41 protein-coding genes (1 of these 41 running past the window's edge) are annotated in these 57,671 nt (G+C 70.4%); 14 read left to right on the top strand and 27 right to left on the bottom strand.

Going from position 1 to position 57,671, the window contains the following annotated elements:
* Nucleotides 1–887: the 3' portion of a hydrogenase expression protein HypF gene (locus NON19_RS24040; RefSeq protein ID WP_255931135.1), read on the top strand. Its footprint begins 346 nt before the window's first position; 887 of the gene's 1,233 nt are visible here — the last part of the coding sequence; its start codon lies beyond the left edge, outside the window; its stop codon occupies nt 885–887.
* Between the two features lie 87 nt (nt 888–974).
* Nucleotides 975–2,594, top strand: coding sequence for a glycosyltransferase family 2 protein (locus NON19_RS24035; RefSeq protein ID WP_255931134.1), 1,620 nt, complete (start codon nt 975–977; stop codon nt 2,592–2,594).
* A 594-nt stretch (nt 2,595–3,188) separates the two neighbouring features.
* On the opposite strand, the gene galE is transcribed toward NON19_RS24035, so the two are convergent.
* Nucleotides 3,189–4,157 (bottom strand): UDP-glucose 4-epimerase GalE, encoded by a 969-nt coding sequence (galE, locus tag NON19_RS24030; RefSeq protein ID WP_255931133.1) that lies wholly within the window; start codon nt 4,155–4,157, stop codon nt 3,189–3,191.
* 177 nt (nt 4,158–4,334) lie between these two features.
* On the opposite strand from galE, the gene NON19_RS24025 reads away from it, so the two are divergent.
* The gene (locus tag NON19_RS24025) at nt 4,335–6,560 is read left to right on the top strand and encodes a bifunctional glycosyltransferase family 2 protein/CDP-glycerol:glycerophosphate glycerophosphotransferase (RefSeq protein WP_255931132.1); all 2,226 of its coding nucleotides are present in this window, start codon (nt 4,335–4,337) and stop codon (nt 6,558–6,560) included.
* 86 nt (nt 6,561–6,646) lie between these two features.
* Complete coding sequence (locus NON19_RS24020; protein ID WP_255931131.1) at nt 6,647–8,326, top strand: glycosyltransferase family 2 protein; 1,680 nt, start codon at nt 6,647–6,649, stop codon at nt 8,324–8,326.
* A 276-nt stretch (nt 8,327–8,602) separates the two neighbouring features.
* On the opposite strand, the gene NON19_RS24015 is transcribed toward NON19_RS24020, so the two are convergent.
* The 7 genes from NON19_RS24015 to pta form a co-directional block, all read right to left on the bottom strand.
* A complete protein-coding gene (locus tag NON19_RS24015; RefSeq protein ID WP_308213722.1) occupies nt 8,603–10,168 on the bottom strand; it encodes a putative glycosyltransferase family protein in 1,566 nt (521 codons plus the stop codon).
* Nucleotides 10,152–10,976 (bottom strand): polyprenol monophosphomannose synthase, encoded by an 825-nt coding sequence (locus NON19_RS24010; protein ID WP_255931130.1) that lies wholly within the window; start codon nt 10,974–10,976, stop codon nt 10,152–10,154. The genes NON19_RS24015 and NON19_RS24010 overlap by 17 nt, the downstream gene beginning before the upstream one ends.
* 29 nt (nt 10,977–11,005) lie before the next feature.
* Nucleotides 11,006–12,085, bottom strand: a complete 1,080-nt coding sequence (gene manB / locus NON19_RS24005; RefSeq protein WP_255931129.1) for a mannose-1-phosphate guanylyltransferase — start codon at nt 12,083–12,085, stop codon at nt 11,006–11,008.
* A gap of 203 nt (nt 12,086–12,288) precedes the next feature.
* Entirely contained in the window at nt 12,289–13,536 is a 1,248-nt protein-coding gene (locus NON19_RS24000; protein ID WP_255931128.1) for a putative hexosyltransferase, read from the bottom strand.
* Nucleotides 13,537–13,731: 195 nt separating this feature from the next.
* A complete protein-coding gene (pyk, locus tag NON19_RS23995) occupies nt 13,732–15,162 on the bottom strand; it encodes a pyruvate kinase (RefSeq protein WP_255931127.1) in 1,431 nt (476 codons plus the stop codon).
* 82 nt (nt 15,163–15,244) lie between these two features.
* Nucleotides 15,245–16,447 (bottom strand): acetate kinase, encoded by a 1,203-nt coding sequence (locus tag NON19_RS23990; protein ID WP_255931126.1) that lies wholly within the window; start codon nt 16,445–16,447, stop codon nt 15,245–15,247.
* A 35-nt stretch (nt 16,448–16,482) separates the two neighbouring features.
* Nucleotides 16,483–18,594, bottom strand: coding sequence for a phosphate acetyltransferase (pta, locus tag NON19_RS23985; RefSeq protein ID WP_255931125.1), 2,112 nt, complete (start codon nt 18,592–18,594; stop codon nt 16,483–16,485).
* Between the two features lie 228 nt (nt 18,595–18,822).
* Between pta and NON19_RS23980 the strand changes: the two genes are divergently transcribed.
* Nucleotides 18,823–19,848, top strand: coding sequence for an ATP-dependent 6-phosphofructokinase (locus NON19_RS23980; RefSeq protein WP_255931123.1), 1,026 nt, complete (start codon nt 18,823–18,825; stop codon nt 19,846–19,848).
* Here NON19_RS23980 and NON19_RS23975 read toward each other — a convergent pair.
* The 7 genes from NON19_RS23975 to NON19_RS23945 all read right to left on the bottom strand — a co-directional run bounded on the left by NON19_RS23975 (nt 19,845) and on the right by NON19_RS23945 (nt 25,997).
* Nucleotides 19,845–20,717 carry a carbohydrate ABC transporter permease gene (locus NON19_RS23975; protein ID WP_255931122.1) on the bottom strand — a complete coding sequence of 291 codons (873 nt, stop codon included), beginning with the start codon at nt 20,715–20,717 and terminating at the stop codon, nt 19,845–19,847. The two genes, NON19_RS23980 and NON19_RS23975, sit on opposite strands and share 4 nt — an antisense overlap.
* Nucleotides 20,718–20,754: 37 nt before the next feature.
* Complete coding sequence (locus NON19_RS23970) at nt 20,755–21,024, bottom strand: DUF1876 domain-containing protein (protein ID WP_255931121.1); 270 nt, start codon at nt 21,022–21,024, stop codon at nt 20,755–20,757.
* A gap of 66 nt (nt 21,025–21,090) precedes the next feature.
* Entirely contained in the window at nt 21,091–21,948 is an 858-nt protein-coding gene (locus NON19_RS23965) for a carbohydrate ABC transporter permease (RefSeq protein WP_255931120.1), read from the bottom strand.
* Nucleotides 21,945–23,303, bottom strand: coding sequence for an extracellular solute-binding protein (locus NON19_RS23960; RefSeq protein ID WP_255931119.1), 1,359 nt, complete (start codon nt 23,301–23,303; stop codon nt 21,945–21,947). The genes NON19_RS23965 and NON19_RS23960 overlap by 4 nt, the downstream gene beginning before the upstream one ends.
* Nucleotides 23,304–23,635: 332 nt before the next feature.
* Nucleotides 23,636–24,181, bottom strand: a complete 546-nt coding sequence (locus NON19_RS23955; RefSeq protein WP_255931118.1) for a hypothetical protein — start codon at nt 24,179–24,181, stop codon at nt 23,636–23,638.
* 190 nt (nt 24,182–24,371) lie between these two features.
* On the bottom strand, nt 24,372–24,563 hold the full coding sequence (locus NON19_RS23950; protein ID WP_255931117.1) for a DUF1918 domain-containing protein: 192 nt from the start codon (nt 24,561–24,563) through the stop codon (nt 24,372–24,374).
* A gap of 93 nt (nt 24,564–24,656) precedes the next feature.
* The gene (locus tag NON19_RS23945) at nt 24,657–25,997 is read right to left on the bottom strand and encodes an NsdA family TPR-like regulatory protein (protein WP_255931116.1); all 1,341 of its coding nucleotides are present in this window, start codon (nt 25,995–25,997) and stop codon (nt 24,657–24,659) included.
* A 154-nt stretch (nt 25,998–26,151) separates the two neighbouring features.
* Between NON19_RS23945 and NON19_RS23940 the strand changes: the two genes are divergently transcribed.
* Both NON19_RS23940 and NON19_RS23935 read left to right on the top strand, forming a co-directional pair.
* On the top strand, nt 26,152–26,619 hold the full coding sequence (locus NON19_RS23940; protein ID WP_255931115.1) for a glycine-rich domain-containing protein: 468 nt from the start codon (nt 26,152–26,154) through the stop codon (nt 26,617–26,619).
* An 83-nt stretch (nt 26,620–26,702) separates the two neighbouring features.
* Nucleotides 26,703–27,377, top strand: a complete 675-nt coding sequence (locus NON19_RS23935; protein ID WP_255931114.1) for an SAM-dependent methyltransferase — start codon at nt 26,703–26,705, stop codon at nt 27,375–27,377.
* Nucleotides 27,378–27,702: 325 nt separating this feature from the next.
* Here NON19_RS23935 and NON19_RS23930 read toward each other — a convergent pair whose 3' ends face one another.
* On the bottom strand, nt 27,703–28,383 hold the full coding sequence (locus NON19_RS23930; RefSeq protein WP_255931113.1) for a response regulator: 681 nt from the start codon (nt 28,381–28,383) through the stop codon (nt 27,703–27,705).
* Nucleotides 28,380–29,993, bottom strand: coding sequence for a sensor histidine kinase (locus tag NON19_RS23925; protein ID WP_255931112.1), 1,614 nt, complete (start codon nt 29,991–29,993; stop codon nt 28,380–28,382). Before NON19_RS23925 ends, NON19_RS23930 begins: the two co-directional genes overlap by 4 nt.
* A 121-nt stretch (nt 29,994–30,114) precedes the next feature.
* Here NON19_RS23925 and NON19_RS23920 point away from each other — a divergent pair, with 121 nt between their 5' ends.
* Nucleotides 30,115–31,464, top strand: coding sequence for a cation:dicarboxylate symporter family transporter (locus NON19_RS23920; protein ID WP_255931111.1), 1,350 nt, complete (start codon nt 30,115–30,117; stop codon nt 31,462–31,464).
* Nucleotides 31,465–31,523: 59 nt separating this feature from the next.
* Here NON19_RS23920 and NON19_RS23915 read toward each other — a convergent pair whose 3' ends face one another.
* A complete protein-coding gene (locus NON19_RS23915) occupies nt 31,524–32,096 on the bottom strand; it encodes a peptidase inhibitor family I36 protein (protein WP_255931110.1) in 573 nt (190 codons plus the stop codon).
* A 306-nt stretch (nt 32,097–32,402) separates the two neighbouring features.
* Here NON19_RS23915 and NON19_RS33470 point away from each other — a divergent pair, with 306 nt between their 5' ends.
* Complete coding sequence (locus NON19_RS33470) at nt 32,403–33,389, top strand: ArsR/SmtB family transcription factor (RefSeq protein ID WP_255931109.1); 987 nt, start codon at nt 32,403–32,405, stop codon at nt 33,387–33,389.
* A gap of 97 nt (nt 33,390–33,486) precedes the next feature.
* Here the strand turns inward: NON19_RS33470 and NON19_RS23905 are convergent, their stop codons facing one another.
* Entirely contained in the window at nt 33,487–34,092 is a 606-nt protein-coding gene (locus NON19_RS23905) for a TetR/AcrR family transcriptional regulator (RefSeq protein WP_255931108.1), read from the bottom strand.
* A gap of 155 nt (nt 34,093–34,247) precedes the next feature.
* Here NON19_RS23905 and NON19_RS23900 point away from each other — a divergent pair, with 155 nt between their 5' ends.
* Complete coding sequence (locus NON19_RS23900) at nt 34,248–35,843, top strand: MFS transporter (protein ID WP_255931107.1); 1,596 nt, start codon at nt 34,248–34,250, stop codon at nt 35,841–35,843.
* A 75-nt stretch (nt 35,844–35,918) separates the two neighbouring features.
* Here the strand turns inward: NON19_RS23900 and NON19_RS23895 are convergent, their stop codons facing one another.
* From NON19_RS23895 to NON19_RS23875, 5 genes are all read right to left on the bottom strand, one after another.
* Nucleotides 35,919–36,524: an XRE family transcriptional regulator gene (locus NON19_RS23895; protein ID WP_255931106.1), complete on the bottom strand. Its 606-nt coding sequence runs from the start codon at nt 36,522–36,524 to the stop codon at nt 35,919–35,921.
* Nucleotides 36,525–36,665: 141 nt separating this feature from the next.
* On the bottom strand, nt 36,666–39,041 hold the full coding sequence (gene glgB, locus NON19_RS23890; RefSeq protein WP_372514264.1) for a 1,4-alpha-glucan branching enzyme: 2,376 nt from the start codon (nt 39,039–39,041) through the stop codon (nt 36,666–36,668).
* 34 nt (nt 39,042–39,075) lie between these two features.
* Nucleotides 39,076–40,506 carry a maltokinase N-terminal cap-like domain-containing protein gene (locus NON19_RS23885; protein ID WP_255931104.1) on the bottom strand — a complete coding sequence of 477 codons (1,431 nt, stop codon included), beginning with the start codon at nt 40,504–40,506 and terminating at the stop codon, nt 39,076–39,078.
* A gap of 89 nt (nt 40,507–40,595) precedes the next feature.
* Nucleotides 40,596–42,311, bottom strand: a complete 1,716-nt coding sequence (gene treS, locus NON19_RS23880; protein WP_255931103.1) for a maltose alpha-D-glucosyltransferase — start codon at nt 42,309–42,311, stop codon at nt 40,596–40,598.
* Nucleotides 42,308–44,308 carry an alpha-1,4-glucan--maltose-1-phosphate maltosyltransferase gene (locus tag NON19_RS23875; protein WP_255931102.1) on the bottom strand — a complete coding sequence of 667 codons (2,001 nt, stop codon included), beginning with the start codon at nt 44,306–44,308 and terminating at the stop codon, nt 42,308–42,310. The genes treS and NON19_RS23875 overlap by 4 nt, the downstream gene beginning before the upstream one ends.
* Nucleotides 44,309–44,796: 488 nt before the next feature.
* Between NON19_RS23875 and glgP the strand changes: the two genes are divergently transcribed.
* A complete protein-coding gene (gene glgP, locus NON19_RS23870; RefSeq protein WP_255931101.1) occupies nt 44,797–47,445 on the top strand; it encodes an alpha-glucan family phosphorylase in 2,649 nt (882 codons plus the stop codon).
* A 72-nt stretch (nt 47,446–47,517) separates the two neighbouring features.
* Here the strand turns inward: glgP and NON19_RS23865 are convergent, their stop codons facing one another.
* The 3 genes from NON19_RS23865 to glgX form a co-directional block, all read right to left on the bottom strand.
* Entirely contained in the window at nt 47,518–49,389 is a 1,872-nt protein-coding gene (locus NON19_RS23865) for an ABC transporter ATP-binding protein (protein ID WP_255931100.1), read from the bottom strand.
* Nucleotides 49,389–51,131 carry an ABC transporter ATP-binding protein gene (locus tag NON19_RS23860; RefSeq protein WP_372514263.1) on the bottom strand — a complete coding sequence of 581 codons (1,743 nt, stop codon included), beginning with the start codon at nt 51,129–51,131 and terminating at the stop codon, nt 49,389–49,391. The genes NON19_RS23865 and NON19_RS23860 overlap by 1 nt, the downstream gene beginning before the upstream one ends.
* A 130-nt stretch (nt 51,132–51,261) precedes the next feature.
* Nucleotides 51,262–53,400 (bottom strand): glycogen debranching protein GlgX, encoded by a 2,139-nt coding sequence (glgX, locus tag NON19_RS23855; RefSeq protein ID WP_372514262.1) that lies wholly within the window; start codon nt 53,398–53,400, stop codon nt 51,262–51,264.
* A 543-nt stretch (nt 53,401–53,943) separates the two neighbouring features.
* On the opposite strand from glgX, the gene NON19_RS23850 reads away from it, so the two are divergent.
* From NON19_RS23850 to NON19_RS23840, 3 genes are all read left to right on the top strand, one after another.
* Entirely contained in the window at nt 53,944–55,185 is a 1,242-nt protein-coding gene (locus tag NON19_RS23850; RefSeq protein ID WP_255931094.1) for a L,D-transpeptidase, read from the top strand.
* 215 nt (nt 55,186–55,400) lie between these two features.
* The gene (locus tag NON19_RS23845) at nt 55,401–56,630 is read left to right on the top strand and encodes a L,D-transpeptidase (RefSeq protein ID WP_255931150.1); all 1,230 of its coding nucleotides are present in this window, start codon (nt 55,401–55,403) and stop codon (nt 56,628–56,630) included.
* 63 nt (nt 56,631–56,693) lie between these two features.
* Nucleotides 56,694–57,461 (top strand): enoyl-CoA hydratase/isomerase family protein, encoded by a 768-nt coding sequence (locus tag NON19_RS23840; RefSeq protein ID WP_255931092.1) that lies wholly within the window; start codon nt 56,694–56,696, stop codon nt 57,459–57,461.
* Nucleotides 57,462–57,671: the final 210 nt, after the last annotated feature.

Here is a 57,671-nt window from a genome sequence, read left to right as displayed (position 1 = left end):
CCAACAGCGGCCAGTCCACGACCGGTTCCACGCCCAGCACCACGGCACCGGCCAACCCGGCGCCGCGCCCGGCCAGTCCGTCCCCCTCGCCCACCCAGTCCCACAACCCCCTGGACCCGCTGGGCCTCGGCAACACGCTCAAGGGCCTGCTGGGCGGCGGCTCCTCGACGAACCCGGCGCCCAGCGCCACGCCCACCCCCAGCGCCACGCCCACCCCGAGCGCCAGCCCCACGGCCAACACCCCGGCCAGCGCGGCCGGTTCGACGGCCCAGGGCACGACGGACGCGGTCAAGAACGCCGTGCAGAACGCCGCCAAGCAGGCGAAGTCGGCGACCCCCACCGCGACCCCGTCGGACAGCCCGTCCGCCGCGCCGTCGCCGTCGTCATCCGGTGGACCACAGCCGTTCCCGTGCCCGACGTACAACGCCAAGGCGCTGGCGGACGCCGGACTTGAGCAGACGCCGTCGCTGCTGCCCAACCAGCCGTGGATCCTCAAGACGGACCTGCTGACCCTGAAGGGCCTGGACTACCACGGCATCGTCAAGGTCAAGACGGCGAACGGCACCGTCAAGGACGTACTGAAGTTCACCGCCAGCGCGGGGGTGGACATCAAGAACCTCCACCAGATCACGGAGGGGGAGCTGGGCACGCACTGGAACGTGCAGGCCCGCGACGGCAGTACGTCGACCATGCGGAACGGAACGGTGACGATGTACACCGAGAAGATCAGCGGCAACCTCTTCGGGCTGATTCCGGTCACCTTCAGTCCGCAGAGCCCGCCGCCGCTCAACGTCCCGCTGGCCATCTTCAGCGACTGCACGGTGGTGCAGGCCGGACAGTTCGGCGGCACGCTGACCATTCCCGGCATGCACGTGTACCGCAGCTGACACCCTACGGACCACTCCGGGAGCCGCACGGTGGGCGCCGGTCCCTTCACCGAGGGGACCGGCGCCCACCTGTGTAGGGTCTTGGCCATGACGACGAGCGAACAGCCTGCGGTGACGATCGTGGTGATCGGCTACAACGACGCCGCGCACATCGCCGACGCGGTGCGCTCCGCGCTCGCCCAGGGACCGGCCGTCGCCGAGGTGATCGCGGTGGACGACTGCTCCACCGACGGCACCGGCGAGGTACTGGAACGGCTGGCCGCCGAGGTCGCAGCGGCGCCTGGCGCCTCGTTTGAGGGTGGTGGGCGCCGGGCGGGACACCGGCTGCGCGTGCTGCGGCGGACCGAGAACAGCGGGGGCTGCGGCACCCCGCGCAACGACGGCATCCGCGCCGCCGACTCCGGATACCTGATGTTCCTCGACAGCGACGACGTACTGCCCCCCGGCGCGGTCGACGCACTGCTGACCGCCGCCCGCGCCCAGGGCGCGGACGTCACCGCGGGCCAGTGCGTCCGGCGCGAACTGCCCGAAGGGCGCGACACGTTGTGGCGGCCCGAGCTGTACGCGCTGCCCGCGCTCGTCGAACGGCCGGAGGCCGAACCGCGGTTGGTGGACGACACGTTGTGCGTCAACAAGCTCTACCGCACGGACTTCCTGCGCGAGCACGGCATCGTCTTCCCCGAAGGCCGGTTCGTCTACGAGGACTTCGTGTTCACTGCCCGCGTGCTGGCCGCCGCGCCGCGGGTCGCCCTGGTGCCGGACACCGTGTACGTGTGGCATGTTCGGCGCGCCGCCAAGCGGTTGTCGATCTCCCTCGACCGGGCCGGAATCGACAACTGGCGCTCCCGGATCGAGGCCCACCGCCAGGTGGGGGCGATCCACACCGAGGCGGGAGAGAAGACGCTGGCCAGCGCCGCCCGGGCGAGCTTCCTCGACCGCTCGGTGCGGATGTACGTACGTGAGCTCGGCGGGCGCGGCGCCGAGTACCGGCGGGAGTGGTGGCGGCTGGCCCGGGAGTACCTCGGCGGCTTCGAGGAACGTGACTTCGCCGCCGCACCGGCGCCCGCGCGGACCATCGCCCAGGTCGTGCTGGCCGCGCCGGAACCGCGCGACCTGCCCCGGCTCGCAGCCCTCGCCGCCCGCCCGGCCCGGCTGCTGCCGCCGTACGCCTCCGGCGCGGTGTGGAGCGAGGACCTGCCGGAGGTCGCCCTCGGCGGGCTGGTGACCTGCCCGATCGGTGAACTGCCGCTCGCCGCTGAGGCGTTGCTCACGGTCGGTCCCGTCCGGGGGACGCTGCGGGTTCGGGTATACGAGCTGTACGGGCGGGTGGCGGCGGCTCGGCCGGTCGCGGTCGACGTCGAATGGGTCGACCGCCACACCGGCCGCACGGTCACCTCTGACACCACTGGCCTCAGCGCGCAGGGGTCGGCCTGGTCGGCCGAGGTGCCGGTCGACTTCACGGCACTGGCCGAGGGGGACCTGGCGGTCCGCGACCTACGGCTGAGGGTGTCCTTCGCGGACGGCGGCCACACGGTCACCGCCCCTCAGGCGGTCAGGACCGGCCTGCGCCGCGCGGCCGTCTTCAGCAGGCGCTCCGGCGCCCTGCTGGTCCAGCCGTACGCCACGGTGGACGGTGCGTTGGCCCTCCGCGTTGCTCCGGGCCTACGGGGTGCACTTTCTGTCGTACGGCGCCGTCTCCGGCGCTAGCCCGCGCTACGGCGACGCCTCCGGCGGGGGCGCGGGTTCGGGGGTTGCGGTGGCGCCTCCGGCGGGGGTCGCGGGTTCGGCGGCTTGCGGTTCGTTCGGTTCCGCCGGACTCCGCCGTCGTGGTTGCTCGCCGTCGCGGCGGGTTTTTTGTTGGGGCTCCGCCCCAAGCCCGGGTGATCATTGTGGGCTTGGCCAAGGCCCGGGCGGGGTCGTTTGGGTTCCGCCGGTCTTCGCCGTGGTGGTTGCTCGCCGTCGCGGCGGGTCTTTTTGGGCTTCGCCCCAAGCCCCGGCGGGCCTTCGCGGGGGATTGGGGGCGAAGCCCCCTAGAACCGGCACCGGGGTTTGGGGCGGAGCCCCAAAAGAAGACCCGCCACGACGGCGAGCAACCACGAAGAAGCGGACCGGCGGTGCCGAACCGGCCGCAACCGACCCGGCCGGATCGCCCACCCCGCGCCGGAGGCGGTACCGCAACCGACCCGGCCGGATCGCCCACCCCGCGCCGGAGGCGGTACCGCACCGCAACCCGGCCGGACGGCCCACCCCGCGCCGGAGGCGGTACCGCAGCCGACCCGGTCGGACGGCCCACCCGCGCCGTCAGGCGCGTGCCGCTCGCCAACCGGCCCAGGCCGAGGCGATCATCTCGGTGACGTCGTACTGGGCCGACCAGCCCAGCTCAGCGAAGATACGGGCCGCGGAGGCCACCACTCGGGCCGGGTCGCCGGGGCGGCGGTCCAGGATCTTGGGCTGGACGTCCTCATGCCCGGTGACGGCACAGATGCGCCGGACCATCTCGCTGACCGACACCCCCTCGCCGCGCCCGATGTTCACGGTCAGATCACCGGTCGCCCCGGCGGCCAGCCGCCGCGCCGCCGCCAGATGAGCGGAGGCGATGTCCCGCACATGGATGAAGTCCCGGATGCAGGTGCCGTCCGGCGTCGGATAGTCGGCGCCGAAGACCATCGGCGGCTCGCCCGCGTCCAGCTTCTCGAAGACCATCGGCACCAGGTTGAACACGCCCACGTCCGCCAGCTCGGGGCTGGCCGCCCCGGCCACGTTGAAGTACCGCAGGCACGTGGTGCCCATCCCGTACGCCTTGCCCGCCGCGCGGACCAGCCACTCACCGGCCAGCTTGGTCTCCCCGTACGGGTTGATCGGCAGGCAGGGGGTCTCCTCCGTGACGAGGTCCACATCCGGCATGCCGTAGACGGCGGCGGAGGAGGAGAACACGAAGTGCCGCACCCCGGCGGCCGCGCAGGCGCCCAGCAGCACCTCAAGGCCGTGGATGTTCTCCCGGTAGTACATCAGCGGCTGCTCGACCGACTCCGCCACCTGCTTCTTGGCGGCGAGGTGGACGACGCCGGTCACGCCGTGCTCCGCCAGGGTGCGGTCCAGCACCTGGCGGTCCAGCGTGGAGCCGGTCACCAGCGGGATGTCCTCGGGCAGTCGCTCCGGGATGCCGGTCGACAGGTCGTCCAGCACCACGACCTTCTCCCCGGCCTCCGCCATGGCCCGCGCCACATGGGCGCCGATGTACCCCGCACCGCCTGTAATCAACCACGTCATGCCAGACACCCTAAGGGGCCGCTCCCGTAGGGTGTGGCCGGTCCGTGCTGCGCCCGGGCACACACATGTGCGGGGCATGGACTGCCTACCGTAGGATTTCAGAACTAAAAATTCACCCAGAACTCATCGCCGCTCGTCACCCCGTACCCGTCGCGCCCACCCAGGAACCGTCACTCCATGACAACGTTCAGCGTCATCGTCACCGCCCTCGACGCCCAGGGCTACCTCCGGGAGTGCCTTGACAGCGCACTCGGCCTGCCCGCCGAAGAGGCCGAGGTCATCGCCGTGGACAACGGCTCGACCGACGCCACGAGAGCCATCGTCGACGAGTACGCCGAGCGGGACGAGCGGGTACGCGCCGTCCACCTCCCCGAGCCGCTGGCCTCCGGTGCCGCCAGGGCCGCCGCCGCAGAGCAGGCCAAGGGCGAGTACCTGCTGTTCATCGACGGCCGCGACTGCCTCACCGAGGGCGCGCTGAGCGCGCTGGCCCAGCGGATCACCGAGACCGGTGAGCCGGACGCGGTGGTCTTCGACCACGTCCGCTCGCACTGGTCGAACGACTCGATCGCCAGCGGCGACGGCCGCCTGTTCATCGCCCCCGGGCGCGAGGTCTTCTCGGTGTACCAGCAGCCGGAGACGCTGCACCTGACCCCCACGGTCAGCAACCGCGTGCTGCGCGCCGACTTCTACGAGGCGCACCGCGAGCTGTTCGACAAGGACGAGTACGCCGAGGTGCTGCCCGCCATCGGCAGCCTGCTGGCCGCCGACCGGATCGCCATACTCGACAAGGTCTGCCTGCGCCGCCGCGAGCCGGAGACACCGGTGCGCGAGCGCGGCCAGTTCAACCTCTTCGACCAGTACGACGCGCTGTGGGAGCTGCTGGAGCGCCGCCCCGTGCTCGCCGAGCACCGGGCGATCGTCTTCAGCGGCATGATCCGCCGCTATCTGAAGGTGCTCACCCTGCCGGGTCTGGACGAGCGGGAGCAGGCCGCGTTCTTCCACCGCGCCTCCGAGCACTTCCTGCGCTACAAGCCGAAGGACTACCAGCGCCCGTCGAACCTCAACGGCGTGCGGCACGCCATGCTGGAGCGCGACTCGTACTCCGGCTACCGCGCCCTGCAGTCCGCCAACCGCAAGCGCCGCACCGTGCGCACGCTGGCGGTGAAGGCCAAGCGCAAGGCGGTGGACCTGGCCAAGGAGAGCGCCTACCGCGAGCAGTTGCGGCACCCGCTGGAGGAGGACCTGGCGGTCTTCTCCGCGTACTGGGACCGCGGTGTCGCCTGCAGCCCGGCGGCGATCTCGGCCAAACTCTCCGAACTCGCCCCGAACATCCGCCAGGTGTGGGTGGTGCGCCGCGCGGACGTGCCGCTGGTGCCCGCCGGGGTGGACTACGTGGTGCCGGGCAGCCGCCGCTACTGGAGCGTGATGGCGCGCGCCAAGTACCTGGTCAACAACGTCAACTTCCCCGACTCGGTGATCAAGCGGCCGGGCCAGATCCACGTACAGACCCACCACGGCACCCCGCTGAAGCGGATGGGCACCGACCAGATCCCGTTCCCGGCCACCTCGCGCGGTGTCGACTACGAGGCGCTGCTTGAGCGTTGCGCCCGCTGGGACTACAGCGTTTCGGCCAACACGCACTCCACCGAGACCTGGGAGCGCGCCTACCCGGTGCCGTTCACCTCGCTCGACTACGGCTATCCGCGCAACGACGTCTACTACACCGCCACCGCCGAGGACGTGCTGCGCATCCGTGAGCGCCTCGGCATCGCCCCGGGCCGCAAGGCGCTGCTGTACGCGCCGACGCACCGCGACTACGAGGCCACCTGGACGCCGCGCCTCGACCTGGAGCGCATGGCCCGCAACCTCGGCGAGGACTTCGTGCTGCTGGTGCGCGGCCACTACTTCTACGACCGGGGCCTGTCCCCGCTGGAGGAGTTGCACCGGCGCGGGCTGATCATCGACGTCTCGCGGTACGACTCGGTGGAGGAACTCGGCCTGGCCTCCGACGCGTTGATCACCGACTACTCCTCGGTGATGTTCGACTACGCCAACCTGGACCGGCCGATAGTGGTCTTCGCGGACGACTGGGAGACCTACTCGGTCACCCGTGGCGTCTACTTCGACCTGACCGAGCTGTCCCCGGGCGCGGTCGCCCGCACCCAGGAGGAGGTGGAGCGGCTGTTCCTGGACGGCGGCTGGCGGGACGAGCACGCCACCGCCAAGCGCGCCGCGTTCCGCCGGAAGTTCTGCGACTTCGACGACGGGCACGCCGCCGAGCGGGTGGTACGCCATGTCTTCCTGGGGCAGGCGAACGTACCGCCGGTGATACCACTGGAGGAGCGCACTCCGGCGCCCGCGCCGGAGGTGGCCGCCCGACTCGTCGCCGACGGCGCACGGTGAGCGCCGCGGCGCCGGACAGCTCTTGTAGTGGATTTTCCCCGGGGCCAGCCCCCGGACCCCCAGCCGAGGAAGTTCCCGGAGGACCCATGGCCCCGACGGCCCCCGATGTCACCGTCACGGTGATCGTCTACAACGACGCCGAGCGACTGCCGCGTGCGGTGGAGTCGTTGCGCCGTCAGACGCTGCGCAACATCGAGATCATCATCAGCGACGACCACTCCACGGACAACACCCCCGAGGTGGCCCGTGCGCTGGCGGCGCAGGACGAGCGCATCGTCTACAACCGCCTGCCGCAGAACAGCGGTGGCTGCAGCCGCCCGCGTAACTCGGCGATCGAGATCGCCAAGGCGCCGTACCTGATGTTCCTCGACAGCGACGACGAACTGCCCGAGAACGCGCTGGAGTTGCTGCTGGCCGAGCTGCGCGCGGACGACACCGTCGACTTCGCGATGGGCGGTGTGGAGCGGGTACGCACCGACACCGGGTCGGTGTCGGCCTGGCATCCGCACCTGTTCACCAAGAGGCAGACGGTGCGCGGCATCGAGAACCACCCGGGCGTGCTGTTCGAGCACCTGTCGACCAACAAGATGTACCGCCGGGAGTTCATCGACCGGCACTCGCTGCGCTTCCCCGAGGGCATCCACTACGAGGACCAGCTGTTCTCCGCCCAGGCGTACTGCCTGGCGCGGGCGTTCACCATCGTGCCGGACCCGTGCTACCGCTGGTACATCTCGCCGTACGAGGCGGTGGGCGCGCTGTCCATCTCCAACCAGCGGCACCGGATCGAGAACGTCCGGGACCGGATCAACGTCGCCCGGCTGATCGACGACTTCCTGGTCGAAAGCGGCCATGAGGCCATCAAGGCCGACAAGGACTTCAAGTTCCTCAAGCACGACCTGCGGATGTACACCGGTGACCTGCCGTACCGCAGCCACGAGTGGATCAAGCAGTTCGCCGACGAGGTCGGCCCGTACCTGGAGACGCTCGCCCCCGAGGCGTTCCACCGACTGCCGCGTGACCAGCGGGTGGTGATCCAGCTGGTGCGCGACGGGCGGTACGAGGAGGCGCAGTTGGCCTCCCGCGGCATGGGCCGTGAGGTGGCGCCGCGCGAGGTGACCGAGGACGGCGCGGGGCACGTCTACTGGGGCTCGCAGGTTCCGGCCGACCCCGCCTCGGCGCGGGAGCTGGAGATCTCCGACCTGGACCTGCGGACCCGTCCGTTCAAGAACGCGCTGCTGCGGCACGAGATCACCCGGATCGTGCCGGAGGCGGGGTCGCGGATCACGCTGGACGTGCGCACCTATGACCCCGGCAACCAGTTGCCGATGGCCCCGGTGGTGGCGACGGTCCATCTGGCGCCCGCCGCCAAGCGGTTGAGCGCGTCGTTCCGGCTGGATCCGGTGCGGCCGGGGCTGTTCGAGGGCACGGTCACCATCGACCTGTCCGCGGTGCCGCTGCCGCCGCACGGCTTCGCCGGGGTACGGCATCCGGTGCTGGCGATCACCCAGCACCGGCAGCACAACACGGGCCTGCTGCTGGCTCCGCTGGAGTTCCCGACGCTGAGCAAGCGGATCGCGTACCACCGCGGCATGGCCGAGCACACCGTCACGGTGGAGCCGGAGGGCCACGGCGCGGGCCGCATCCAGGTCCGCTGGGAGCGGGCGGGCCTTCTGGCGAGGGCCGAGCCCCACCTGCCCACGCTGGCCCGCGTGGCGGGCCCGGGCCTACGCAAGGTCTCCGGCCTCGTCCGAGGCCTGACGAAGTAGGACCGATGTTTTGCGGGCTCCGCCCCCAAACCCCCAAAGTAGCCGGGGGTTTGGGGGCGGAGCCTTCAAGAGGTTCGGGGGCGGAGCCTTCAAGGGGTTCGGGGGCGCAGCCCCCCAAAGGGGCCGGGGGCGGAGCCTTCAAGGGGGTCGCGGCGGGGAGCCCCAAGGGGGCCGGGGGCGCAGCCCCGAGGGGGGCCTGGGGGCGCAGCCCCCAAGGGGGTTCGGGGGCGCAGCCCCGCAGGGGGTTTGGGGGCGGAGCCCCCAAGTACCTGAACCTCAGACCACCTTAAGCAGCATTTCCCCATCCGGGCCGGAGGCCACCTTCTTGAGGGCGGGGTCGCCAGCGGCGAACCCGCCGTCGCTACGGAACTGGATGACCCAGCGCACGTGGTACTTGCGCAGCAGCGCCAGCCGCTCGGCACGCGAAGTGGACTTCGCGAAGAACCTCCTGGTGTCCTTCGCGCGCTGCGCCTCGTTCTTGAGGAAGAAGTCGGGGTAGCCGGACTCGACCGTGTACGGCCCGTACGCGGGCGCCTGGCGGAGGGCGAAGTAGTCCTTCGTCATGATCACCTGGCCGTACTTCACATGCTCGGTGATCCACTGGTAGCCGCCCCACTCATGCTGGGTCGGCGCACTGCCCAGTACCGGAACCGACTCCATGGACGCCACATAGTTGAGCGCCCCGACCTGTGACCAGCAACCGACCAGCAGCGCCGCCGCGGTGACCGGCACCAGGATCCGCCGCACCCGCCGACCCGCCTCGCCCGCCAGCTCCACCGCCAGCGCGACCTGCGCGGAGATGAAGACCGCGGGCAGCACCCGCCCGTACGACCAGTGCTGGGTCAGCCCGCCCACCGCGTACACCAGCGCGCCGAAGGCGAAGAACAGCACCAGCGGATCGCGCCGGTCCCGCCGGAACCGCAGCGCCAGGGCCACGATGCCCAGTGCCAGCAGACCGAACCGGGAGACCAGGTGCTGGTAGAGCGGTTGGTGAACGGCTTCCAGGCCGCCGACGCTCAGCAGCGAGAAGAACGAGTAGTAGGGCCAGACCAGCAGGATCGCCAGCGCCAGCGCCGCCGCGGCGCCGATCCGAAGCCAGGCGGCCTTGCCCGGCCAGGGCCGCGCGCCGAGCAGTATCGCCAGCAGCCCGAACACCGTCACCACGCCGGTGAACTGGTGGCTGAGCGCCACCACCGCCAGCAGCGCGCCGAGCGCGAGGTACCGGGCCAGGCCCCAGTCCCTGGCGAGGGCGGTGCGCAGCATCGCCCACAGATGGAACGCCGTCCCCATGGCGAAGGTGCTGGGATAGGCGATGCACAGTGCCAGTGAGGTGGCCCCGGGGAAGCCGCTCCAGGTGAACAGCTCCCAGCCGTACAGCAGCGTGACGCACAGGATCGCCAGCGGCACCGCCGCTCGACGGGTGGTGAGGGTACGGACGAACTGCCGGATGCCGGTGACCAGCAGCACCAGGTTGATCAGCGCGGCGAGGTGCAGCACCTGGAACGTGGTCGCGCCGCTGATCTTGCCGATCAGCGCCAGGAACAGCATCCACGGTGAGTAGTACGGGCTGTTGACGTCCGCCTTGACCAGTGGATCGCCCGGGTTGCCGAGATCGTGGCGCAGCCGCTCAAGGGTGGCGGCATGGATGCCCAGGTCGCCCGCCCAAGGGAGCTTGACCACCATCACGGCGAGGAACACGACGACCAGCAGCGCGGCGGCGGACACCGCCTTCTCCAGCAGACCGGCGGCCTGCCAACGGGTCTGGGCGGACCGGCCCAGGCGCGCTATGCGCCCCTCCGGTCCGCCGGTTCCCGGCGTGGTCCGCTCAGCCGCGGCGGGCACGTGAGGAGTCCAGTCGCAGACGCCAGGGCAGGATGGCTGACTCGACCTGCACGCCCAGGGTCATCTTGGACGCGCCGATCTGCCGTTCCTCGAAGTGGATCGGCACCTCGACGCCCGTGTAACCGGCGCGCACCGCCTGGTACTTGAGCTCGACCTGGAAGCTGTAGCCGTTGCTGCGCACCTCGGACAGCTTCATCTCGGTGACCGCGTCGGCCCGCCACATGCAAAAGCCCGCGGTCACATCGCGCAGCCCGGTGCGCAGCACGGTGCTCACATAGGCGTTGGCCCAGCGGGAGAGCAGCCTGCGGTGCAGGCCCCACTCCTCGGCGAGCCGACCGCCGCACACGTAGCGGCTGCCGACGACGAACCCGGCGCCGGTGGACAGCGCCGTGCCCAGCATCTGCGGCACGTACTCCACCGGGTGGCTGCCGTCGGCGTCCATCTGCAGCACGTACTGGGCGCCGTCCGCGACCGCCTGGTCCATGCCCGCCGCGTAGGCGCGGCCGAGGCCGTCCTTGGCGGTGCGGTGCAGTACCGAGATGCGGGTGCGGTCCGGCTCGTTGTACCGCTCGGCCAGCCGCTCGGCGACCTCACCGGTGCCGTCCGGGCTGTTGTCGTCCACCACCAGCAGCCGCAGCCCCGGCAGGTCGAGCGCCATCAGCCTCTCGGCCATCCCCGGCAGGTTCTCGGCCTCGTTGTAGGTGGGCATCACCACGGTCAGCGGGATGCCGCTCCACTGCGGGGGGAGCTGTACCGGTCGACGCAGTGCGGTGGTCGTCGGGACTGCCTGGGGGGTCGTCGTCGTCATCAGGTGGTCTTCTCTGTCGGGCCGCGCCCTTATGGCTTCGGGGAGAAGCGGATCGCGGCGTCGGGGATCGTCGAGTGGCACCACACTCGCGCCCCGCCCTGCAGTTCGTTGTCCTCGCCGACCTCGGCCCGGTCTCCGATCACGGCGTTCTCCAGTACGGTACGCGAGCCGACGCGTGCTCCGGCGCCCACCAGCGAGGCGCGCACCTGGGCACCGGACTCGACGCGTGCGCCGTCCAGCACGATGGAGCCCTCGATCACCGCGTCCGCCGCGACGAACGAACCGGCGCCCACCACGGTCCCACCGGAGAGCTTGGCGCCCTCCTCCACGGTGGCGCCCGGCAGCACCAGGAACTCACCGTTCTTGCCCGGTACGGCGGGCGAGCGCACGACACCGCGCACCAGGTCCGCGGAGGCCTGGATCAGCGCCGCCGGGCGACCGAGGTCCAGCCAGTACGTCTGGTCCACCACACCGTGCAGGTGCGCACCGGACTGGAGCAGCCCCGGGAACGTCTCGCGTTCCACGGAGACCACGCGGCCCGCCGGGATGGTGTCGATCACCGAGCGGCGGAAGACGTAGCAACCGGCGTTCACCTGGTCGGTGACGATCTCCTCGGGGCGCTGCGGCTTCTCGGTGAAGGCAAGCACCCGGCCGGCTTCGTCGGTGGGGACCAGGCCGAAGGCGCTGGGGTCCTCGACCCGGGTCAGGTGCAGCGAGACGTCGGCGCCCGCCGCGCGGTGGCTGTCGACCAGGGCGGCGATGTCCAGGCCGGTGAGGATGTCACCGTTGAAGATCAGTACCGGCTCGTCGGGGCCACAGGTCAGCGCGTCGGCCGCGTTGCGGATCGCGCCACCGGTGCCCAGCGGCTCGGTCTCGTGGATGTACGTGACGCGCAGCCCCAGGTCGGAGCCGTCACCGAAGTACGGCTCGAAGACCTCGGCCAGGTAGGAGGTGGCGAGCACCACGTGGGTGACGCCCGCGGCCCGGGCCTTGGCGAGCTGGTGGGCGAGGAACGGCACACCGGCGGTCGGCACCATCGGCTTGGGCGTGTATTCCGTGACGGGGCGGAGACGGGAGCCCTTCCCGCCGACCAGGAGGATCGCTTCCACTGACAAGTACCTCAATCACTTACGGGTCGACGGACGGGTAGGGATACTACCTACGCTTTTGCAGCGGGTTGTCCACACGGGTGGTGACACCGCGTGGAACAACGTGCCGGGCATCGTAGTGAACGCCGCTGTGGCGGGCCGGGTCACGGCGCCCGCGCTCAGTGAGTTCTCACCGGTTCTCAGGGACTTTTCACCGGATCTGCTCACGGTGACCACCTGAACAACATCAGCAGCCCGACCCCGTACCACCCGGCGAACACCGCCCCGCAGCCGTACAGGCACCCCTGCACCAGCCGGGGCAGCCGGGCGACCGGGCGGGCCACCAGCAGGAGCAGGACCGGCAGGAACGGCAGCATGAAGCGCGGCTTGGACAGCGGGGAGCCGGGCGTGCCGAACATCAGCTCCCAGGCCCCGGCCAGCGCCAGCACCAGCGGCCACGGCACCTTGCGGTCCATCGCCAGCGCCACCACGGCCACCGCGACCAGCAGTATCAGCGCCAGCACCACCGGATAGCGGATGTCGATGTGCTGGTAGGTCGCCACCTGCTTGAGGAAGTGCAGCGAGCCGCGGCCGAAGTCGAAGGACTGCCCCCAGGCCTTCTCCGCCTCGAACCAGCCGTCCCACCGGCCCACCCGGCTGCCCAGGTACAGCCAGCTGAACACCAGCCCGAGCGGCGCCAGCCCCAGCGCCAGCCACGGCCGCCAGCCGTCCCGGCGCCGCAGCAGCGCCCAGATCGCGCTCAGCACCAGCACGCCGACCAGTACCGACGCGGTCGGCCTGATCGTCCCCGCCAGCGCGGTGAGCGCCCCCGCGGCCACCCAGCGGCGGGCGATGACCGCGATCAGCGCCCACATCAGCACCGCGCTGAAGCACGCCTCGGAGTACGGCACCCACAGCGCGAACGCGTACGGGGAGCACGCCCACAGCCCGACGCACGCGTATCCGACGCGCCGCCCGAGCACCGAGCGGGCCAGGGTATGCACCCCGACCGCGGCGGCGGTGGCGGCCAGCCAGGAGACCACCACGCCCGCGTACGGGTAGCCGAGGCCGGTGACCAGGTGGACGGCTCTTATCAGCGCGGGGACCAGCGGGAAGAAGGCGAGCGTGGACCACTTGGGTATGCCGTCGCGCTGGTAGCTGAGGTGGTGGGGGTAGCCGTGCTCGGCGACGCTGAGGTAGTTCTTGCTGTCCCACTTGCTCAGCACCTGCACCACGCCGTAGCCGAGGTGGTGCGAGAGCAGCAGCAGCACGGTGAAGGCGAGCGCCGAGACGGCCAGGTAGATGCCCGCGGCGTTGAGCGCCTCGCGGCGTGCGAAACGTATCGTCACCGGCTCGCGGCGCAGCAGCTCGGCGAGCCGTACCCGCCAGTCGGCGACCGTCCCGCGCGTCCCGGAGCTCCCCGCGCCGTTTTCGGCGGCGGAACTGTCGGGCGGCGGGGCTACGTCGACCATGGGGCTTCTCCGGGGCTGGGGGAAACGGACATCACCGGGGCGATGGCTCGTGCGTCCACCGACGAGCGAGCCCGTTCACCTTAAGGTCGGGCGTGTCGCCCACTCAAAACGCACCGGCACCCCACTCGGGCGCGGGGTGCCGGAGACGGGCGGGTGGGCGCGGTGCGCGGGTCCGCGTACGCCCCGGCCCGAGGGTCAGTCCTGGGCGCCGCCGCCGAGGTGGTGGACGCGGACGAGGTTGGTGGTGCCGGGGACGCCGGGCGGGGAGCCCGCCGTGATGATCACGGTGTCGCCCTTGCCGTACTCGCTGAGCTTGAGCATCTCCTGGTCGACCAGGTCGACCATCGCGTCGGTGTGGTCGACGTGCTTGACCAGGTGGGTCTGCACGCCCCAGGTCAGCGCGAGCTGGTTGCGGGTGGCCGCGTCCGTGGTGAACGCCAGCACCGGCACTGGCACCCGGTAGCGGGCCAGCCGCCGGGCGGTGTCACCGGACTTGGTGAAGGCCACCAGCGTCTTGGCGTCCAGGAAGTCCGCCAGCTCGGCGGCGGCGCGGGCCACCGCACCGCCCTGGGTGCGCGGCTTCTTGCCCGGCGCCAGCGGCTGCAGGCCCCGCTTGAGCAGCTCCTCCTCGGCCGCCTCGACGATCCGGGCCATCGTCTTGACGGTCTCGATCGGGTACTTGCCGACCGAGGACTCGGCGGACAGCATCACCGCGTCCGCGCCGTCCAGCACCGCGTTGGCGACGTCGGACGCCTCGGCGCGGGTGGGCCGAGAGTTGGTGATCATCGACTCCATCATCTGGGTCGCGACGATCACCGGCTTGGCGTTGCGGCGGCACAGCTCGATCAGCCGCTTCTGGACCACCGGCACCTTCTCCAGCGGGTACTCCACCGCCAGGTCGCCGCGGGCCACCATCACACCGTCGAAGGCCGCGACGACATCCTCCATGTTGGCCACCGCCTGCGGCTTCTCCACCTTGGCGATGACCGGGACCCGGCGGCCCACCTCGTCCATGACGCGGTGCACGTCACGGACGTCCTTGGCGTCCCGGACGAAGGACAGCGCGATCATGTCCACGCCCATGCGCAGCGCGAACCGCAGGTCCTCGATGTCCTTCTCGGACAGCGCGGGGACGTTGACGGCCGCGCCGGGCAGGTTGATGCCCTTGTGGTCGGAGATGATGCCGCCCTCGACCACCAGGCAGCGCACCCGCGGGCCGTCGACTTCGATGACCCGCAGCGCGACGTTGCCGTCGTTGATCAGCACCGGGTCGCCCTGGCTGACGTCACCGGGCAGGCCCTTGTACGTCGTCCCGCAGATGTGCCGGTCTCCGGGAACGTCCTCGGTGGTGATGACGAACTCGTCACCGGCCACCAGCTCCACCGGACCGTCGGCGAAGGTCTCCAGGCGGATCTTCGGGCCCTGCAGGTCGGCGAGGACGCCGACGGCGCGGCCGGTCTCCTCGGAGACCTTGCGCACCCGGTTGTAGCGCTCCTCGTGCTCGGCGTGGGAGCCGTGGCTGAAGTTGAACCGGGCCACGTTCATACCGGCCTCGACCAGTGTCTTGAGCTGGTCGTAGGAGTCGACGGCGGGACCCAGGGTGCAGACGATTTTCGCTCGGCGCATGTGGACGATCCTATCGATGTTTTGTTCCGGCCCGGAATTTACCGGGTTGCCCCCCTGCGGAGGCCTCCCGTTCCGGCCCGGTTCACGGGCGGACCAGCGAGTAGGCCTGCTGCGCGATCTCCAGTTCCTCGTCGGTGGGGACGACGGCGACCGCGACCCGGCTGGTCCCGGTGGAGACCAGCCGTGCCACGTTGCCGCGCACAGCGTTGCGTACCGCGTCGATCTCGATGCCGAGGGGTTCGAGGCCTTCGAGCGCGGCCTCACGCACCGCGGCGGAATTCTCGCCCACTCCGGCCGTGAAAGCGATCGCGTCCACCCGCCCGAGTACCGCGGTGTAGGCGCCGACGTACTTGCGCAGCCGGTGGATGTAGATGTCGAAGGCGAGTTGGGCGTCGGCGTCGCCCTCCGCCATCCGGCGGCCGATCTCCCGCATGTCGTTGTCACCGCACAGCCCGACCAGGCCACTGCGCTTGTTCAGCAGCGTGTCGATCTCGTCGACGTCAAGCCCGCCGACCCGCGCGAGATGGAAGATCACCGCCGGGTCGATGTCGCCGGAGCGGGTGCCCATCACCAGGCCCTCCAGCGGGGTGAGCCCCATGGAGGTGTCCACGCACACCCCGCCGCGCACCGCCGAGGCGGAGGCGCCGTTGCCCAGGTGCAGCACGATCACGTTGACCTCGGACGGCTCCTTGCCCAGCAGCGCGGCGGTGGCCCGGGAGACGTACGCGTGCGAGGTGCCGTGGAAGCCGTACCGGCGCACACCGTGCCGGTCGGCGGTGGCGCGGTCGATGGCGTACCGGGCGGCGGCCTCCGGCATGGTCGAGTGGAAGGCGGTGTCGAACACCGCGACCTGCGGCAGGTCGGGCCGCAGCTCGCGGGCGACCTTGATGCCGATGACGTTGGCCGGGTTGTGCAGCGGCGCGAGCGGCACCAGCTTCTCGATCTCGGCCACCACCTCGTCGGTGATCAGCGTCGGCTCGGTGAACCGGGTGCCACCGTGCACCACCCGGTGCCCGACCGCGGCCAGCTCGGGGGAGTCCAGGCCCAGCCCCTGCGCCGACAGTTCGTCGGCCACCTGCTTGAGCGCGGCGGCGTGGTCGGCGACCCCGCCGGGCTCGCCGATCCGCTCGACGATGCCGCAGGCCAGACGGGAACCGTGATCGTCGCTGTGCGGCGCAGCCGCTCTGTTGAGGGTGGTGGCGGGCGAGGGGCTGGCCATGTCCAGGAGCTGGTACTTCACCGACGAGGAGCCGGAGTTGAGGACGAGGACGCGGGTCGCGGTCACGGGTTCGGTTTCTTCCTTCGTGAACGGAACGGAATTCACAGAGAGTTGGCGTCGCCCTGGGCCTGGATGGCCGTGATGGCGACGGTGTTGACGATGTCCTGGACCAGCGCGCCGCGCGAGAGGTCGTTGACGGGCTTGCGCAGACCCTGCAGCACCGGGCCGACGGCGATCGCTCCCGCCGAGCGCTGCACGGCCTTGTAGGTGTTGTTGCCGGTGTTCAGGTCGGGGAAGATCAGCACCGTCGCCCGGCCCGCCACCTGCGAGCCCGGCAGCTTGGTCGCCGCGACCGCAGGGTCGACCGCCGCGTCGTACTGGATCGGGCCCTCGACCGCCAGGTCGGGACGGCGCTCCCGGACGAGCTCGGTGGCCCGGCGCACCTTGTCCACGTCCGCGCCGGAGCCCGAGGTGCCGGTGGAGTACGACAGCATCGCCACCCGCGGCTCCACCCCGAACTGGGCGGCGGTGGTGGCCGACTGGATCGCGATGTCCGCCAACTGCTCGGCGTCCGGGTCGGGGTTGACCGCGCAGTCGCCGTACACCAGCACCTTGTCGGCCAGGCACATGAAGAACACCGAGGAGACGATCGACGCGCCCGGTGAGGTCTTGATGATCTCGAAGGCGGGCCGGATGGTGGCCGCCGTGGAGTGCACCGCGCCGGAGACCATGCCGTCGGCCAGGCCCTCCTGCACCATCAGGGTGCCGAAGTACGACACGTCGGCGACCACGTCGTGCGCCAGCTCCACCGTCATGCCCTTGTGGGCGCGCAGCTTGGCGTACAGCTCCGCGAAGGTCTCGCGCAGCGGCGAGGTCTGCGGGTCCACCACCCGGGCGATGGCGCCGGAGCCATGGTCCTCGACGTCCAGGCCGAGGTTGACGCCCAGCTCACCGGCGCGCTTGCGGACCGCGTCCGGGTCGCCCAGCAGCGTCAGGTCGCAGACGTTGCGGCGCAGCAGCACCTCGGCGGCGCGCAGGATGCGCTCCTCGGTGCCCTCGGGCAGCACCACGTGGCGGCGGCCGGACCGCGCCCGCTCCAGCAGCTCGTGCTCGAACATCATCGGCGTCACCCGGGCGCTGCGGGCCACCGACAGCCGGTCGGTCAACTCGCCGGTGTCCACGTGCAGTTCGAACAGGCCGAGCGCGGTCTCCGCCTTGCGCGGCGTGGCCGCGGTCAGCCTGCCCTCCAGCGCGAACAGCTCGGCGGCGGTGGGGAACGAGCCGCCCGGCACCGAGACCACCGGGGTGCCCGGCGCCAGCCGCTCGGCCAGCGCCATGATGTCCCGGCCGGGGCGCTCGTCCAGGGTGAGCAGCACGCCCGCGATGGGCGGCGCGCCCGCCGAGTGGGCCGCGAGCGCGCCGATGATCAGGTCCGCCCGGTCGCCGGGGGTGACCACCATGCAGCCGGGGGTCAGCGCGGGCAGGAACGTCGGCAGCATGGCGCCGCCGAACACGAAGTCCATCACGTTGCGGGCCAGCCCCGCGTCATCGCCGAGCAGCACCTCGGCGCCGAGCTTCTGCACGACCTGCGCCACGGTCGGCGCGGACAGCGACGGCTCCTCCGGCAGTACGTAGACCGGCACCGGCAGTCGGCTGGCGAGCCGCTCGGCGGCGATCTTGGCGGCGTCCGGGGCGACCCGGTTGGCGATCATGGCCAGGATGTAGCAGCCCTCGTCGGCGTAGGCCTGGTGGGCGTTGTGCACCTCGGCGACGACGGAGTCGGCGCTGTGGTCCAGGCCGCCGACGACCGGCAGGACGGAGGCGCCGAACTCGTTGGCCAGCCGCGCGTTGAGGTTCAGCTCGGCGGGCAGCTGGGTGTCGGCGTAGTCCGAGCCGAGGACCAGCACGAACTCGTAACTCCTGGCCACCGCGTGGAAGCGGTCGACCAGCCGGGAGACCAGTTCGTCGGTGCCCTGCTCGGCGGCGAGCCGGGCGGCCTCGTCATAGCCCAGGCCGTAGACGGTCGCCGGGTCCTGGCTGAGCCGGTAGCGGGCGCGCAGCAGCTCGAACAGCCGGTCGGGACCCTCGTGCATCAGTGGCCGGAACACCCCCACCCGGTCGACCTGGCGGGTCAGTAGCTCCATGACCCCCAGTTCCACGACCTGGCGGCCGTCGCCGCGTCCGATTCCGGTCACGTACACGCTGCGCGTCACGCGCGTTCTCCATCCTTCTTCGCGATCGGTGTATCGCGCCTGCTCTGCCCTTCGAAGCTAACCCGCACCCCTGTGCGGCGCGCGCCGGGCCGGGGATGCGCTCCGGTCCCCGCCATCGCAAAGTTCTCATAAGGTATGAAGGATCTGGTAATCCGATCACGGTCACCCATCGTGACCCCTGGGCCCACGGGCTCGAACGGCCGCCCCCGACACAGGAGATTGACCGCGATGCGCATCGGAGTCCTCACCGCCGGCGGTGACTGCCCGGGCCTGAACGCCGTGATCCGCTCGGTGGTGCACCGCGGCCTGGCCGGGCACGGGGACGAGGTCATCGGCTTCGAGGACGGATTCAAGGGACTGCTGGAAGGCCGCTACCGCCCGCTGGACCTCAACGCGGTCAGCGGCATCCTGGCCCGCGGCGGCACCATCCTCGGCTCCGCCCGGCTGGAGCGCGCCCGGCTGCACGAGGCCGCCGACAACGCCGACGAGCTGTGCCGCGCGTACGGCATCGACGCGCTGATCCCGATCGGCGGCGAGGGCACCCTGACCGCCGCCCGGATGCTCGCCGACGCCGGAATGCCGGTGGTCGGCGTGCCCAAGACCATCGACAACGACATCTCCGCCACCGACCGCACCTTCGGCTTCGACACCGCCGTCATGGTCGCGACCGAGGCCATCGACCGGCTCAAGACCACCGCCGAGTCGCACCAGCGGGTGATGGTGGTCGAGGTCATGGGCCGCCACGCGGGCTGGATCGCGCTGGAGTCCGGCATGGCGGGCGGCGCGCACGGCATCTGCGTCCCCGAGCGCCCGTTCGACCCCGCCGACCTGGTCGCCATGGTCGAGGAGCGGTTCGCCCGCGGCAAGAAGTTCGCCGTCATCTGCGCCGCCGAGGGCGCCCATCCGATCCAGGGCACCATGGCCTACGGCTACGGAGAGATCGACGCGTACGGCCATGAACGGTTCATGGGCATCGGCACCCGGCTCGCCGAGGAACTCGCCGCCCGGCTCGGCAAGGAGGCCCGGCCGGTCATCCTGGGCCATGTGCAGCGCGGCGGCGTGCCCACCGCGTACGACAGGGTGCTGGCCACCCGGTTCGGCTGGCACGCGGTGGAGGCCGCGCACCGGGGCGATTTCGGCCATATGACCGCGCTGCGCGGCACCAACATCGAGATGGTGCCGCTCAAGGACGCCATCACCGAGCTCAAGCGGGTCCCGGAAGACCGCATCCGGGAAGCCGAGTCCGTCTTCTAGCCCTTGATCGCTCCCCCCAGCGCGAACCCGCCGCCCAGCCGCCGCGAGATCAGCGCGTACAGCAGCACCACCGGCAGCGAGTACAGGATCGAGAAAGCGGCGAGCTGGCCGTACTCCACCGTTCCGTAGGAGCCGAAGAAGGAGAAGATCGTCACCGAGGCGGGCATCTTGTCCGGGGAGAGCAGCAGCATGAACGGGACGAAGAAGTTGCCCCACATGGCGACGAAGCTGAAGATCGTCACCACCGTGACACCCGGCCCCATCAGCGGCAGCACAACCCGCAGCAGCGTCTGGGGGAATGACGCCCCCTCAGTCCAGGCCGCCTCCTCCAGGATCATCGGCACACCGTCCATGAAGTTCTTCATCAGCCAGACGCAGAACGGCAGTTGGGCGGCGGCCAGGAACAGGATCGTGCCGTACACGGTGTCGATCAGGTTGACCTGAACGAACAGCCCGTAGACCGGAATCATGATCGCGGTGATCGGCAGACAGGTCGAGAAGAGGATCGTGAGCATGAACGGACGGTTCAGCCGGGACCGGTACCGGGACAGCGGATAGGCGGCCAGCACCGCGCACGCCACGGTGAGCGCGGTGGCGCCGCCGCACAGGATCAGACTGTTCAGCATCGGGGTGAAGGTGATCTCGTCGGTCAGCACCGCCGAGAAGTTGCCCAACGTCGGCGCCGACGGCACCCGCACCCGAAGCCCCGCCTCGGGGTCCACCGAGGCCAGCACCAGCCACGCCAGCGGCACCGCGAACCCGACGGCCACCAGCAGCAGCGCCGCGTCGGCGGCCAGCCGGTGCCGGGTCGGGCGGCGCACACGCGCCCCGCGCCGGGGCGTCCCTCCCTCGCGCCGGGCGGCGGTCATCGACCGGCCCCCGCCCGGGCCGTCGGTGTGCCAACGGTCAGATCCTCAGGTGGTCGACCCGTCGACTCGTGTGTGCCTCGATGTCCAACGTCGCGGTGTGCATCAGCTGGTGGGTCAGGTCGTTCAGCGCGCGTGCGGTGGCAAGCTCGTCGCCGATGTCCGGGATGTTCTCGTCGCCCGGGTTGCAGCGTGCCGTCCCCCGGCCGACCAGCTCCGAGGTGCCGATACCTCTCAGATGCGCCTCGGCCTGGGTGATCTGTTCCACCTCGGTGATGCCGATCTCGATGGTGAGGGACTTGTCCGCCATGGCGATCCTCCTCTCCCACACCATCCTCGCTCGCGGCCACCAGCGGCGCATGCCGGGAAGCCATCATCACACCTCCGTCCGTAGCAGCCGCAGATACAGCACTGAGAACAGCGCCCCCACCGCCAGGAGCAGCAGCGCCACCGCCGTGCCGTAGCCGATCAGGCTGTCCTGGAACGCCTTCTCGTACATGAACAGCGGCAGCGTCTGGCTGCGGTTTCCCGGGCCGCCACGGGTCATCGCCCACACCAGGCCGAAGACCGACAGCGTCTGCAAGGTGTTGAGCATCAGGTTGGTGCCGATCGAGCGGCGGATCATCGGCAGCGTCACATGCCACATCCGCTGCGCCGCGCTCGCCCCGTCCACCTGCGCCTGCTCGGCGACGTCCTGCGGGATCTCGGCGAGCGCGGCGGAGTACACCAGCATCGAGAACGCGGTGCCGCGCCAGACGTTGGCCAGCGATACCGCCAGCACCGGCAGCGTGAACAGCCAGTTCTGGCCGGGCAGATGGAGCCAGCCGAGTATCGCGTTCAACGTGCCCTCACGGCGGAAGAACGCGTACAGCAGGAACGCCGCCACGATCTCCGGCAGCACCCACGCGACGATCACCACACCCCCGGTGACGGTGCGCACCGGCCGGGAGGCGCGGCGCATCACGGCGGCCAGAGCGAGCCCCAGCGTGTTCTGCCCGACGATCGAGGACAACACGGTGAACAGCAGGGTCAGCAGCACCGCGTTGCGGAAACCCGGGTCGGCGAAGGCCTGCCGGAAGTTGGCCAGCCCCACGAAGTGCGTGCCCGACGCACCGGTCAACCGCATGTCGGTGAAGGCGATGTACGCGCAGTACGCGATCGGCCCGGCCAGGAACAGCAGCAGCAGGAGCACGGCGGGCAGCACCGGCAGCCCCCGCACAAGGGCTCGCCTCACCGCTTCTCCACGGCCCCGGCCGTGATCGACGACAACTGCTGGTCGTACGCCTTGGCGGCGGCCGCCGTCGAGGACTGGCCGGTGGAGACCGCCTCCATCGCCGCGCCGATCGCCGTGGACACCTGCGGATACACCGGCAGCGCCGGACGGTAGTGGGTGTAGCGCACCAGCTTGGTGAAGAAGCCGATGCCCGGCATCGAGCTCAGATACCGGTGGTCGGCGGCCACGTCCTTGCGTACCGCGATGTTCGCCTGGCGGATGTCGTACTCGGCGGCGTTCCGCTCGGTCTGCATCGCCTTGATGAAGTCCCAGGCGATGTCCGGGTGTTGGGCCCTGGTGGGGATGGCCCAGGTCCAGCCGCCGGACATGCTGACCGCGCCGGGCGCCTGACCGTGCTGCGTCGGCATGGCGGCGGTGCCCATCACCTGTGACCACTGCGGCCAGGGCTTGCCGCCGGTCTTGATCCAGTTGTTCCCCAGCCATGACCCGTCGAGGTCGATGGCGAGCTTGCCGGACGGGATCCACTCCGTGCCGACCACCGGCTGGATGTTCGGGTCAAGGGCGTCGGAGATGTCCGGCCCAAGCTTCTCGGTGTACACGGTCCGTACGAAGTCGAGGGCATCGGAGAAGCCCTTGCTGCCCTGGACCCACTTCTGGGTGCTCGGGTCGTACAGCGGATCGGCACCCGTCCCGTACGCGAGCATCTCGAAGCCCTGCATCACGGCCGCCTCGCCGGGCGCCTTCCCGGTGTAGACGTTGATCGGGGTGACACCGGGGACCTTGGCCTTGACCGCGCGGGCGGCGGTGAGGATGTCGTTCCAGGTCTTCGGCTGCCAGTCGGTGGGCAGCCCCGCCTTCCGGAAGATGTCCTTGTTGAACCACAGTCCACGGGTGTCGGTGCCGTCCGGCACCCCGTACGTCCTGCCGTCCTGGGCTCTGGCCGCCGCCTTCGCGGTGTCCACGAACTGGCTCCACGCGGGCCAGCCGGACAGATACCCGTCGAGCGGCCGCAGATATCCCGCCTTGATGTCCGAGTTGATCAGGAACGTGTCCTCGTACACCAGGTCCGGCGCGGTCTTGGGGGACCGCATCATCTGCTGCAACTTGGCGTAGTAGTCGTTCTCCGCCGCGGTGATCGGGATCAGCTCGATGTGCTTGCCGGGGTTCGCCTTCTCGAACTGGCCCTTCACCAGGCCGAGATAGTCATCCATGATGCGAACGTTGTCATCCGGCACGCGCTGGTAGGCGACCTTGATCGTGTTCTTCGGTTCGGTCGAACTGCCGCACGAGGTAAGGGCGGTGGCGGCGAGCGCGACGGCGGCGGCGAGCACGGTGATGGAGTGGGCGGGGCGCACGGGTCCTCCTTCGGTACGTGGACGGAAGGGGATGCTGCGGGTTGCCCCGTGACGGTAAGGGCGTGCCGGGGACGGGTCAATGGGTGCGAACGCGGGCCAACTACGTTGCGGTGGTGGCGCCGAGCCCGTGTGGTTGGCCGGAGGCGCTCGGCGCGCGCTCGCCCCTCCCGGCGGCCTCAAGAAGGGCGCGGCGTGCCTCGGTGTGGGGTACAGGGGCATCTGTGCGGCCGAGTGCGCGGTCACGCTCAAGGCGGGTGAGAGCGAGGGCATGTTCAAGGCCTTCAAACGGCTCGGCGAGCAAGGTCGCCCAGCTCTCCTGGCGCTTCGGCATTTCAGGCGAAAACCAGCGTCGTCGGCCCGTTGATCGCCTCGACGCCCCTGTCAGTGGCGCAGTCCAGTGGGCTGAGGGTGAGCTGGAGGCCGGGCGAGGCCACCGTGCGGCCCTTGAACCTGCCCTCGACGACCCTGCCCTCGACCAACGACACCGTCTGACCGGCCAGTTGCTCGACGAGGTGGTGGGTTCGGTAGAACACCCTGCTGTGTTCGCCGGTGTTCCAGGTGATCCACTCCACGGCGGTGCTGTCGAGGGAGAGACAGCTGGCCTCCCCGGCGCCCTCGATCACCGACTTCGCCCACTTCACCTCGGGGTCCGTGCCTGTGCAGGTGTATCCGGCGTAGCCGCTGATGCGCGAGTGCCGGGCCTGGAGCGTCAACCCCGGCTGAAGACGGATGGTCTCGCCGCCCACGCAAGTGACCACGGCATGGGAGCCGCCCGCCGTGTGGGCCGACGCGGGAAGCGCCGCGGGCCCCGCCAGCAGAGCCGATGTCGCGGCCACATATCCCAAGGCCCTACGGGCCTTGCGCCAAGAACGCTTCACATCCACCTCTTCACCACGAAACCGGCAGGATGATCAACATCCTGCCGGTACAGGTCGTACGCTTTGCATGCTTTGAGGTGGTTGGGGCGGCTTCGGCTCGCTCGGTAGTGTGAACGCCCAACTCGCCTGAGGTGGACGGCGGTTGATGGCCCTCGTGGGCGCCCCCGCAAGGGTGGAAGCGGGCTTCGCGTCAGCCCTGGGCGCGCCTGTCGATGACGCAGTCGGGTCCGGGGAAGATCAGCGATTCGCGACCGTCAGCGAACCGCACGCGATAGGGCGGCTCGCCCCTGGCGCCCCGCACCTCGATGATCTCGCCGGAATGCTCTTGCAGCCCGACGTTCCGGCCCATGATGCGGATCCGGTCACCAATGGTTGCGTGCATGTCCCTGACTCCCTCGCTCTCGCGGTCGAACGGGTGGCTCCACGATTCAGGATGGGGACTCCCACCGGCAAGAGCGCGCTGACGCGGCCGGGACTAGGCCGAACGGGGTGCGCCAGCGATGACCCGGGCACGTTCGTAGAGCGCCCGGGCGGCAGGATTCTGCTGGTAGCGCCGGATCAGTTGGAACATCGTTCGCACTCGCTGGTCCGCGCGTCCGGACTGCACGAGAGGGTAGTCATCCAGCACCAGGTTCCACGTGGCGCATGCGGCTTCCAAATGGCCGATTACGAGTTGCCGCTCGGCGAGGAGGGCGCGTTCCTTCACGCGTGTGCGTCGGTACACTGCGTAGCGCAACCTGTCGGATTGCTGCATCGCTTCGACGGCGCCGTGCACGTCTCCCAACTCGTAACGCACTTGGCTTGTGTGGTAGTTCAGGGCAGCGGGGTCGTATGAGCCGAAGGCTTTCTCTCTGGATTCTGCCTTGTCCATCGCCGCCTCCGCCTGCCGGAGATATGCCAGCGCGTTGCTGCGATCACCGATCTGGGCGGCGGCGTGGGCCTGCTGGCCCGCGAGGAAGGCCCGCATCCGGGGGCCAGCCTGCGGGGACGCGGCGGCTGCGGCATCCGCCAGCCGCATCGCTTCTCGGCTGTGCCCCAGGTCGACTGCCTGGACGCTCATTCCACGCAGCGTGGTGCAGTACGTGAGGTGGTCTTCCGACGCTCCGGCGAGTTCCAGCGCTTTGAGGTAGTACTGCTGCGCCAACCCGTGAACACCTTCGTCCACCGCCATGTAGCCAGTGAGATAGCACAGATCCGAGGCGGCCGACATCATCGCCTTCCGGACTTGTTCGGGAGCGTCTGCCCGTAGGTAGGGGGCCACCGTGTTCACGAGGAACGCGGCAGCCATGGGGCGTGCGTGCCGTCCGCCGAACTGGTCGTCCAGCTCGGACACTCGCTCGGTCATCGCGATGACCATCTCGACTTCGGGCATGCCGATGCGCTGCGTATGGCCGGTTTGGATCGCTTCCATGCGGCCGACCACGTCCTGCCAACCGGGCACTGTGAGGGCGACGGAGAACAGACCCGCGCCGAGGACGCTGCGGCGGGATGGGTCCATGTCCTGCCTCCCCAGATCGACCAACCCCTCCAAGGTACTTGGATGGGTGTTCGACTGGCCGGATGGCGAGGGGAACCCCGCCTCGGCCTGGGTGACGGGACGGTGCAGCCTGCGCGAGAGGGCTTCAACGATCAGAGGACGCACATCCGCCTTCGGCATGTGGCCCTTGAGCCACTGATGAACGGAGGGCTCGCGGTACTTGAGGGGAGTCTTCCGCTCGGTGCCGATGCGATTGACCTCCTGGGCGAACTGGCGCAGTGACCAGCCGGTCTCCCGGTACAGCCGCTCCAGATCCTTGTTTGGCTTCGGTGCGCCCACTGGCTATCAACTCCTCTGCCTGGTGGCCCACTTAAAGCTCTTAAGTCCTGCCGCTGTCGCCACAGTACCGCTGTGGGTAGCCAGGGAGTTACCTGGAGCGAGCAAGGGGTTAGGGGGAAGGCCCCACAACCGCCGCATGAGGGAGGGAAAGACCGTGACAGTCGTTCACGAACGACCCGCAACCAATGCCCGAACACTGCTCAGCGCAGAACTGTGGGACTCGCTGGTCGAGGACGTCCGTCGAAAGCACCCAGAGATGTCAGAGAGCCTGGCCGATCGGGGCGTAGGGCAGATGGTGGGCTTCCTGGTCGCCAGCACCCGTACGCATCTGCCCCTCAGTCCGTCCAAGCTTGTGGACGACTTCTGGCACGCGTTCATTCTCCGGACGCAACCGTACGCGGAGTTCTGCGAACACGTGGCAGGCCGGTTCATCCACCACAACCCGGAGCTGACTTCCAGGATCGGCCAGGGCTCTTCGGAGATCCAGCTTCGCCAAACTCTGGAGGCGATCACGGCGGCAGGCTTCGCGGTTGACCCCGAGCTCTGGCCTGTCGCCGCCAAATGTACTCAGTGTCACGCGGGATGCAGCAACAGTCCCAACAGTGGCAGCGGCAAGAAGTAACCGCACGAGTGCCTCTGAGTGAACACGTCAGCCGCTTGGCGCCGAGTCGGGCGGCTGACCCAACGATCGAAATGGGGAAACGAGTGACCGACGCAACTCCTTGGGACGCTTACGCTCAGACCAAACCGCATCGACGCGAGACCAACGCGGCGGGGGAGCGCACCTGGTTCAACTGGACCCAGTTCCCCGATCACGGGCCGGGGGCGGAACTGCTGCGGCTTGGTCAGGGTGCGTCGGTCCTCGAACTGGGCTGCGGGGAGGGCGGAAACCTTGCTCATGTCGCGACCCTTGGTGTGCGGGCCGTAGGTGTGGACGTGTCCCTTGTTCAGATCAAGGCGGCTGAGGAGCGGTGGGGTGGTGCACCGGGGCTGGAGTTGCACCGCTGCGACGCTGTCGACTACTTGACCGAGGTGGATGGACTCTTCGACGCGGTGTATTCCGTATTCGGTGCTGTGTGGTTCACCGACCCGGATGTGATTCTTCCCAAAGTGTCTGAACGCCTGCGCCCGCGCGGAGTCTTCGCGTTCTCCCAACGGCCACCGATGGAGGGCTGCTACGGATGCCAGGCCTCGTACATCTCTGATCCCGATTCGGAAAACCCGCTGGTGGTGAGGCGTTGGGACTACACGGCGAACATGTGGATCGCACGCTTGCGCAAGTACGGGTTCGTGGAGGTGAGTGCGCGGGTCATTCCGGCTCCGGTTGACGGCCGTTCGACGGGCACTTTGCTGGTTCATGCAGTGCAGGCGGCGGAGTGAGCCGGTGCTCGAAGTAGGGGCCGTAGTGCGGGACATGAAGGCGGGCCGCGTCGGGGTCGTGCTCGGGATGAACGCCGGGCGGGTGAGTCTGCGGCCAGCGGGGGGTGGTGCCCCCTGGAGTGCGCGGCGGGAAGACGTGTGTACCGCTGAGCCGATGGAGGAGTTGCGGGCGCGGGTGGCGGAGGCCAACGCGTGGGGGAGGTGAGCGGCTGCGATGAGTGCGCGCGGCTGCGCGTCGCCGAAGAGGTCGCCCGGCGCGAGCGGGACCTCAGCCGTGCGACCGACTGCCGGGTGCTGACCCAACGGCACCTGCGCGCAGCCCATCTCACGGCGACAGCCGGTAGCACAACTCCGGGCGGCCCACCTGACCGTACTGCGGACTGCGTACCGCCTGTCCCGTCTCCACCAGGTGTTCCAGATAGCGGCGGGCCGTGATGCGGGAGACGCCAACCGCGGCTGCCGCCTGACCGGCTGACAGCCCGTCAGCGGACGCGTCCCGCAGCGCGCGCGTCACCGCGTCCAGCGTCGGCGCGCTCAGGCCCTTGGGCAGGGTGGCCGCCACCGGGCTGCCGCGCAGTACGGACAGGGCGCGGTCCACCTCGTCCTGGCCGACCGCCTTGCCGCCGCCCGCCAGTTCGTCGCGGAAGCGGGACCAGCGCTCCATCCGGTCACGCAGGGCCGGGAACGTGAACGGCTTGAGGAGGTACTGCACCACGCCCACCGAGACCGCCTGCCGGACGACGTCCAGGTCGCGGGCCGAGGTCACCGCGATCACATCGGCCGTGTGCCCCGCGGCCCGCATCGACCGTACGACGTGCAGCCCGTGCCCGTCCGGTAGGTGCAGGTCCAGCAGGACGAGGTCAACGGCGTTGCGGTCGAGGAACCGCAACGCCTCCGCGCCGGAGTGCGCGACGGCGCTCACCTCGAACCCCGACAGCCGCTCGACGTACATCCGGTGTGCGCTCGCCGCCACCGGGTCGTCCTCCACGACCAGTACCCGGATCATGATCGGGCGGCCTCACGCACCGGCAGCCGTACCGTGAACACCGCGCCCACCTCGCGTTCGACCCGGACCGTACCGCCGCACCGGCGGGCGGCCTGCTCGACCAGGGCCAGGCCGATGCCGCGGCCGTGCTCGCCCTTGGTGCTCCAGCCGCGCCGGAACACCGCGCCGAGCGCCCCGGGCTCCACCCCGCCGCCGGAGTCGGCGACCCGCAGCAGCAGTTCGCCGCCGTCGACCCGGGCGGCGACCTCGACGTAGGGGCGGCGGGCCGCCGCACCCTCGACGGCGGCGTCCAGCGCGTTGTCGACCAGGTTGCCGAGGATGGTGACCAGGTCGCGGGGGTTGAGCGGAAGGTCGTCCGCGATGCGGGTGTCCTCGGTGATGCGGAACTCCACGCCGCGTTCGCTCGCCTCCGCCGCCTTGCCGAGCAGCAGCGCGGCCAGTACCGGCTCGGCGACCGCCGCGACCACCCGGTCGGTGAGCGCCTGCGCCAACTCCAGTTCCGTGGTGGCGAATTCGACCGCCTCGTCCACCCGGCCCAGTTCGATCAGCGAGACGACGGTGTGCAGCCGGTTCGCCGCCTCGTGGGCCTGGGAGCGCAGCGCCTCGGTGAATCCGCGCTGGTTGTCCAGCTCTCCGGCGAGCGCCTGGAGTTCGGTGTGGTCGCGCAGGGTGACCACGGTGCCGCGTTGCTGTCCGCCGCTCACCGGCTGGGTGTTGACCACCACCACGCGGTCCTCGGTCAGGTGCAGTTCGTCCACGCGGGGTTCCGCGGCCAGTAGCGCCCCGGTCAGCGACGGGGGCAGGCCCAGTTCGGACACGTACCGCCCGACCGCCCCCTCCGGCAGGTCCAGCAACTCCCGGGCGGCGTCGTTGCACAGGGCGACGCGCCGCTCGGCGTCCAGCAGCACCAGCCCCTCGCGCACCGCGTGCAGCGTCGCCTGGTGGTAGTCGTACATCCGGCTCAGGCCCTCGGCGCCCATGCCGTGGGTGTGCCGCCGCAGCCGCCGGTTGACGACGTACGTGCCCGCGTCGCCCACCGCGAGGGCGGCCAGCGCCACACCGATCAGCGCGGCGAGGTGGCCGCGCTCCTCACTGCTGATGGCGGCGACCGTGATCCCCACGCTGACCAGCGCGGTAACCCTGCCGCCGTCCTGCACCGGAGTCACCACCCGGACCGAACGGCCGAGGGTGCCGGTGTAGGTCTCGGTGAACGTCCGGCCGTGCAGCGCGGGCGCGGTGTCGCCGAGGAAGTGTCCGCCGATCTGCCGGGGGTCGGGATGGGTCCAGCGGACACCGGCCGGGTTCATGATCGTGACGAAGGTGACGCCGGTGTCCTTGCGGACCCGCTCGGCGTACGGCTGGAGCACGGCGGTGGGGTTCGCGGCGTGGACGGCGGTGTGCACTGTCGGTGAGTCGGCGATGGCGCGGGCGGTGGCGGTCACCTTGTCCCGCGCGTCGCTCTCGGCCTGCCGCTGGGCGTAGCTGTAGGCCAGTACGGCGCAGCAGATGAGGACCACGGCGACCACGACGACCTGCATGGCGAACAACTGGCCCGCCAGGCTGCGCGGACGCCCGGCGCGGGGCTTGGGCGCACGGCGGGCTATCGGCATGGGGCCAGTGTGCACAGGTCGCGTGAACTCTATGAACGCAAACGTGACCGTCGTCACGTCGGGCGCGCATAGTCGCCGGAACCGACCGGTCGGGACACCGGTGGTACCTCAGGAGGAAACGATGGCAGAGCCGACGCCCGCGCGCCCGCGCCGCGACCGGACCCACTACCTGTATCTGGCCGTCATCGCCGCGGTGTTGGCCGGAATCGCGCTGGGGCTGGCCGCGCCCGGTGCGGCGAAGGAGCTGAAGCCGCTCGGCACCGGCTTCGTCAGCCTGATCACGATGATGATCTCGCCGGTCATCTTCTGCACCATCGTGCTGGGCATCGGCTCGGTACGCAAAGCCGCGAAGGTCGGCGCGGTGGGCGGGCTGGCGCTCGGCTACTTCCTGGTGATGTCCACGGTGGCGCTGGCCATCGGGCTGGCCGTGGGCAACTTCCTGCACCCGGGCAGCGGTCTGCATCTGACCGCCGCGGCGAAGGCCGCCGGGCACGGTCAGGCCGCGGGAGCCAGCGAGGGCGGTACGGACTTCGTCCTGGGGATCATCCCCAAGACGCTGCTGTCCGCGTTCACCACCGGGCAGGTGCTGCAGACGCTGCTGGTGGCGCTGCTGGTCGGCTTCGCGCTGCAGGCGATGGGCGGTGCGGGGGAGCCGGTGCTGCGCGGCATCGGGCACATCCAGAAGCTGGTCTTCCGGGTGCTGTCAATGATCATGTGGGCGGCGCCCGTTGGGGCGTTCGGCGCGATGGCGGCGGTGGTCGGCGCCACAGGCCTCGGGGCGCTCAAGGCACTCGCCGTGATCATGGTGGGCTTCTACACGACGTGTCTGCTGTTCGTGCTCGTCGTGCTCGGCGGCGTGCTGCGGCTGATATGCGGGGTGAGCGTGTTCTCGCTGCTGCGCTATCTGGCCAGGGAGTTCCTGCTGATCCTGTCGACCTCCTCGTCGGAGTCGGCGCTGCCGAGGCTGATCGCGAAGCTGGAGCACCTGGGCGTGAGCCGCCCGGTGGTCGGCATCACCGTGCCGACCGGCTACTCGTTCAACCTCGACGGCACCGCGATCTATCTGACGATGTCCTCGCTGTTCGTCGCGGACGCGCTCGGCAAGCCGATGGCGCTGGGGCAGCAGATCTCCCTGCTGGTGTTCATGGTGATCGCCTCCAAGGGCGCGGCCGGTGTCACCGGCGCGGGCCTGGCCACCCTGGCGGGCGGACTGCAGTCGCACCGTCCTGACCTGGTGGACGGCGTGGGGCTGATCGTCGGCGTCGACCGGTTCATGAGCGAGGCACGGGCGTTGACGAACTTCGCGGGCAACGCGGTCGCGACGGTGGTCATCGGCACGTTGACCAAGGAGTTCGACCGGGACCGCGCGCGTGCGGTACTCGCAGGTCAACTCCCGTTCGAGGAGGTGGAGTTGGACGAGAACGTCCAGTCGTCGGGGGCCGAGGGCGCGAAGCGGCCCGTGGCCGCCTGAGGAGGCCCAGCACGCCGAAGGGTCCGTCAGCAGGCTGACGGACCCTTGGCGAGGTTGCGCTAGCAGTTGTTGATGTACCAGATGGGCTTCCAGTTGCCGTTGGGATCGCTGGAGGGCGGGGGCGGCGTCTGGTACACGAAGTTCATGTGATGGTCGTACATGAGCCCGGTCATCCACGACTGGGTCTGGTTGTTGATCCAGGAGCCGGAACCGCCCCATCCAGAACCGGGGAGTTCGTAGGTTCCACACGCCCCCATCTTGAACTGGTAACCGGTGTAGTCGGTGCCCTTGTAGGCGCAGAAGTCTCCGTACGGACAGGCTGTGTCCGGCTGGAGGGTGTGCGGGTTTCTTACGGAGTTCTCGCCCGGCACGGTGACGACCAGAGTGCCTCCGCTGGCGAGCTGCACCGAGTTGGCTGCCACCTGCTTGCCGCCGTACTGCGCCACGGTGGTGTCCACGCGCCGCTGCAGCCCGGTTGCCTGTGCGGTGGTGAGTCCCGCATTGCGGGCCTGGGCCTCGAAGTGAGCCGCCGTCGGGCTGGCACTCGCGGCGTGGGCGGACGGGGCGAAGACGAGGCCGCCTCCGAGGGCCGTGGCGGCCACGGCGAGGGCCAAAGCCTTGCGTGCGTTCATGGTTGGGTTCCTCCCCTGGTGCAGAGCGGCCCCTGGGGTCCTCTGCCGAAGGGCTGAGGAAGGCAGGTCGCCCTGCTTGCGAGTAGGCGTCAAAGAGTTGTGGATCGACGAGCTTCCGTCAGAACTTCGGTGACTCGCCTTTGGCGACGAGTTCAACGATGCGTGGGCTGGCCACCAGGGCCCGGAGGTCGGACAACCCGGCTCTGGCGCTGCCATGCGATATCCGGACATGCACCAGGAAACCCGGTCCCGAGTCGGCCGTCGAATGATTCGATGAGATTCAAAAACGATCGAAGGGGGGCCTGTGTGATCCGAATCGAGCTAGGGGCGCAAGGGCTCGGCCGGGCCAGATTCGCGATCTGTCCGCTGGGTGCGGCCGCCGATCTGCTCTTCGCTCCCGGTCGCGCGCCGCAGTCGCTCGATGCGCGTTGGGGCGCGCGGGCCACCGAGGTCATGTCAGGCCGATGTCTGGGGCTGCTGGCTGTAGTTGGCAGCGGCGGTCCCCTCGGCTACCAACCCGACTTCTTACGGCCCGAACCGCTTTCCTTCGACGCCGAGCCGGACATCGCCTTCCACCAGGTGGCCACGGCCTCCGCGGAGCGCATCCGCTACGAGATGTCCGGGGCCATCGGCGGCCACTCCTGGGACCAGTCCACGGCGCGCAAGCCGCCGCGACTGCTCCTTACGGCCTTGGACCGAGGAGAGGGCCACTTCGCCCGACGCCTCGCGGACGAATTGGAGCAGTTCTGGCGGGCAGCCCTCGCCCCGCACTGGCCAGGCCTCCGCGCCCGGTTGGAAGCCGACATCACCGTCAGAGCCGCCGCAATCGCCCGACGCGGCTGGGCGGACACGATCAATCAGCTGGCCGGCAACCTGCAATGGCGCGACGGCGGATTGGACCTCCGACTGCCCACGCCCGGCCCGCACCAGATGACGATCGACGCCGACAGCGTGATCTTCATACCCAGCGCCTTCGTCAACCGAGCGGTATTCTGCGCGGGCGCCCCCGACGACGCCCCGGACCCGCGCACGCCGCTGGTCGTCTACCCAGCGTTACCGCTAGACGTCGACCGCCCCAGGCAGGTAGAGCAACTGATCGGGGAAACCCGGACGCGCGTGCTGGCCGAACTCGCACAGCCTCGCACCACCGGGGACCTCGCCAGGCGCCTGCACCTCAGCCCGGCGACTGTCTCCTACCACCTGCAGATCCTGCACCGCGCTGGGCTCATCCGGCGCACCCGCAGCTCCAGACACGTCCTCTACCAGCGACTTCCGGTAACCACCCTGGTCTGACCGACCGCAGCCGACCGAGCACGCGACATACGAAACCGCCGGTGGAGCGGCGGGACAACGCCGGTTCCGGGATGAGACGTCAGGAGAAGACGATCTCTTAGCTGGCCGAAGTGCTCACCGCGTCCGCCAGCCGTGTGGCGCGGTCAGCGGGTACGCCCGCTGCCGTCAGTGCGGTGACGGCGGCGGCGCTGCCCGCACTCTCCGGCGGTAGCGCACCGTCGTTGACCGCCTCCATCAGGCCGAACAGCACCTGCTCGTGGACATGGGCGAGCGCCTGCGCGGGCAGCGGCGAGCTGAACACGCCCTGCTTCAGGCCGCGTTGCAGCAGTTCGGTGCAGGAGCGGCGGACCGGTGCCAGCCGCTGCCGGATGCCCTCCATCGTCACGCTGCGCTGGGCGAGCGAGACCAGCAGCCGGTAGCGGTCGGCGATCTCCCATACGGCGAGGATGCTGCGGGCCAGCGCCTCGGCCGGGTCCTCGACACCGTCCTGCGCGGCGAAGTGCGCGGCGGCCACCGCGTCGGCCGCGTCGTCGGTCAGTGCGCTGATCAGCGCGTCGCGGCTGGGGAAGTGCCCGTAGACGGTGCGGCGCACCACGCCCGCGGCGCGGGCGATCTGGTCCATGCTCGCGTCGGGGTCGCGCAGCAGCTCGGCGAGCGCGACGTCCATCAGACGGCGGCGGTTGGCGTCGGCTCGGCCGGTCATCCCCGGTTCCTTCCGTGGGTGCAGCGGATGGGTGCCCGCGAATCCTACGGGTGTCCGCCCTCCCCTCATTTTGCACATCGCTGTGCAATGACGTAACTTGCACATGGCTGTGTAATTGCACGGTCATGTGCAAGATCTTCTGAAGGGGGAGAGCCGTGCGCCTTGTCCTGACCGAACCGGTCGAGCCGACGGGCCGACCGTACGCCCGCCGGTGGTGGGCGCTGCTGGTGCTGTGCCTGAGCCTGCTGATCATCGTGATGGCGAACACCTCGCTCACTGTCGCGGCTCCCGACATGACCGCGGATCTCGGCCTGACCAGCTCCGATCTGCAGTGGGTGATCGACGCCTACACCGTGCCGTACGCGGCGCTGATGCTGCTGCTGGGCGCGATCGGCGACAAGTACAGCCGTCGGGGCGCGCTGCAGCTCGGGCTCGCGGTCTTCGGTGGGGCCTCGGTCGCCGGGTCACTGGTGCACAGCGCCTCCGGGGTGATCGCGGCGCGGGCCGTGATGGGTGTCGGCGCGGCCATGATCATGCCCGCCACGCTGTCGCTGCTGGCCGCGACCTTCCCCAAGGCGGAGCGGGCCAAGGCGATCACCATGTGGACGGCGACCGCGGGGCTCGCCATCGCGGTCGGACCGCTGGTCGCGGGGGTGCTGCTGCAGGACCACGGCTGGTCCTCGACGTTCCTGATCAACGTTCCGGTGGTGGTCGTGGCGATGGCCGGAGCGCTGGTGCTGGTGCCGCCGTCCCGGGCGGGGCACCAGGGGCGGATCGACGGGGTCGGCGGACTGCTGTCGGTGGTCTCGCTCGGCGCGCTGGTCTACATGATCATCGAGGGACCGCACTTCGGGTGGGGCACCGCGGCGATCACCGCCGCCGTGATCGCCGGGGTGGGCCTGATCGCCTTCGTGCTCTGGGAGTTGCGGCATCCGCGTCCGGTGCTGGACGTACGGCGGTACCGCGACCGTGGCTTCGCCGGGTCCAACCTCGCCGTCGGGCTGTTCTTCCTCGCCGTCTTCGGGGCCTTCTACTACCTCACCCAGCACCTCCAGTTCGTCCTCGGCTACAGCCCGTTGGACACCGGGGTACGGATGCTGCCGCTCGCCGGTGCGGTGTTCGTCGGCGCCGCGCTGACCGGGGTGCTGACGCCGCGGCTCGGCATGAAGGTGACGGTCACCGCGGGCATGGTCGGCGGCACGGTGGCGCTGGCGCTGCTGACCCGGGTGGACGCCGGGTCCGGGTACTCGGACCTGGTGGTTCCGCTGGTGGTGCTCGGCCTTGCGATCGGGCTCAGCCTCTCGCCGTGCACCGACGCGATCATGGGGGCGTTTCCGGAGTCGGAGTTGGGGGTCGGTGGCGCCGTGAACGACACCTCGCTGGAGCTCGGTGGGTCGCTGGGGATCGCCATCCTGGGCTCGGTGCTGTCCGGTTCGTACGGGTCGCATCTCGCGGAGGCGGTGCGCGGTCAACTGCCGTCCGCCGCACTGTCGGCGGCGCGGGACTCGGTTGGCGCCGGGCTCGCCGTCGCGGGCAAGATCGCGGCCCAGGCGGGTCCGCGACAGGGGGCGGCGATGGTGCACGCGGTGCGGGGCGCGTTCGCTGACGCGGTCGCGCACACCAGCCTGGTGGGGGCGGTGGTGTTGGGCGTCGGCACGGTGCTGGTGGCGGCTTTGCTGCCGCTTCGCCGCCGGGCGGAGGCTTCGGCTGACGCCACCGTGGAGCGGGAGTTGGAGGGGGCGCGAAGGTAGCGCGCCGCCGTAAAAGCCGCCGTGACGGCGAGCAACCACGATGGAGTGGTCCGGCGGTTGCGAACTCACCGCAGGTCACTGTGCCAACTCCCAGAAGCGGTCCAGGATCCGGGCCAGGAACGGTCCGCCCTTGTCCTCCGGGGAAGCGGTCCCGCTCCAGCTCAGGGTGGAGGTCATCAAGGAGTGGTACTCCTCGTGGAGTTGGCCGAGGGCGCGCTCGATCCGTTCCCGTGGCAGCGCCACGATGCCGCTCACCGGCCGAACGTAGGGCTGCCAGCGGACCGAGGCCGCTGAGCGCAGGTATTCGGCCAGCTTCTGCTCCCGGCCGGTCACGGCCACCACCTGGGCCGGGGTCAGGCCCAGAACCTCCGCCAGCGCCGCCGTCTGGCGGGCGTCCCCGGTCCAATGGTCCTCGTCCTCCATCCGCGCGTACCGCGCGGCCCGCAGGCCCACCGCGAACGCCACGTCCTCCAGCGCCAGCTCCCGGGCCCAGCGGTACTCGCGCAACGTGGTGGGCGCCCCCAGCAGGTCCGCGGGCGCGCACCACAACGCGGCGGCCAGCGCGGCCAGTTCCTGCTCACTGGGCACGGCCTGGCCGCGCTCCCACGCCAACACCGTCTCGGGCAGGACACGCAGACCATATGACGCCCACATTCCATGGGAAACATGGGCATGCGACATCCCAAGTTGCTGGCGAAGGCGCCGCGCGGAGGCAGGATCGAAGGGAGGTGGCACTCGGTCAGCGTACGACTGGCTACCGCCCGTAACTCACCGTGTGTTCCGCTGAATCATGGCCGAAAACCGATGACGGCTTTCGGAGGTTCACACCGGCCGCAGCCAGACGGTCGCCAGCGGCGGCAACGTCAACGACCCGGACACCGCGACGCTGTTGACGACCCCGCTCCCGCCGTACGCCAGGCTGTCCGTGTTCAGCACCTCGCGCCACTCGCCACCGCCCGACGGAAACGCGATCTTGTACGCCTGGCGCACCACCGGTGAGAAGTTGCTGACGCAGACCAGCGCGTTCCCGTCGGTGTCGTACCGGACGAACGACACCACGTTGTCGTCCGCGGCGTGCGCGTCGATCCACGCGAAGCCCGCGGGGTCGGTGTCCAACTGCCACAGCGCGGGCGTGGCCCGGTAGCACGTGTTGAGGTCGCGTACCAGGTCCCGTACCCCGGTGTGGTCACCGGCCGCGCTGTACCCGGGGTCGGTGAGCCACCAGTCGGGCCCCGAGTCGTGCGACCACTCCGCGCCCTGCGCGAACTCCTGCCCCATGAACAGCAGTTGCTTGCCCGGATGCGCCCACATGAAGGCCAGATAGGCGCGGGTCGTGGCGCGCTGCTGCCACCAGTCCCCCGGCGCCTTGGCGACCAGGGCGCGCTTGCCGTGCACCACCTCGTCGTGCGAGATCGGCAGCACGTAGTTCTCGGAGTACGCGTAGACCATGGCGAACGTCATGTCGCCGTGGTGGTACCTGCGGTGCACCGGCTCATGGGAGAGGTAGCGCAGCGTGTCGTGCATCCAGCCCATGTTCCACTTCAGCCCGAAGCCCAGGCCGCCCGAGTCGGTGGGACGGGTCACCCCGTCCCAGGCGGTGGACTCCTCGGCGACGGTGACGACGCCGGGGCAGCGGCGGTAGACGGTGGCGTTCATCTCCTGCAGGAACGCGACCGCGTCCAGGTTCTCCCGGCCGCCGAAGGCGTTGGGCGACCACTGGCCGTCCTCGCGCGAGTAGTCGAGGTAGAGCATCGAGGCCACCGCGTCCACCCGCAGCCCGTCGATATGGAACTCCTCAAGCCAGTAGACCGCGTTGGCGACCAGGAAGTTGCGCACCTCGGTCCGGCCGAAGTCGAACTCCAACGTGCCCCAGTCGGGGTGCTCGGCACGGCGCGGGTCGTCCGGCTCGTACAGCGGGGTGCCGTCGAACCGGGCCAGCGCCCAGTCGTCCTTGGGGAAGTGCGCGGGCACCCAGTCCATCAGCACCCCGATCCCGGCCCGGTGCAAGGCGTCCACCAGGTACCGGAAGTCGTCCGGGGTGCCTAGCCGGGCGGTGGGGGCGTAGTGCGAGGTGACCTGGTAGCCCCACGAGCCGCCGAACGGGTGCTCGGCGATCGGCATCAGCTCGACGTGGGTGAAGCCCAAGTCCCTGACATAGGCGGGGAGTTGCTCGGCCAGTTCGCGGTACGACAGGCCCGGCCGCCAGGACGGGAGATGGACCTCGTAGACCGAGAACGGCGCCTGGTGCACCGGCCGGTTGCCGCGGCGGGCCAGCCACTCGGCGTCCTGCCAGGTGTGGCGGGAGACCTCCACCACCGATGCCGTGGCGGGCGGCGCCTCGGTGCGCCGGGCCATCGGATCGGCCTTGACCACCTGGCCACCGTCCGGGGTGGTGATCCGGAACTTGTAGAGCGTGCCCTCGCCGATCCCCGGCACGAACAGCTCCCACACCCCGGTGGCGCCCAGCGAGCGCATCGGATGGCCGGTGCCGTCCCAGTAGTTGAAGTCGCCGACCACCTGCACGCCGCGCGCGTTCGGCGCCCACACCGCGAACCGGGTTCCGGTCACGCCCTGGTGGGTCATCACCTGTGCGCCCAGCGCCCGCCACAGCTCCTCGTGGCGTCCCTCGCCGATCAGGTGCAGATCCAGTTCGCCCAGCGACGGCAGCAGCCGGTACCCGTCGTCGACCTGGTACTCGCCGTCGTCGTACGTCACCGCCAGCCGGTACGGGGGGATCTCCGCCAGCGGCAGCACCGCGCTGAACAGCCCGCGGCCCTCCGAGTGCAGCTCCACCCGCGCCCCGTCGACGAGCGCGGCCACTGCCCGGGCGTACGGGCGCAGCGCGCGCACCACGATCCCGCCGTCGGTGCGGTGCGCGCCCAGCAGCGCGTGCGGGTCATGGTGCGCCCCGGCCAGCAGCCGGTCCACCTCGCCGGGGTCCAGCGTGCCGCCCGGCGTCGCCGGTGCCGGTGGTGCGTGGCGCACGGCGGGGGGACGGGACGGCGCCGGACCGCCCGCGGGCGCGGGCGTGGGCGGCCTGCGGCGGGGGGCGGTGCCGGAGGCGGGCGGGCGGTTGCCGGGGGTGTAGCCGCGGGCGGAGGCCTCGGGCTGGGTGCCGGGGGCGTACGGGAGGAAGGTTGCCGGTACAACGGATGCCGTCTCCCCGGGGGACGGGCGATTGGAGTCGCGGGGAATCACGGTCAAGTCCTCCTGATCGGCGTTGGATTGGGGGTCAGCGGTCGGCGGGCTGGCTGAGCCGCTGGATCGCGGCCATCGGGATGGGCAGCCACTCGGGTCGGTGCCGGGCCTCGTACAGCACCTCGTACACCGCCTTGTCGGTCTCGTACGCGCGCAGCAGCACCCGGGCGTCGCGCGGATCGTGCCCGGAGCGCTCCGCGTACCCGGCGCAGTAGGCGGCGCGGTGCCGCTCGGCCCAGTCGGCGGCGCCCGGCGCGGCCGGATCGCGGTGCCGGGCCGCGTAGTCGAAGGACCGCAGCATGCCCGCGATGTCCTGTACGAAGGGCTGCGGACGGCGCCGTTCGGCGAGCGGACGGGCGGGTTCCCCCTCGAAGTCGATCAGCACCCAGCCCTGTGCGGCGGTGTGCAGCGCCTGGCCGAGGTGCAGGTCGCCGTGGATCCGCTGGGCGGGCAACTCCACACCGGCGTCGGCGAGTTGGTCCAGGTCACCGAAGGCGCCGCGCAGCCCCTCGGCGTAGCGGGCCAGCGCCGGGACGGCGGCCACGGTGGCGTCCAGCCGTTCGGCCATCGCGCTGGCCAGCAGCCGGATCTGCGGGCGGCGCAGGGTCGCCCCGGGCAGCGCGGTGGCCAGCGCCGTGTGCACCTCGGCGGTGGCGGCGCCCAGCGCGTGCGCCTGCCCGGTGAAGTCCGAGCCCTCGGCCACCGCGGTCAGCGCCAACTGCCAGCCGTCGGCGGAGCCGGGCAGGTACCGTTGCAGTACCCCGAGCGTCGCGGGCTCCTCGTGCAGCCCCAGCGCCTCCATCCAGGCCACCGGAGCGGCCACCCGGTCGGATCCGCCACGGGCCAGGGCGAGGGAGAGTTCCAGGTCGGGGTTGGTGCCGGGGGAGACCCGGCGAAACAGCTTGAGGATAAACGTATCTCCGTAGACCACCGAGGAGTTGGACTGCTCGATGCCGGAAAGCCGGGGCGGCAGCCCGGACGGGATCGTGGCATCGGACTCGGCGGAGAACCGCAGCGGCCCGGTGCGCCCGGGGGTGCGCAGCCGCTCCAGCAGCAGGGTGGCCAGCCGGGCGTCGTACAGCGCCTCGTACACCGTCAGCCCGGCCAGCGGGCCGTCGGTGGCGTGGCCGACCAGTGCGGGGGCCAGCGCGGGTGGCAGCAACCGGCGGGTGCCGAGGACCAGTTGGTAGCAGTCCGGTGGCAGGTTCGGCTGCTGTACGTCGAGCAGCAGATGCAGCAGGCCCGCGCCGCCGAGCCGCCCGTCAAGCGGCAGCAGCTCGACCGCGCTGACCAGCGCGAAACCGGAGATCGGCCGCCCCTTTCCGGCGAACCACCGCTGCCGCGGCAGCCACCCGCGCAACAGCGGCGTCAGCGACCGCAGCAGCCCGGAGGGCGCGAGCGGCCCCCGCGCCCGTACCGCGGTGTCGGTGGTGGTCTCAGGGCGGAGCCGCGAGGTATCCGACATGGTGTCCTTTCTTCGGGGGCGCGCCCCCGAATCCCTTGGGGGACCGGGGAGCTGCCCCCGCATCGAACCCATCGCGAACTCCAGCCGCCCTACACGTCGCGGCGCAGCCGGAACCAGTAGAAGCCGTGCCCCGCCAGCGTGAGCAGGTAGGGGAGTTCGCCGATGGCCGGGAAGCGCACGCCGCCGATCAGCTCGACCGGGTGGCGCCCTTCCCAGGTGTGCAGGTCCAGTTCAGTGGGTTGCGGGAACCGCGAGAAGTTGTTCACGCACAGCACGATGTCGTCGCGCTGCCCCTCCGCGGAGGGTGCCTCGCGCAGGAAGGCCAGTACCGCCGGGTTGCTCGACGCCAGTTCGGTGTAGGAGCCGAGTCCGAAGGCGGGGTTCTGCTTTCGGATCTCGATCATCCGGCGGGTCCAGTGCAGCAGCGACGACGGGCTGCTCATCTGGGCTTCGACGTTGGTCACCTGGTAGCCGTAGACCGGGTCCATGATCGTCGGAAGGAAGAGGCGTCCCGGGTCGCAGGAGGAGAACCCGGCGTTGCGGTCCGGGGTCCACTGCATCGGGGTGCGCACCGCGTCGCGGTCGCCCAGCCAGATGTTGTCGCCCATCCCGATCTCGTCGCCGTAGTAGAGGATTGGCGAGCCGGGCAGCGACAGCAGCAGGGCGGTGAACAGCTCGATCTGGTTGCGGTCGTTGTCCAGCAGGGACGCCAGCCTTCGTCGGATGCCGATGTTGGCGCGCATCCGCGGGTCCTTGGCGTACTCCGCGTACATGTAGTCGCGTTCCTCGTCGGTGACCATCTCCAGCGTCAACTCGTCGTGGTTGCGCAGGAAGATGCCCCACTGGCAGTTCGCTGGGATCTGAGGCGTCTTGGCCAGGATTTCCGAGACCGGGTAGCGGGACTCACGGCGCACCGCCATGAAGATGCGCGGCATGACGGGGAAGTGGAACGCCATGTGGCACTCGTCCCCGCCGCTGGGGAAGTCGCCGAAGTAGTCGACCACGTCCTCCGGCCACTGGTTGGCCTCGGCGAGCAGCACGGTGTCCGGGTAGTGGGCGTCGATCTCGGCCCGCACCCGCTTCAGGAAGGCGTGGGTCGCCGGGAGATTCTCGCAGTTGGTGCCCTCCTCGGCGTACAGGTACGGGACCGCGTCGAGGCGGAAGCCGTCGATGCCGAGATCCAGCCAGAACCGCAGCCCGGCGATCATCTCCTCCTGCACCCGGGGGTTCTCGTAGTTGAGGTCCGGCTGGTGGGAGAAGAAGCGGTGCCAGAAGTACTGCTTGCGCACCGGGTCGAAGGTCCAGTTGGAGGTCTCGGTGTCGACGAAGATGATCCGCGCGTCCTGGTACTTCTTGTCGTCGTCGGCCCAGACGTAGTAGTCGCCGTACGGACCGTCCGGGTCGGTACGGGAGGCCTGGAACCACGGGTGCTGGTCGCTGGTGTGGTTCATGACGAAGTCGATGATGACGCGCATGCCGCGTTGGTGTGCGGCGTCGACGAACTCCACGAAGTCGGCGAGGTCACCGAAGTCCGGTAGTACGGCGGTGTAGTCGGAGACGTCGTACCCCCCGTCACGCAGCGGCGAGGCGAAGAACGGCGGCAGCCACAGGCAGTCGACCCCGAGCCACTGGAGGTAGTCCAGTTTGGCGGTCAGGCCCCGCAGATCGCCGATGCCGTCGCCGTTGCTGTCCTGGAAGGAGCGGACCAGCACCTCGTAGAAGACCGCGCGCTTGAACCAGTCGGGGTCACGGTCCTTGGCGGGCGTGTCCTCGAAGGTGTCCTGGACGGGTTCGTTGACTGTCAATTGGGTGACCCTCCGATCGTTGAGGACGGTCGCAGGGACAGCACGTGCGCGGGGCGGGAGCCCGGTTCCAGGCGCACATAGTTGTCCCTGCCCCATTGGTAGGTCTCACCGGTGAGCTCGTCGCGCACCGGGACGGTCTCGTGCCAGTCGAGGCCGAGCTCCGGCATGTTCAACGAAACGGTCGCCTCACGGGTGTGGTACGGGTCGAGGTTGACGACCACCACAACGGTGTCGTGTGAACCCTCCGGCGTGCGGGCGCGCTTGGAGTACACGATGATCGCGTCGTTGTCGGAAGCGTGGAACCTCAGGTTCCGTAGGTACTGCAGCGCGGGGTGGCGCCGCCGCAGTCGGTTCAGGTGGGTGATCAGCGGCGCGATGGAGCGGCCCTCGGCCTCCGCACGCGCCCAGTCACGCGGCCGCAGTTGGTACTTTTCGGAGTCCAGGTACTCCTCGCTGCCCTCGTGCACCGGGGTGTTCTCGCACAGCTCGTAGCCGGAGTAGATGCCCCACGTCGGCGAGAGCGTGGCGGCCAGCACCGCCCGGACCTCGAACGCCGGGCGGCCACCGTGCTGCAGATAGGCGTTGAGGATGTCCGGGGTGTTGACGAAGAGATTGGGCCGCATGTAGGCGGCGGCCTCCCCGCTCAACTCGGCCAGGTATTCGGTGAGTTCCGCCTTGCTGTTGCGCCAGGTGAAATAGGTGTACGACTGCTGGAAACCGATCGCGGCCAGCGTGTGCATCATCGCCGGGCGGGTGAACGCCTCGGCCAGGAAGATCACGTCCGGGTCGGTGCGGTTGATCTCCGCGATCACCCTTTCCCAGAACACCACCGGTTTGGTGTGCGGATTGTCCACCCGGAAGATCCGCACCCCGTGCTCCATCCAGTGCCGCAGCACCCGCAGGGTCTCCCTGGTGATGCCGCGCATATCCGTGTCAAATGCCAGCGGGAAGATGTCCTGGTACTTCTTGGGCGGGTTTTCCGCATGGGCGATCGAACCGTCGATACGGTGTGCGAACCATTCGGGGTGCTTGTCGACCCAGGGGTGATCGGGAGAACACTGCAACGCGAAGTCAAGTGCCACCTCCAGCCGCAGTTGCCTGGCCCGGGACACGAACGCGTCGAAATCATCGATCGTGCCCAGGTCCGGGTGGACCGCGTCATGCCCACCGGCGGGCGAGCCGATCGCCCAGGGCGAGCCGACGTCGTACGGCCCGGCGGTCAGCGAGTTGTTGGGACCCTTGCGGAACGCGGTGCCGATCGGGTGGATCGGCGGCAGGTACACCACGTCGAACCCCATCGCGGCGATCGCGGGCAGCCGCTCGGTCGCGGTGCGCAGCGTCCCCGAACGCGGCGGGACGCCCTCGCGCAGCACCGCGCCCTCCGAGCGCGGGAAGAACTCGTACCACGAGCCGAACAGCGCCCTGGTGCGCTCCACCTGAACCGGCATCGGCCGCGAGGCGCTGACCAGCTCACGCAGCGGGAACCGGTCGAGCACCGCCACGACCTCCTCGGCCAGGGCGGCGGCCAGCCGCTCCTCGGCGGTGCGCTTGCCGTCCCGCAGCGCGTCCACCGCGTCCAGCACCACCGAGCGGCCGTCCTTCTTGGGCACCCCGGCCGCCGCACGCTCGTGCAGCGCCGCGCCCTCGGCCAGCATCAGCTCGGTGTCGATCCCGGCCGGAACCTTGATCCGGGCGGCGTGCCGCCAGCTGCCCAGCGGGTCGGACCAGGCCTCCACGGTGTACGTCCAGCGGCCCTCGGCCGTCGGGGTGACCTCCGCGCCCCAGCGGTCGGTGCCCGGGGCGAGTTCACGCATCGGGGTCCAGGGGCCGGACCGGCCCGCCGCGTCCCGCAGTACCACGTTGGCGGCGACCGCGTCATGGCCCTCGCGGAAGACGGTGGCGGAGACCTGGAAGGTCTCGCCCACCACGGCCTTCGCGGGACGCCTGCCGCAGTCCACCAGCGGGCGGAGATCCAGTACGGGGATTCGGCCGATCATGTGTTCACCTGGACTTGCCTCGTTACGTTTTCTTGGTGCCCCCATTGCCTTTTCTATCTGCTCCCTCGACTGTGCACTCGTGCGCATGGCCGCTCCTGTGCGCGTTCACTCGGTTGGAATGGACGAGACATGACGGAGTAACAGGGTGCGGGGCGTTCTGGAAGCCTTCCCGCAGGCTCCTGTTGAACACCATCTTTCGGACCGAGGACGCTCGTACGAAGGGGTGAAGCGGTGACGAGTCGATGACCGGGGAACCGCGGCCAGATGACGCGTCAGGGCCGTAAGGGTGAACCGGTTGTACCGCACCCCCCGGAGCACCGCGGGTGCCACAGGGAAGCCTTACGTAGGAAATCGTCCTGTACAAGGCACCGGTAGGGAAGGGAATCGGCCAAACCGCGGACACGCCGCTGACGCAAAAGATCTGCGGATCCTCGACGAGGAAAGCGGACTTCGAGTGAAACCGGCCTTCGCGCCGCTACCGTCGTACCGTGAAGGCTATCCGTCGATTCACCGTCCGTACGGTCCTCCCCGAACCCTTGCGCCCGCTCGGCGAGCTGGCCCAGAATCTGCGCTGGTCCTGGCACCAGGAGACCCGTGAGCTGTTGCAGTCCGTCGACCCCGGCGGATGGCGGGCCGCGGGCGGCGACCCGGTGCGGCTGCTGGGCTCGGTACCAGCGCAGCGGCTGGCGGCACTCGCCGAGGACCGCCGTTTCCTGCGGCGGTTGACCGCCGCGGCCGAGGACCTCTCCGACTACCTGACCAATCCGCGCTGGTACCAGAGCGCGTCGCAAGGCTCTGAACTCCCGTCCGCCATTGCCTACTTCTCGCCCGAATTCGGTATCACCGCAGCCCTGCCGCAGTATTCTGGTGGGTTGGGCATCCTGGCCGGTGACCACCTCAAGGCCGCCAGTGACCTCGGCGTGCCGCTGATCGGCGTCGGACTGCTCTACCGGCACGGGTACTTCCGGCAGTCGCTGTCCCGCGAGGGCTGGCAACAGGAGCACTACCCGGTCCTGGACCCGAACGAACTCCCGTTGACCCCGCTGTGCGAGCCGGGCGGCAGCCCGGCCCTGGTCACCCTGGCGCTGCCCGGCGGGCGGTCGCTGCGCGCCCGCATCTGGACGGCGCAGGTGGGCCGGGTGCCGCTGCTGCTGCTCGACTCCGACGTGGAGGAGAACAACGCCAGCGAACGCGAGGTCACCGACCGGCTCTACGGCGGCGGCAGCGAACACCGGCTGCTGCAGGAGATGCTGCTGGGCATCGGCGGAGTGCGCGCGGTGCGCACCTACTGCAGGCTGACCGGGCACCCCGAACCGGAGGTGTTCCACACCAACGAGGGCCACGCCGGATTCCTCGGCCTGGAGCGGATCCGTGAACTGCACGACGGGCCGGACGCGTTGGAGTTCGACGCGGCATTGGAGGCGGTGCGCGCCGGAACCGTCTTCACCACCCACACCCCCGTCCCCGCCGGGATCGACCGGTTCGCCCTGGAACTGATCGGCCGCCACTTCGGCGACGGCGGCGAACTGCCCGGCGTCGACCTGGACCGGGTGCTGGAGCTGGGCCGGGAGAACTACCCGGGCGGTGACCCCGGGGTGTTCAACATGGCGGTGATGGGGCTGCGACTGGCCCAGCGCGCCAACGGGGTCAGCACCCTGCACGGCGCGGTCAGCCGCCAGATGTTCGCCGGGCTGTGGCCGGGATTCGACCCCGAGGAGGTGCCGATCCGGTCCATCACCAACGGCGTGCACGCGCCGACGTGGGTGGCTCCCGAGGTGTTCCGGCTCGGCGCCCACCAGGTCGGGGTGCAGCGCACCGAGGACGCCCTGGCGGTCGGCGGCTCGCACAGCTGGGAGTCGGTGGCCAACATTCCCGACGCGGCGATCTGGGAGGTCCGGCGGAACCTGCGCGAGCAACTGGTCGAGGAGGTACGGGCCAGGCTGCGTGCCTCCTGGCGGCAGCGCGGCGCCGGGGACATCGAACTGGGCTGGACCGACGAGGTGCTGGACCCCGATGTGCTCACCATCGGGTTCGCCCGCAGGGTGCCCTCGTACAAGCGGCTCACCCTGATGCTGCGCGACAAGGAGCGGCTCACCCGGCTGCTGCTGCACCCGCAGCGGCCGGTGCAGATCGTTGTCGCGGGCAAGGCGCACCCGGCCGATGACAGCGGCAAGCGCCTGGTGCAGGAACTCGTGCGGTTCGCCGACGATCCACGGGTGCGGCACCGCATCGTCTTCCTGCCCGACTACGGCATGGCGATGGCCCAGCGGCTCTACCCCGGTTGCGACGTCTGGCTGAACAACCCGCTGCGGCCGTTGGAGGCGTGTGGCACGTCGGGGATGAAGGCGGCGCTCAACGGCTGCCTCAACCTGTCGGTGCTGGACGGCTGGTGGGACGAGTGGTTCGACGGCAACAACGGCTGGGCGATTCCTACGGCTGATGACGGATCTGGTGGACCCGCCTCGAATGAGGAAGATGGGGCCCGGCGGGACGACATCGAGGCGGCCGCCCTGTACGACCTGATCGAGACACAGGTCGCACCCCGCTTCTACGACACCGACGGTACGGGGCTGCCACGGCGTTGGATCGAGATGGTCCGGCACACCCTGGTGACCCTGGGACCCAAGGTGCTGGCCGGGCGCATGGTGCGGGACTACGTCTCCGAGCTGTACGCGCCCGCCGCCCGCGCCCACCGTACGGTGACCGCCGAGGCGGCACGGGACCTCAGCGCCTGGAAGGCCCGGGTGCGCGAGCAGTGGTCCCGGGTGGCCATCGACCATGTGGAGGCCGGATCGGCGGGCGGCACCGTCGAGTTGGGCTCCGCGCTGGCGCTGCGGGTACGGGTGGCGCTCGGCGGTCTCGACCCGGCGGACGTGGACGTGCAGGTGGTGTCCGGGCGGGTGGACGACTCCGACCGGATCACCGACGCTTCGGCGGTCTCCCTCAAGCCGGGGGGCCGCCCGGACCTTGACGGGCGCTGGCTGTTCGAGGGGCCGCTGGAGCTGGACCGCAGTGGGCCCTTCGGGTACACGGTGCGGGTTCTGCCGGCGCATCCGCTGTTGGCGTCCGCCGCTGAGCTCGGGCTGATCGCCGTTCCGGCGGAGGCCGAGGGGATGACGGCGGGGGTCCTGCGGTAGCTGGCCTGCCCGGCTGCGGATTGTGTGGAGTTCCCCCGCCCGCCCTTTCTTCAGTGGGTGGGCGGGGGGCTCTCAGCCGACCAGGCTGTCCCGCCAGGCCTGGTGCAGATGGGCGAAGTCGCCGCTGGTGGCGATGAGTTGGGACGGCGTGCCGTCCTCGATGATCCGGCCGTCGGCCATGACCAGGACCCGGTCGGCGATCTCCACCGTGGACAGGCGGTGCGCGATGATCAGCGCGGTGCGGCCGTGCAGCACCGTGGCCATGGCCTGCTGCACCGCGCGTTCGCCGGGGATGTCCAACGAGGACGTCGCCTCGTCCAGCACCAGTACCGCCGGATCGGCCAGCAGCGCCCGGGCGAACGCCACCAACTGGCGCTGCCCCGCCGATATTCGGCCACCGCGCTTACGGACATCCGTGGCGTACCCCTCGGGCAGCGCCGCGATGAAGTCATGCGCGCCGATCGCCTTGGCCGCGGCCTCGATCTGTGCCGGGGTGGCGTCCGGGTTGCCCAGCGCGATGTTCTCCGCGACCGTGCCGGAGAACAGGAACGACTCCTGGGTGACCATGACCACCCCGCGCCGCAACTCCGGTGTGGGCAACTCCCGTAGGTCCACGCCGTCGAGGGTGATCCGGCCCTCGGTGGGGTCGTAGAACCGGCACAGCAGCTTCGCCAGCGTGGACTTGCCCGCCCCGGTCGCACCGACCAGCGCCACCGTCTGGCCCGCCGGTACCGCCAGATCGAACCGGGGCAGCACCTCGCCGCCGGTGCGGTAGGCGAACCGCACGCCCTCGAACGCCACCGCCCGGCCCGGGCGGTCACCGCGCTTGGCCGGAAGCTCGCGGGGCGTCGCGGGCTCCGGCACCGACGGCCGTTGCGCCAGCAGTCCGGCGATCTTCTCCAGCGAAGCCGCGGCGGCCTGCCAGGAGTTGAGGAACATCCCCAGCGGATCGATCGGCGCGTACAGCCGCCGCAGATACAGCACGAAGGCCGCCAGCACCCCCAACTCCAGGGAACCGGCCGCCACTCGGTAGGCGCCCCACAGCACCACCAGCGCCACCGAGGTGTTGGCGATCAGCCAGGACAAGACGTTGAACCGGCCCATCTCCAAGATCGCGTCACCGTTCGCCCGCTCATGGACGCGGTTGAGCTCCACGAACCGCTCGTCATTGGCCCGCTCCCGGCGGAACGCCTGCACCGGCCGGATCCCGTTCATGGTCTCGGTGAACCGCACGATCACACTGGCGATCGCCGCGGACCGGCGCGAGTAGGCCTGTTGGGAGCGGCGGCTGAAGGACCGGGTGGTCCACACCAGCGGCAGCGCGGTGGCCAGTGCGAACAGGCCGAGCCCCCAGTCCAGCCAGAGCAGCACCACACCGATGTAGAGCACGGCCAGGCACACGCCGAGCAGTTCCTGCAGCCCGTCGGTGAGCAGTTCGCGGAACGCCTCCACATCGGAGGTCGCCCGGGCGATGATCCGCCCCGAGGTGTAGCGCTCGTGGAAGTCCAGGCCGAGCGCCTGGGCGTGCCGGAAGATCCGGCCGCGCAGATCCAGCAGCACGTCCTGGCTGATCACGGCGGACAGCCGGATGAACGCCCGCTGCAACACCCCGCCGAGCAGGGCGAAGCCGACATACCCCACGGCGGTGGCGACCAACGGCCCCCGGTCATGGCCGCGCAGCGCCGGGATCGCCCGGTCGATGGCGTACGCCACGAGCAGCGGGCCGATCTGCACAGCGGCCTGCTGCACCACCAGCACCACCGCCGCCAGCCAGACCCGCGCCCGATACGGGCGTGCCAACTGCCTCAGCAGCGCGCGCGAGGCGCCCTTGGGCGCGGGCAGTACATCGCGGTCGTACGCGTCGTCGCGCGGTGGCCCGGGAGCGGACTGGTCCGGCTCCTGTGGGTGGCTCCCGTCCACCGACGGGTCGGCGAGGGCGGTCATCAGGCTGCGCTCCTGTCGTCGGCGTCACCGGACATCAGCTGGCGGTACTCCCGGCATTCGGCCAGGAGTTGGTGATGGGTGCCGACGGCCGCGATGCGTCCGCCGGACAGCAGCGCCACCCGGTCGGCGAGCAGCACGGTGGACGGCCGGTGGGCGACCACCAGTGCGGTGGTGGTGGCCAGCACCTCCCGCAGCGCGCCCTCCACCAGCGCCTCGGTGTGCACGTCCAGAGCGGACAGCGGATCGTCCAGCACCAGGAAGCGCGGGCGGCCCACCACCGCGCGGGCCAGTGCCAACCGCTGCCGCTGGCCGCCGGACAGGCTCAGCCCCTGCTCGCCCACCTGGGTGTCCACCCCCTGCGGCAGCTCGTGCACGAAACCGCACTGCGCGGTCTGCAAAGCCCACCGCAGATCGGCCTCGCCAGCCTGCTCCGCGCCCATCAACACGTTGTCCCGGACGCTCGCGGAGAACAGCGTCGGCTCCTCGAAGGCCGTCGAGACCATGGCGCGCAAACGCTCCTTCGGCAGTCGCGCGATGTCCATCCCGTCCAGCGTGATGCGGCCGCCGGTCGCCTCGTACAGCCGAGGGATGAGCGCGGTCAGCGAGGTCTTGCCGGAGCCCGTGGCGCCGACCAGGGCCAGTGTCTGGCCGGTGGGTATGTGCAGGTCGAGCCCGGCCAACAGGTCCGGGGTGCCGTCCGGGGCGTCCGGGTAGCGGAACTGGACACCGGTGAACCGGATCCCGTCACCGGCCCGACTGACCGCGTCCGGCCCGGCGGTGTGGTCCGGCGGCAGCTCGGTGTCCATCACCTCGAAGTACCGGTCGGCCGCGGTGGCCGACTCGCTGCTCATCGACAGCAGCCAGCCCAGCGACTCGATCGGCCAGCGCAGCGCGAGCGCCGTGGACAAGAACGCCACCAGCGTGCCCGCTGACAGCTGGCCGTCGGACACCTGCACGGCGCCGATCACCAGCGCCACCCCGAGCGCCACGTCCGGCACCGCCGTCACCAGTAGCCACACCTCGGCCAGCAGCCGCGCCTTGCGCAGCTCGGTGCCGAGCAGTGCGTGCGCGGCCCGGCGGAACGCCTGGCCCTGGCTGCGGTGTCGCCCGAACGCCTTGATGATCCGGATGCCCAGCGCCGACTCCTCGACCAGCGTGGTCAGATCGCCGATCTGGTCCTGGGCGCGGCGCGAGGCCAGCGAGTACTGGCCCATGAAGTACGTACACAGCACTATCAGCGGCACCGCGGGCACCAGCAGGATCAGCCCCAGCGTCCACCGCTGGGTGAGCAGGATGGTGAAACCGACCAGTATCGTCGCCGAGTTGACCACCAGGAACACCAGCGGAAAGGCCAGGAACATCCGCAGGATCTGCAGGTCGCCCGTGGCACGGGAGAGTAACTGCCCGGATCCCCAACGGTCGTGGAAGGCGACCGGCAGCCGTTGCAGATGCCGGTAGAGGTCGGCCCGCATGCGTGCCTCAAGTGCGGCCATCGGCCGGGCGGTCAGCCAGCGGCGCAGCCCGAACAGCCCGGCCTCCAGCAGCCCGAGCAGCAGCACCAGCCCGCCGCCCAGCCACACCCCGCCCGGATCCCGGTGCGCGACCGGCCCGTCCACCGTCCACTTGAGCACCAGCGGGATGAGCAGCGCCATGCACGACGCGCCGACCGCCACCGCCATCGACCCGAACAGCCGCGGCGCCAGCGGCCGTACGTACGGCCACAGCCGCAGCAGTGACCGCACCGCCGACCGCCGCTCCGCGGCGCTCCGCCGGGCACGCCACGCCCCGCCTCTTTCGTCCCCCATGGCCGTCCCCTCCGTCCCTGCCACGTTTCAGAGACTAGAGGCGACCACCGACAACGCCCATCGGGTTTCAGCGGTGTTCGGCCCGCAGCAGCATCAGGCACCGCTCCGGCACGGTGATCGTGGCCCCCGCGCGGTGCCGCCCTGGCCCCGGCGCGTCCGCCGCCCGCGAGGTGTCGACCAGTACCTCGTAGTTCCGTGCCCACGGCGGGCCCGGCAGGGTGAAGGGGCACGGGGTTTCCGCGGCGTGCAGCACGATGAGGAAGCTGTCGTCGTGGACGCGGCGGCCGGTGGCGTCCCGTTGGGGAATGTCGCGGCCCGACAGATACATGCCAAGCGTTGCGGCCGGTGCGAACCAGTCCGCCTCGGTCATCTCCGTACCGCGCGGGGTGAACCAGGCCAGGTCCCGCAGTCCGCCGGGATCCTGCGGCAGCCCGGAGAAGAACGCCCGGCGGCGCAGCACCGGATGGTCACGGCGCAGCCAGACCAACCGCGCCGCCAGTTCGAACAGTTCACGCCATCGCGGCTCGTCGAGCAGCGACCAGTCCACCCACCCGACCTCGTTGTCCTGGCAGTAGGCGTTGTTGTTGCCGCCCTGGGTGCGGCCCATCTCGTCGCCCGCGACCAGCATCGGCACCCCGGTGGACAGCAGCAGCGTGCTCAGCAGGTTGCGCAACTGCCGCTGCCGCAGGGCCAGTACCGGCTCGGAGTCGGTCTCGCCCTCCGCGCCGCAGTTCCAGGAGCGGTTGTCGTCCGAACCGTCCTGGTTCTGCTCGCCGTTGGCCTCGTTGTGCTTGTGGTTGTAGGAGACCAGGTCGCGCAGGGTGAAGCCGTCGTGCGCGGTGACGAAGTTGACCGAGGCGTACGGATGGCGACCGCTCCACGCGTACAGGTCGCTGGAGCCGGACAGCCGGTACCCCAGATCGGCCAGGTCCGCGCTGGCGCCCCGCCAGAAGTCGCGTACCGCGTCGCGGTAGCGGTCGTTCCACTCGGTCCACAGCGGTGGGAAGGCGCCCACCTGGTAGCCGCCGGAGCCGATGTCCCACGGCTCGGCGATCAGCTTGACCCGGCGCAGCACCGGGTCCTGGGCGATCACCGCGAGGAACGGCGAGAGCATGTCGACATCGTGCATGCTGCGGGCCAGCGCCGCCGCGAGGTCGAAGCGGAAGCCGTCCACGCCCATCTCCGTCACCCAGTACCGCAGCGAGTCGGTGATCAGCCGCAGCACCTGCGGCTGCACGACGTGCAGGGTGTTGCCGCAGCCGGTGTAGTCCGCGTAGCCGCGCGGGTCGCCGCCCAGCCGGTAGTAGCCGCGGTTGTCGATGCCGCGCAGCGACAGGGTCGGCCCCAACTCGCCGCCCTCGGCGGTGTGGTTGTAGACCACGTCCAAGATGACCTCGATGCCCGCCGCGTGCAGCGCGCGCACCATCCGCTTGAACTCGCCCACCTGCTGGCCGCGGGTGCCGGAGGAACTGTACGCGGCGTGTGGCGCGAAGTAGCCGATCGAGTTGTAGCCCCAGTAGTTGCGCAGGTTCCGGCGCAGCAGGTGGTCCTCGTGCGCGAACTGGTGCACCGGCAGCAGTTCGACGGCGGTCACGCCCAGCTTGTTCAGGTGCTCGATGGCCGCCGGATGCGCCAACCCGGCGTAGGTGCCGCGCAGTTCGCGCGGTATGCGCGGATGGCGCATGGTGAAGCCGCGCACGTGCAGCTCGTAGATGACCGTGTCGGACCACGGGGTCTTGGGACGGCGGTCGTCCGCCCAGTCGTCGCCGTCGTCCACCACCACACCCTTGGGCACGAACGGCGCCGAGTCGCGGTTGTCCCGCACGGTGTCGGCGACCGGGCGGTCCGGCCAGTCCCGTACGTGCCCGTAGACCTCCGGCGGCAGCGCGAACTCGCCGTCCACCGCCCGGGCGTAGGGGTCCAGCAGCAGCTTCGCCGGGTTCCACCGGGCGCCGGTCCACGGGTCCCAGCGGCCGTGTACCCGGTAGCCGTACGCCTGGCCGGGGCGCACCCCGGGGACGAAGCCGTGCCACACCTCGTGCGTCAACTCGGTCAGCGGCAGCCGGGTCTCGCCCCCTTCGGCGTCGAACAGGCACAGTTCCACCGCCTCCGCACCGCCCGCCCACAGCGCGAAGTTGGTGCCCCGCGTGCCCTCCGGGCCGGTGTGGAAGCGCGCGCCGAGCGGCTCCGGGGCGCCGGGCCACACCGGGCGTGGCGGGGCGCTGGAGCGCCGCTGGGCGGTCCGCGCGTCCTCGGTGTCCGGTTCCGCCGTCCGGGTGGCGGTCAGTGTGGTCGTCGCGGAACGGTGGCCGTCGCCGTCCGCGGTCCCGCCGGAAGCCGCGGCGGCCTGCTCTGGTTCGGGTGCGCTCGACACGTAGTGGCCTCCCGCGGCTCTACGGCACCGTTTCGCGGTGTCCCGTACCGCGCGCGGTTCCGTTCTCCGTTGTGGCTTCATGGTGTCATTCCCGGTTAAGGCGCCGTCCTCACGGAACCCGTGGTCCCGGAAGTCGTTGACCCCGGCGTGACGAGTGCAGTGGTTGCGTGGGTACGCCGGGCGGTACGAGGACTGCCGGGTACGGGATCGGTGGCCGGACGCGTGCTGGGGTCCGCCCGGGGGACCTTGACGGGGTCGCGGCTCCCGCGGCCGCGGGCCACCGGCGGGACGCCGCGGTGCCGCCGGTCGCGCGCCGCCGTGGCACAGACGGGACCGCGCCGCGACGCAGGGCAAGCACGACGCGGGGGACCGGCGATGCCGCCCCGCCCCACCACGCGTCCGGCACGGTTCGCGGCACCGGCGCTGGTCGCCGCCCTGGTGCTGACCGGGTGCACCGGGGCCGCCGGGGGCAGCGGTGGCGGGGCCGGGGACGGGCGCGGCGCGGGCTCCGGCGGACCGGCGGTCTCCCAGGCCACGATCCGGATCACCCCGAACGACGGCGCCTCCGGGGTGCCGCCCACCGGGGTGCTGGGCGTGACGGTGGACAGTGGCGTGCTCACCCAGGTCAAGGTGGCCGACGCCACCGGCGCCCAGGTGCCGGGCCAGATCGACTCCGGCGGGCACTCCTGGCACCCGACCGGCAAGCTGGCGCTGGAGACCCGGTACACGGTGGACGCGCTCGCCGAGGACTCCGGCGGGCGGCGGGCCGCCAAGCACGCCGAGTTCACCACATTGGTGCCGCAGCACCGGCTCATCGCCTTCTACACGCCCGAGTCGGGCGCCACCGTCGGCACCGGCATGATCGTTTCGCTCACCTTCAACCGCCCGGTCGTCGACCGCGCCGCCGTGGAGCGCGCGGTCACCGTCACCGCCCAGCCCGCCATCGAGGTGGCGCCGCACTGGTTCGGCGCCCAGCGCCTAGACTTCCGCCCGCAGCACTACTGGACCCCCGGTACCAGGGTCGACCTGCGGATGCGGCTGCGTGACGTACAGGGCGCGCCCGGTGTCTACGGCAGCCAGTTCAAGGACGTGGTCTTCACCATCGGCCGAAGCCAGACCAGCGTGGTGGACGCCGAGGCGCACACCATGACCGTGCGCCGGGACGGGGTGGTGGTGCGCACCCTGCCGGTGAGCACCGGCAGCCCCGAACACGCCACGTACGCGGGGAAGATGGTGATCTCCGAGAAGCTGCCGGTGACCAGGATGAACGGGGACACCGTCGGCTACGGCGGCGAGTACAACATCCCCGACGTGCCGCACGCGATGCGGCTCACCCAGTCCGGCACCTTCGTGCACGGCAACTACTGGTCGCCCAAGGAGACGTTCGGCACCGCGAACACCAGCCACGGCTGCGTCGGGCTGTACGACGTCAAGGGCGGCGGCGCGCAGACGCCCGCGGGATGGTTCTTCGGCACCTCGCTGGTGGGCGACGTGGTCGAGGTGGTCAACGCGCATGACGCGACGGTCGCCCCGGACAACGGGCTCAGCGGCTGGAACCTGACCTGGGCGCAGTGGCTCGCGGGGTCGGCGACGGCGTTGGCGGCGCCCTCGCCCTGAACATGTGCGCCTGACGGCGGCCCCCGCGGCGGCAACCCGTTCGCCGTGAAACGTACGAACGGCCGCCCCACCCTACCCAGTTGCGGACGGTTCGCGGTGGACTGGGACGGAACGGTGACAATTCCGTGGCTTGGTGACCATCAAGGGTGTGGTTATCTATCGACGAGCGTGGAGGGCGCTTGTTCAGGTAAAGCCAAGGGGGGAGAGGCGAGTTGCTGTCACATCAGCCGGGGGCGCGGCGGGCCGCGGGGGCGGCGTCGGGCGTCAGGCGGGGTCTGCTGGCCGGGGCGCTCGGCGCGGTGCTGCTGTTGGCGACCGCGTGCGGCGGACACGATTCCGGCCAGGGCAAGAGCGGTTCCGGATCCGACCAGCAGGCGTCGAAGGCCGTGGTGAACGTCGCGCCCAAGGACGGCGCGACCGACGTAGCCACCAGCGGCGCGCTCAAGATATCCGCGGACCAGGGCAGGTTGACCCAGGTCGAGGTCAAGGACGCCAAGGGCACCGCGGTCGCGGGCAGGATCTCGTCGGACGGCACCAGCTGGGTGCCGGACAGCAACCTCAGCACCTCCACCAAGTACACGGTGGACGCCATCGCCAAGGACGCGCAGGGCCGTGAGTCGGCCAAGCACGCCACGTTCACCACGGTCGTCCCCAAGGACGGCTTCATCGGCTTCTTCACGCCCGACGACGGCTCCACGGTGGGCGTCGGCACCGAGGTGTCGATCAGCTTCAACCGGCCGATCGACAACACCAAGGCCGTGCAGAACGGCATCAAGGTGACCGCCTCCCCGTCGGTGCCGGTCGTCGGCCACTGGTTCGGCAACCAGCGCATCGACTTCCGCCCGGAGAAGTACTGGGCGCCTGGCACCAAGGTCACGTTGAGTCTGCGGCTCAACGGTGTACAGGGCGCGCCGGGGGTGTACGGCTCGCAGTCCAAGGACGTGCACTTCACCATCGGCCGCAACCAGGTCAGTTACGTGGACGCCGCCTCGCACGAGATGACCGTGACGCAGGACGGCAAGACGATCAAAACCATCCCGATCTCCGCGGGCGCGCCCGACCACACCACGTACAACGGGCAGATGGTGATCAGCGAGAAGGACCCGGTGACCCGGATGGACGGCTCGACCGTCGGTTTCGGCGGTGAGTACGACATCAAGGACGTGCCGCACGCGATGCGGCTCACCCAGTCCGGGACGTTCATCCACGGCAACTACTGGGGCGACACCTCGGTGTTCGGCAGTGAGAACACCAGCCACGGCTGCGTCGGACTGCACGACATCCGCGGCGGCGGCGACAACGGCACACCGGCCGCCTGGTTCTACGACCACTCGATGATCGGCGACGTGGTGGTGGTCAAGAACTCCAACGACAAGACGGTGGCGCCGGACAACGGCTTCAACGGCTGGAACATGCCCTGGTCGCAGTGGACCGCGGGCCAGTAGGGGCTCATTCCGGGGGCTTCGCCCCCGGAACCCCCGTGCGGCCGGAGGCGATACCGTTCGGCCATGACTGTTCACCTTGAGGCCGCCGACGGCGTCGGCGTCATCCGTCTGGACCGTCCGCCGATGAACGCGCTGGACACCGCCACCCAGGACCGGCTGCGCGAGGTCGCGCGGGAGGCCGCCCAGCGCGACGACGTACGAGCCGTCGTCGTCTGGGGCGGCGAGAAGGTGTTCGCGGCGGGCGCGGACATCAAGGAAATGCAGGCCATGGGGTACGAGGACATGGCGGTACGGGCCCGGGCGCTGCAGGACTCGTTCACCGCCGTGGCCCGTATCCCCAAGCCCGTGGTGGCCGCGGTGACCGGCTACGCGCTGGGCGGCGGCTGTGAGTTGGCGCTGTGCGCCGATGTGCGGATCGCGGCGGAGAGCGCCAAGCTCGGCCAGCCGGAGATCCTGCTCGGCCTGATTCCGGGCGCGGGCGGCACCCAGCGGCTGTCCCGGCTGGTCGGCCCGGCCAAGGCCAAGGACCTGATCTTCACCGGCCGGATGGTCACCGCCGAGGAGGCGCTGACCATCGGCCTGGTGGACCGGGTGGTTCCGGCCGAGAAGGTCTACCAGGAGGCGCACGCCTGGGCGGCGAAGCTCGCCAAGGGACCGGCGCTCGCGCTGCGCGCCGCCAAGGAGGCCGTTGACAGCGGTCTGGAGACGGACCTGGAGACCGGCCTGGCGGTCGAACGCGGCCTGTTCGCCGGGCTGTTCGCGACCCAGGACCGGGAGATCGGCATGCGCAGCTTCGTCGAAGAGGGGCCGGGCAAGGCGAAGTTCGGCTGAGCCGCACAGCGGCAGTTCGGCTGAGCCCACCCGTCGCCCTCCACCACCCTCAACGGAGGCCCTCCGGGCCGCTGCGCCGATCTCGTCGCCCTCCACCACCCTCAACGGAGGCCCTCCGGGCCGCTGCGCCGATCTCGTCGCCCTCCACCACCCTCAACGGAGGCCCTCCGGGCCGCTGCGCCGATCTCGTCGCCCTCCACCACCCTCAAC

It is taken from the genome of Streptantibioticus rubrisoli, from assembly GCF_024436055.1.
GTDB classification, from domain to species: domain Bacteria; phylum Actinomycetota; class Actinomycetes; order Streptomycetales; family Streptomycetaceae; genus Streptantibioticus_A; species Streptantibioticus_A rubrisoli.
This window is presented reverse-complemented; position numbering and strand designations above follow the sequence as displayed.

Coding starts and splice junctions, on each gene's coding strand:
- NON19_RS24035 (WP_255931134.1), top strand. CDS start 975: ATGACGACGAGCGAACAGCCTGCGGTGACGATCGTGGTGATCGGCTAC.
- galE (WP_255931133.1), bottom strand. CDS start 4,157: ATGACGTGGTTGATTACAGGCGGTGCGGGGTACATCGGCGCCCATGTG.
- NON19_RS24025 (WP_255931132.1), top strand. CDS start 4,335: ATGACAACGTTCAGCGTCATCGTCACCGCCCTCGACGCCCAGGGCTAC.
- NON19_RS24020 (WP_255931131.1), top strand. CDS start 6,647: ATGGCCCCGACGGCCCCCGATGTCACCGTCACGGTGATCGTCTACAAC.
- NON19_RS24010 (WP_255931130.1), bottom strand. CDS start 10,976: ATGACGACGACGACCCCCCAGGCAGTCCCGACGACCACCGCACTGCGT.
- NON19_RS24000 (WP_255931128.1), bottom strand. CDS start 13,536: ATGGTCGACGTAGCCCCGCCGCCCGACAGTTCCGCCGCCGAAAACGGC.
- pyk (WP_255931127.1), bottom strand. CDS start 15,162: ATGCGCCGAGCGAAAATCGTCTGCACCCTGGGTCCCGCCGTCGACTCC.
- NON19_RS23980 (WP_255931123.1), top strand. CDS start 18,823: ATGCGCATCGGAGTCCTCACCGCCGGCGGTGACTGCCCGGGCCTGAAC.
- NON19_RS23975 (WP_255931122.1), bottom strand. CDS start 20,717: ATGACCGCCGCCCGGCGCGAGGGAGGGACGCCCCGGCGCGGGGCGCGT.
- NON19_RS23970 (WP_255931121.1), bottom strand. CDS start 21,024: ATGGCGGACAAGTCCCTCACCATCGAGATCGGCATCACCGAGGTGGAA.
- NON19_RS23950 (WP_255931117.1), bottom strand. CDS start 24,563: ATGCACGCAACCATTGGTGACCGGATCCGCATCATGGGCCGGAACGTC.
- NON19_RS23930 (WP_255931113.1), bottom strand. CDS start 28,383: ATGATCCGGGTACTGGTCGTGGAGGACGACCCGGTGGCGGCGAGCGCA.
- NON19_RS23925 (WP_255931112.1), bottom strand. CDS start 29,993: ATGCCGATAGCCCGCCGTGCGCCCAAGCCCCGCGCCGGGCGTCCGCGC.
- NON19_RS23920 (WP_255931111.1), top strand. CDS start 30,115: ATGGCAGAGCCGACGCCCGCGCGCCCGCGCCGCGACCGGACCCACTAC.
- NON19_RS23915 (WP_255931110.1), bottom strand. CDS start 32,096: ATGAACGCACGCAAGGCTTTGGCCCTCGCCGTGGCCGCCACGGCCCTC.
- NON19_RS23905 (WP_255931108.1), bottom strand. CDS start 34,092: ATGACCGGCCGAGCCGACGCCAACCGCCGCCGTCTGATGGACGTCGCG.
- NON19_RS23895 (WP_255931106.1), bottom strand. CDS start 36,524: ATGTCGCATGCCCATGTTTCCCATGGAATGTGGGCGTCATATGGTCTG.
- NON19_RS23885 (WP_255931104.1), bottom strand. CDS start 40,506: ATGTCGGATACCTCGCGGCTCCGCCCTGAGACCACCACCGACACCGCG.
- NON19_RS23875 (WP_255931102.1), bottom strand. CDS start 44,308: ATGATCGGCCGAATCCCCGTACTGGATCTCCGCCCGCTGGTGGACTGC.
- NON19_RS23865 (WP_255931100.1), bottom strand. CDS start 49,389: ATGACCGCCCTCGCCGACCCGTCGGTGGACGGGAGCCACCCACAGGAG.
- NON19_RS23850 (WP_255931094.1), top strand. CDS start 53,944: ATGCCGCCCCGCCCCACCACGCGTCCGGCACGGTTCGCGGCACCGGCG.
- NON19_RS23840 (WP_255931092.1), top strand. CDS start 56,694: ATGACTGTTCACCTTGAGGCCGCCGACGGCGTCGGCGTCATCCGTCTG.